This window comes from Arthrobacter koreensis, assembly GCF_035792275.1.
In the GTDB taxonomy this organism is placed as follows: domain Bacteria; phylum Actinomycetota; class Actinomycetes; order Actinomycetales; family Micrococcaceae; genus Arthrobacter_B; species Arthrobacter_B koreensis_A.
Map to the genome: position 1 here is coordinate 113,249 of NZ_JAMWKK010000003.1, position 55,712 is coordinate 168,960.

Sequence of the window (55,712 nt, forward strand, 5' to 3'; positions counted from 1 at the left end):
TGGCGCCCTGTTCCTTGGCGTACCGGACAGCCATCAGCGTGTCCATGGTCTCTCCCGACTGGGAGATGGCAACGATCAAGGTGTTCGCATCAACGATCGGGTCACGGTAGCGGAACTCGTGGCTGAGCTCGACCTCCACCGGAATTCGGCACCAGTGCTCGATGGCGTACTTGGCCACCTGGCCGGCGTAGGCGGAAGTGCCGCACGCCAGGACCATGATCTTGTTGATCGACTTCAGTTCCTCCGGGCTGACCCGCAGTTCGTCCAGGGTCAGCCGGCCGTCTGCGTCGGAACGGCCCAGCAGGGTATCGGCGACAGCCTGGGGCTGGTCATTGATTTCCTTCTCCATGAAGGAGTCATAGCCGCCCTTTTCGGCCGCAGCGGCGTCCCAGTTCACGTCGAATTCTGTCCCCTTGGCGGGCGCACCGTAGAAGTCCGTGATCTCGACGCTGTCCGGTGTGATGGTGACGATCTGGTCCTGGCCCAGTTCAACGGCACGGCGGGTGAAATCGATGAAGCCGGAAACGTCAGAGCCCAGGAAGTTCTCGCCGTCGCCGAGGCCGACGACGAGAGGGGAGTTCCGGCGTGCGGCCACTACGGTATCCGGGGAGTCTGCGTGGACGGCGAGGAGGGTAAACGCTCCTTCAAGGCGCTGGCAGGCGAGCTGCATGCTCAGGGCGAGGTCTCCGCCGCCGTTGCCGGCGTAGATGCTGCCCAGCAGTGCGGCGGCCACTTCAGTGTCTGTTTCGGAGCGGAATACGGCTCCGGCCGCCAGGAGCTCTTCCTTGAGCTCGGCAAAGTTCTCAATGATGCCGTTATGGATCAGCGCCAGCCGGTCGTTGTCCGCCAGGTGCGGGTGTGCGTTGCCGTCGGTGGGCCCGCCGTGCGTAGCCCAGCGGGTGTGGCCAATACCGGTTGTTGCCTCGGGCAGCGGTGCGGAATCCAGCTCAGCTACCAGATTGGCCAGCTTGCCGGATTTCTTTCGGGAGTCGACTCCCAGAGGGGTGAGCACAGCGACTCCCGCAGAGTCATAGCCTCGGTATTCAAGGCGCTTGAGACCCTCCATGACAACGTCCAGGGCGCTGTGCCCCACTGCTGCGGCAGCGCCCGGGCGGCCGGTATAACCTACGATTCCACACATGCATCTAAGAGTACCGGCAGCAGGCGCTGAGGTTGTAAACACTCCCCCGGGGCGCCCCGGTGTCCAAGTCCTTCTCCGTTTGGATTGACCGCCGGGGCAGTGCACAATTCCTAGAGTGACCGAACCAACTCCGAAGCCGGCGCCCGGCAACGGCCAAGAGACTAACTTCACTCCGTTCGTTGAGCTGGACCGGCAAACCTGGTCACGCCTGTCCCACGAAATTGAGTCTCCCCTGAACCAGGAAGACATCACCCGCCTTCGGGGACTGGGCGACCAGTTGAACCTGGACGAGGTACGCGAGGTCTACCTTCCGCTCTCCCGGCTGCTGAACCTTTACGTGGCCGCCGCGGGTAGGCTGCACAGTGCCACTACGACCTTCCTGGGGGAACAGACGACGCGCACGCCGTTCGTGATCGGCGTCGCCGGCTCCGTCGCCGTCGGGAAATCCACCACAGCCCGTGTGCTGAGGGAGATGCTCAGGCGCTGGCCGGATACCCCGAATGTAGAACTGATAACCACTGACGGGTTCCTCTATCCGAACGCCGAGCTGAAGCGCCGGGGCCTGATGGAACGCAAGGGTTTTCCGGAAAGCTACGATCGCCGCCGGCTGCTGCGTTTCGTCAGCGCGGTCAAGTCCGGCGCCGAGGAAGTCAGGGCACCTCGGTACTCGCACCTGACGTACGACATCGTTCCCGACTCTGAAATTGTGGTTCGCCGTCCCGATGTCCTCATCGTCGAGGGCCTGAACGTGCTGGCACCCGCGCGCACGCGCCCGGACGGTCGGTCAGGACTGGCGCTGAGCGATTTCTTCGACTTTTCGATCTATGTTGACGCGCGCACCTCCTACATCGAGGAGTGGTACGTCCAGCGGTTCCAGTCACTTCGGAGCGGGGCTTTTGCGAATCCTGCGTCCTACTTCCACCGCTATGCTGCCCTGACGGACCATGAGGCCCGCCAGACTGCGCTGGACATCTGGAAGCGGATCAACGAACCCAACCTGGTGACCAACGTCCTGCCCACCCGCGGCCGCGCCCAGCTGGTCCTCACCAAGGACGCTGATCACTCGGTGCGGCGCATGCTGCTCCGCAAAACCTAAAAAGCGGGGAAAGGCACTGACGGCGCCCTGAAGGCGGCTACTCTGGCCACATGCTAAAGGGATTCAAAGACTTCATTATGAAGGGCAACGTCCTGGACCTTGCCGTAGCCGTCATCATCGGAGCTGCGTTTACGACCGTCGTTAACGCGCTGGTCGAATCGGTGCTTATGCCGTTCATCTCGGCACTCGTGGGCTCCCCCAATTTCGACAGTTTCGCCGTGGTGACCCTGAACGGAAACCAGATCCAGTTCGGCGTGCTGCTCACGGCAATCGTGAACTTCCTGCTCGTGGCAGCGGCCGTGTACTTCGTGATAGTCCTGCCGATGAACAGGATGATTGAACGGCGCAACCGCAGGCTCGGAATCACTCCGGAACAGTCCGCCGACCCGCAGGTCGCCCTGCTCACCGAGATCCGGGATGTCCTTGCAGCCCAGTCTTCCGGCGGGCCGAAACACTAGCCCGGCCCGCCCGGGCCCGTCCTAGACGCCCGCGCCCTCGGAAGCTTTCAGCGACAGGTTCGCCTCAACTACGGCAGCCAGCCTGGCCGCGACGTTCTGTGCCGTTTCCATGTCCGCGGCTTCGACCATCACGCGTACCAGCGGTTCGGTACCCGACGGGCGCAGCAGGACGCGGCCGGTCTCACCGAGCTTCTCCTGTGCGTCAATAACCGCCTGCCGCACAGCTTCGTTCGTGGCTGCTGCCGTCTTATCCACGTTCTTCACGTTGATGAGTACCTGGGGAAGCTTGTCCATGATGCTGGCCAGCTGCTTGAGGCTGCGCCCTGTCTTAGCTACCTGTGCGGCAAGCTGGAGTCCTGTCAGGACGCCGTCACCGGTGGTTGCGTACCTGGAGAAAATGACGTGGCCTGACTGCTCGCCGCCCAGGCTGTAACCGCCCTCGCGCATGGCTTCGAGTACGTACCTGTCACCGACTCCGGTCTCGCGGACGCTGATACCGGCGTCTCGCAGAGCCAGCTTGAGGCCAAGGTTGCTCATGACTGTGGCTACGAGGGCGTCGTCTTTGAGTTCACCCGACGCTTTCATGGCTACGGCCATGATGGCCATGATCTGGTCACCGTCCACGATGCTGCCTTCAGCATCCACGGCGAGGCAGCGGTCGGCGTCGCCGTCGTGCGCAATGCCGAGGTCCGCCCCGTGCTCCAGGACCGCCGCCTGGAGGGGTCCGAGGTGCGTGGAGCCGTAGCCGTCGTTAATGTTGATGCCGTCCGGGTCCGCACCGATGACGATGACTTCAGCACCGGCGTCGGCGAATACCTGGGGCGAGCAGCCGCTGGCGGCACCGTGCGCGCAGTCCAGCACGACTTTGAGTCCTTCGAGCCGGTTAGGCAGCGTCTGCAGCAGGTGAACCACGTAACGGTCTTCTGCGTCGGCGAAGCGTTTGATGCGGCCTACGGCGGCGCCCGTGGGGCGGTGGCTGGGCGCCTGCATCTCGGCTTCTATGGCGTCTTCCAAGGCGTCATCCAGCTTCTGGCCGCCGCGCGCCAGGAACTTGATTCCGTTATCCGGTGCCGCGTTATGGGAAGCAGAGATCATGACGCCGAAGTCCGCTTCGAGATCCGCGACCAGGAATGCTGCCGCGGGAGTCGGCAGGATGCCGGCATCAAAGACATCGACACCTGAGCTGGCCAGGCCTGCCTCGACAGCCGCGGAGATGAAGTCACCGCTGATCCGCGGGTCGCGGGCCACGACTGCTACCGGCCGTTTCCCCTCAGGTACCTGCTGGTGTCCAAGCACCACGGCTGCAGCCTGCGCCAGCTCAAGGGCGACCTCGGCGGTAATAAGTCCGTTGGCCAGGCCCCGAACCCCGTCGGTACCAAACAGTCGTGTCATAGAAAATGTCCTTAAAGCATGCGGCCGCCAGGGAAAACCGGGTGCGTGGGGAAGTACCCGGGCGGGGGTAAGGCGCAACCCCCGCGCCTATTCTGCCACCTCAGTATCACCTGCGGCGAAACACCCGCTGCTGCTCACGGGCAAATCCGGTGGATTAGCGGGTGGTTCAGGCGCAGGGACCCCACGCTGGCTAGGGGGTTCTGCCGCTTGATGTCCGATTCCGCACAACCACCCGTCTGGTGTCCGCCCTGGCCTGCCGCCGCTGTGTTGAAGCAACCCGGTTGACGAACACAGAAAGCCCCCGGCAACTGCCGGGGGCTTTCTGCATAAACCCTCACGTCCAGCAAACGCTGAATCAGCGCTTGTGGAACCAAACACCCACTGAGCTGAATCAGCGCTTGTGGAGCCAAGCGCCAAAAGGCGCCGAGGGCCCCAATCGGCTGACGCGCCAGCGGCAGCCGATTGGGTAGGCGCGTTTTAGCGCTTGGAGTACTGAGGTGCCTTGCGGGCCTTCTTGAGACCAGCCTTCTTGCGCTCGATGACGCGGGCGTCACGAGTCAGGAAGCCTGCCTTCTTCAGGGCCGGGCGGTTGTTCTCGCGGTCGATCTCGTTCAGCGAGCGGGCAACGCCGAGACGCAGTGCGCCGGCCTGGCCGGAAGCGCCGCCGCCGTGAATACGGGCGATGACGTCGTATGCGCCGTCGAGGTCGAGGAGCTTGAACGGCTCGTTGACTTCCTGCTGGTGCAGCTTGTTGGGGAAGTAGTCAGCCAGTTCGCGGCCGTTAACGATCCACTTGCCGGTGCCGGGGACAACGCGCACGCGGGCGATTGCTTCCTTGCGGCGGCCAACTGCGGAACCTGCAACGGTCAGGGCCGGGCGTTCCTTGACGGCCGATTCGGCAGCGTCAGGGGTTTCCGAGGTGTAGCTGGTGAGCTCCTCGGTGTTTTCATTCAGCTCTTCAGTGTTCTGAGCCACGATTCTCCTTGAATTAATTTCTTAGTTGGCGGGCCAGAACTACTGGGCGACCTGGGTGATTTCGAAGGTCTTGGGCTGCTGGGCGGCGTGCGGGTGCTCGGCACCTGCGTATACCTTCAGCTTGCCCATCTGCTGTGCAGCGAGGGAGTTCTTGGGCAGCATGCCGCGGATGGCCTTCTCAACTGCGCGCACCGGGTTCTTCTCCAGCAGTTCGGCATAGTTGACGGAGGACAGACCGCCCGGGAAACCGGAGTGGCGGTAGGCACGCTTCTGTTCGAGCTTGGCGCCGGTGAGGGCAACCTTCTCAGCGTTGATGATGATGACGAAATCGCCCATGTCCATGTGGGGAGCAAAGGTCGGCTTGTGCTTTCCGCGCAGCAGTGTTGCGGTCTGGCTGGCAAGACGGCCTAGGACAACGTCGGTGGCGTCAATGACGTGCCACTGGCGGTTGATGTCGCCGGGCTTCGGGGTGTACGTACGCACGGTTTTTGCCTTCGTTTCTTCTTCTTAGGTGGCGCGCCGCGTATGGATGCCATACGCAGTGCAGCTTCTCTATGCGTTACCGGATGGTCAGGTGAGGACTGAATTAACCAGTGGTCCTGAGATCTCGGCTATCTCCCCGGGGCCAGGTGGCTCTGCAACTGAGCCGCTCCCGTGGGCATAGGCCTATCGAGGTAGGACACGCACAACGACTATAAACAATAGCCTGCTTGCCGGGTCAGGTCAAAGTCCCGGCAGGCATGCGATCGCCTGGGACCATTCTATTCCCTGAGGGCCCGCGTTGTTTCCGCCCGGGCACTGAGCTCCGCAGCCCCGGGATACTTCACTTCTTCCAGAACCAGGGGGTGGGGCGGAGCCAGTTTTGAGTTGGAGTCCCTAATCCGCGCGAACATCCGCTCGGCCAGCCAGCCGGGACGCCTCTCCCCCGCTCCGACAAGCAGTGCGCCTCCGATGAGGGACCGCACCATGTTGTGGCAGAACGCGTCCGCCTTCAGGCTTGCCTGGAGGATGCCGTCCGGCCGGCGGACAAACACGAACTCCTGCAGTTCACGGATGGTGGTAGCCCCCTCGCGGGGTTTGCAGAAGGATAGGAAGTCCTGGATTCCAAGCACACCGGCAGCTGCCTGGTTCATCGCATTCTCGTCCAACCGCGTCTTGTGCCACAGGGTGATATTGCGCAGCAGCGGATCCCAGTCCTCCTGGCAGTCTGCTATGCGGTAGCTGTAGCGGCGCCACAGTGCCGAGAAGCGGGCGTCGAAGCCGGTCGGGGCAATGGAGGCCCGGTGGACTTCAACGGCGCCTGCCATAGCTTCCACCGCACGCCGGGAAAGTCCGGCTTCCTTCAGCGGTACGGTCAGCTCACGGTTCAGGACTCCGCGCAGGCGCCGCTTGAACGCTTCTGCGGGCTCAAGGTCCGTGCTGCGGGCCAGCGCCGCCCATTCCGCCCCGGTGGCATCAAAGTGGACCACCTGGCCGCGGGCGTGGACACCGGCGTCGGTCCGTCCGGCAACCGTTACTCTTATGGGCCGGCGGAAGAGGACAGCCAGGGCGGCCTCGAGGGTCCCCTGCACGGTAACGAGACCCGGCTGGACAGCCCACCCCGCAAACGGAGCACCGTCGTAGGAAAGGTCCAGCCGAATACGAAAAGGCCCGCCGTCCGGGTTAGGGACAGCGGGCCTCTCGATCGTCATACCCCAATATTAAGGGCATGGCGTGGAAATCAGAGAATTACTTCTTCTCTTCGGTTTCCTCAGCAGCTTCGTCAGCGGAGTCTGCAGACTCTGCGGAATCAGCGGACTCAGCGGACTCTGCGGAGTCGGCAGACTCAGCGGAATCAGCGGACTCGCCGGAGTCAGCCGAATCGGCGGACTCAGCAACCGGAGCCGGAGCAGCGGCTGCAGCGGCGGTGGAAGCCTCTGCAACGACGGACTGCTTGGCGGAAAGCGGTTCCAGCACCAGTTCGATGACAGCCATGGGAGCGTTGTCGCCCTTGCGGTTGCCGATCTTGGTGATGCGGGTGTAACCGCCGTCGCGCTGTGCAACGGCCGGTGCGATCTCGGTGAAGAGCTCGTGAACGAGGCCCTTGTCAGAGATCAGGGCCAGGACGCGGCGGCGGGAAGACAGGTCTCCACGCTTTGCGAAGGTGATCAGGCGCTCGGCGTACGGGCGCAGGCGCTTGGCCTTGGTCACCGTGGTGGTGATCTGCTTGTGCTCGAACAGCTGGGCTGCCAGGTTCGCCAGCATCAGGCGCTGGTGAGCCGGGCTGCCTCCGAGGCGCTTACCCTTGGTGGGTGTAGGCATTACATTTTCTCCTCAAACGGTGCTGTGCAGTGCTCCTAGGCACTGACGGCAAGATTTTGCGTGTTTAGAGCTCGTCGTCCGAGAACTCGGACTCGTCCTCTTCGATGGCTGCGGCGCGGGCGGCCAGATCAAACCCGGGAGGGGAATCCTTCAGGGACAGACCCAGTTCAACCAGCTTCGCCTTCACCTCGTCGATGGACTTCGCACCGAAGTTGCGAATGTCCATCAGGTCAGCCTCGGAGCGGGCTACGAGTTCACCCACGGTGTGGATGCCTTCGCGCTTGAGGCAGTTGTAGGAGCGCACGGTCAGCTCAAGGTCCTCGATCGGCAGGGCCATGTCGGCTGCCAGGGCGGCATCCGTGGGGCTCGGACCGATTTCGATGCCTTCAGCTGCGGTGTTCAGTTCGCGGGCCAGGCCGAAAAGCTCAACCAGGGTGGTGCCTGCAGAAGCGACAGCGTCGCGCGGTGCAATGGCATCCTTGGTCTCGACGTCGACGATCAGGCGGTCGAAGTCAGTGCGCTGCTCGACACGGGTGGCTTCCACGCGGAAGGTCACCTTCAGGACCGGCGAGTAGATGGAGTCAACCGGAATACGGCCGATCTCCTGGTCGCCGGACTTGTTCTGGCTTGCGGAAACGTAACCACGTCCACGCTCGATGGTCAGTTCGAGTTCGAACTTGCCCTTCGAGTTCAGGGTGGCGATGTGCAGATCCGGGTTGTGGAACTCGACGCCGGCCGGCGGAGCAATGTCCGCGGCAGTGACGACGCCGGGGCCCTGCTTGCGCAGGTAGGCCACGACGGGCTCGTCGTGCTCGGAGGACACCGAGAGGTTCTTGACGTTCAGGATGATCTCAGTGACATCCTCCTTAACGCCCGGAACGGTGGTGAACTCGTGCAGAACTCCGTCGATCCGGATGCTGGTTACGGCAGCACCGGGGATGGAGGAAAGGAGCGTACGGCGAAGCGAGTTGCCAAGCGTGTAGCCGAAACCGGGCTCCAGCGGCTCGATGATGAACCGTGAGCGGTTGTCGGCTACTACTTCTTCAGTGAGGGTGGGGCGCTGTGCAATGAGCACTTGCATTTCCTTTCAGCGAGCGTCCGCTATATGACGCAACACAAATGGTGGAAACGACGACGGCGGGGACACCCCGCGCGCGTCTTGGACGGCTAGCAGCCTCGCACCCGGGCCTGCGCCGCGTCGGGCCCTTTGACAGGGACAGACGCGGCACAGGCACCGGCAACGAATGCGAATTAGACGCGGCGGCGCTTCGGGGGACGGCAGCCGTTGTGTGCGCTCGGGGTGACATCCTGGATGGTGCCAACTTCCAGGCCGGTGGCCTGCAGCGAACGGATCGCGGTCTCGCGCCCGGATCCCGGACCCTTCACGAAGACGTCGACCTTGCGGACGCCGTGCTCCTGTGCACGCTTGGCAGCGGCTTCAGCAGCCATCTGCGCAGCGAACGGGGTGGACTTACGGGAGCCCTTGAAGCCAACCTCACCGGCGGAAGCCCATGAGATGACAGCACCGGTCGGGTCCGTGATGGACACGATGGTGTTGTTGAAAGTGCTCTTGATATGCGCCTGGCCCAGCGCGATATTCTTCTTATCCTTGCGACGCGGCTTGCGTACCGCTCCACGAGTCTTGGGGGGCATTACTTCTCCTACAAAGAGTTTGGTTTAGGTGACCTGGCTGTGCAGGTCATGGCCTGGACCGCGTTATTTAGCGGCCGGCCTTCTTCTTACCGGCAACGGTGCGCTTCGGGCCCTTGCGGGTACGAGCGTTGGTCTTGGTGCGCTGGCCGTGGACAGGCATGCCGCGGCGGTGGCGGATGCCCTGGTAGCTGCCAATCTCGACCTTGCGGCGGATGTCGGCTGCCACCTCGCGGCGGAGGTCACCCTCAACCTTGAAGTTGCCCTCGATGTAGTCACGCAGCTGAACGAGTTCAGCATCGGTGAGGTCCTTGACGCGAGTGTCCGGGCTGATGCCGGTCTCTGCCAGGGTCTGCTCTGCACGGGTCTTGCCCACGCCGTAGATGTAGGTAAGCGCAATGACAACCCGCTTTTCGCGGGGAATGTCTACGCCGGCGAGACGTGCCATATTGGCGGTTCTCCTTTGGTGTTACCGGAGGTCTGAAGCAGTACGTCCCTGTTTCCAGGTCCCCGGCCTCCGTACCGGGGGTATGCGTCACGCGTATCAGACGCTGTACTGCCATATTCAATTACTACGCGTGGGCTTAGCGCGTTCCGGCCTGGGCCGGAACAGTAACCGCTTCTTAGCCCTGGCGCTGCTTGTGGCGCGGGTTCTCGCAGATCACCATGACTCGGCCGTTACGGCGAATCACCTTGCACTTATCGCAGATCTGCTTGACGCTCGGCTGGACCTTCATGGTTTTCCTTTGCGTGGTTGCAGGGTTGAGCTCCAGTCCTCTCCCGGGGGAACGAACCGGAGCCTTGGTTGTTACTTGTAGCGGTAGACGATACGGCCCCGGGTGAGGTCGTACGGGCTAAGTTCCACCACAACGCGGTCTCCGGGGAGGATGCGAATGTAGTGTTGACGCATCTTTCCCGAGATGTGTGCGAGCACAATGTGGCCATTGGCCAGCTCAACGCGGAACATCGCATTGGGCAGGGCTTCGTTGACCGAGCCCTCAATCTCTATGACGCCGTCTTTCTTGGCCATATCCTCCGCTAACGTCTGTGCCGCCCTTAATTGCCGGGGCAGCGGTTTTTGGTGTTTGATGGTCTCACCCGCGTGCCGTCCCAGCTGGCCGGAGCCGGTTGGAAAAGGGCACGAATGTAGAGACAACCAACAGATAACTCTACGCCACAACCCCGGATAAGTTAAATCCCGCTGCCCGTCCGGGCCTTCGGCTGCCGCGTTAGGCCAGCCTGGACCACTCTGCCAGCTCCCCCGGCCGGTCGGTGATGATCCCGTCCACTCCCGCCGCGGCCGCCGCTTCCCACTGATCCGGTTCGTTTAGCGTCCACACACAGACTTTCACGCCCTCGTCCTGCAGCAGCGAAACCAGCTGCGGGGAGGAACGCAGGATCCCGCCGTGGGGATTGCAGTAGCCGGCGGCGGTTTCCGTGAGAAAGCGCAGGAACTGTCGTTCCTCTCCCGCGACCGGCTGCATCGTGATCAGCAGCCCCCGCTCAATATCAGGTGCGGCAGCGTGCAGGCTCCGCACAGTGCGCGGCGAGAAACCCTGCAGTACGCAGCGTTCGGCCAGGCCGGCCTCGCGCAGGGGCGCTGCTGCCGCGGCGATCTGGTCCGGGTTCCACTCCCCCTTGAATTCGAGCAGCCAGCCCAGGTTCGGATGCCCGGCAGCGAAGTCCACCAGGTCTGCCAGGACCGGCACGCGCTCTCCTGCGTAGTCCTGAGAGAACCAGGATCCGGCGTCTGCGCTCTGCAGCTCGGACGCGGTGAGGTCCGCTACGCGGCCGTCCCGTCCGGCAGTCCGGTTCAGGGTGTCGTCGTGGATCAGGACTACGGCCCCGTCAGCGCTGAGCTGCAGGTCGGTCTCGATCATTGCTGCCCCGGCCGCCGCAGCGGAGGCGAAGGCGGCCAGGGTGTTTTCAGGTGCGTATGCGGAATTGCCCCGGTGGGCGACGGTCAGCAGGTTCACAGGTACGGCTCGACGTTCTGTTCGAAGGACTTGGCGATGGCGTCAGACGCAGCGGCGAATGCGTCCGCCGCCGGAGTGTCCTGAAGCATGATCTTCTCCAGCGCCGTGGTCAAGTGCTGGTCGCCCGAGGGAACAAAGGACCGTGCCCAGTCCTGCACCCGGGTGGTGGCCAGCTGGTCGACGGCGGTGCGGAACTGGGGGGCCTTGGCATAGACCGCCTGCATCTCGGCTCCGTCCGCAGCGGAGGTCCGGACGGGCATGTACCCGGTGTTCGCGGAGAAGTACGCTGTCTGCTCGGGTTCGCCGATGAACTGCAGGAACATCGCCGCGGCCAGCTGTTCCTCGGGTGACTTCTCAGCCGCAATGGCGATTCCGGTGCCGCCGGTGGGGCATGCGGGTCCGGCGGGTCCTTCGGGCAGGAATCCGGTGCCGACGTCGAATTTCGCGGCTTCCATAATGCCGCTGAGCGAACCGGTGGAGGCAATGGTGCAGGCGCTCACGCCGGCAGTAAAGTCAGCGACGTAGTCGGCGGCGGAAACGGCCACCGTCTTCTGCTGGTGGATCATCCCGCGCAGGAACTCCCCTGCTTCGACAGTCTTGGGATCATCCAGGGTGAGCGTCCATTCCCGGGAGTACTGCCCGCCCAGCCCCCACATGATGTTGCAGAACCACCAGGCCGACCAGGAGGTGTCCGATCCCAGGGCCATGGGCGCCGCTCCGCCGTTCGCTGCTGCCAGTGCCGGAGCCCAGGAGTTGTACTCCTCCCAGGTCTTCGGGGCCCGGTCGGGCAGGCCGGCAGCCTTGAACAGGTCCCGGTTGTAGTAGAACAGCGGGGTGGAGCGGGCGTAGGGGAAGGCCCAGTGGTTTCCGTTGAACTCGTAGTCGTTGTACAGGCCTGCGTTGTAGTCGGCGGTTTCAATGCCCAGGTGCGCCGCGACGTCGTCGACCGGGAGGATCTGGCCGTTGATCATGTAGCGGAACCACCACACGTCACTGGCCCCCACGAGGTCCGGAACGTTATTGGTGCCGGCCGAGGCCTGGAAGCGCTGAGCAACCTCGTCGTAGTTGGCGCCTGCGGTCACCAGTTCAACGTCGATGCCGGTCTTGGCCGTGAACCGGCGGATGAGTTCTTCCTCGATCGGTTTGGAAGCACCGGGGTGGTTGGACCACCAGGTGATTTTCTTGGCGGGCGTGACGGAAGCCCAGTCGGTTCCGGCAGTTTCGACCGCTCCCCCGGTTCCGGCAGTCGAGGGGCCGCCGCAGGCGGCAAGGGCGGCGGATCCGCCGAGGATTCCGGCGAGGGCCAGGATGTTCCTGCGGGTGAGACCGGCGGGAGCTGAGGCGGCAACGGCAGGGGCAAGACGCTTGTTCATGGTTTCCTTCGGTTTTTCGATACGGGATGCGTTGGATGAAAGGCGGGCGTGGTGGTGTGGCCGGCTTAGCCGGTGACCGCGCCGGCGGTGAGACCGGAGACGATCCGGCGCTGGAGCACAAAGAACAGGGCGAGGACAGGGACGGTGACCAGTACCGTGCCGGCCATCAGCACGCCCCAGTTGGTGACGCCGTCGTTGTTCTGCAGCAGCGTGAGCCCCACGGGCAGCGTCATCATCTCGGCGCGGTCCACCACCAGCAGGGGCCAGAGGTACTCGTTCCATTCGTTGACCACGGAGACCAGGGCTACGGCGGCGATGGTTGGTGCGGACATGGGCACCACAAACTGGAACAGCCTGCGCAGGTGGCCGGCGCCGTCGAGCACCGCTGCTTCCATGACCGACGGCGGCAGGGAGAGGAAGTGCTGGCGGAACAGGAACGTTCCAAAAGCACTGGCCAGCCCCGGGAGGATGATGCCCTGGTAGGTATTCAGCCAGCCCAGTTCTGCCACGAGCGTGTAGTTCGGGATGATCACGATCTGCTGCGGGATGAGCAGGGCGAAAATCACGACGGCGAAGAACACCTTCTTGAACGGCACGTCCACGAAGACCAGCGCGTAGGCCGTGGTCAGCCCCAGGAGGATCTTCAGGCCCGCACCGATCACTGTCACGAGGAGCGAATTCGCGAAGAACGCGCCGAACGGAACACGTTCGGCGGCCGCGGCGTAGTTGGAAAAGTCCCAGCCGGCAGGCAGCCACTGGATCGGAACCGTGTAGATCTCGTCCGGTTCCTTGAAGCTGGCCAGCATCATCCAGATCAGCGGGAGGACCATGACGGCGACGGCTGCCGCCATGGCTGCGTAGCCTGCGAAGGCAGGACGTCTCCGGGTCCCGGGCCCTGCGGACTGGGATCCGGACACAGCAGGGCGCAGTACGGTACTCACGAGTAGTGCACCTTCCGTTCAACGAATTTCAGCTGCAGGAGCGTGACGGCGAGGAGCACCAGGAACAGGATGGTCGCGATCGCCGAGGAGTAACCCGCGGTTCCGGCCACGAAGCCCTGCTGGTAGATCTGGTACATCATGGTGGTCGTGCCTTCCAGCGGCCCGCCCTTGGTCATGGCCTGGATGATGTCGAACGACTGCAACGAGCTGAGCAGCGTCGTCACCGAGAGGAAGAACGTTGTCGGCCCAAGCAGCGGGAGGGTAATCCCCGCCAGGGTCCTGAGCCGTCCCGCCCCGTCCAGGGACGCGGCTTCCAGCAGGTCCCTGGGAATTGCCTGCAGGCCCGCCAGATAGATGAGGGCGACGTAACCCGCGTTTTTCCAGAGGTAGACGATGATGACCATGGCCAGCGCGTAGCCCGGATCGTTGTACCAGTCCGGTGAGGGCAGGCCAACGGCCTGCAGCAGCGCGGACGTCACTCCGAAGTTCGGATCGAAGACGAAAAGCCACAGCAGCCCGACGGCGACGCCGGAAAGCACGTACGGCGCGACGACGATGGTGCGGGCCGCTCCCCTGAGCTTCAGCCTGCTGTTCAGGAGAAGGGCGAGGGCGAGTCCGATGACCATACCGCCGCCCACTGTGGCCAGCGTGAAGACCACGGTGACGGCGACGACCTGCGGGGTGCCCGGCGCCGTCAGCCAGTCGGTGTAGTTCCGCAAACCAACCGGGCGGGCGATAGCAGAACCGATATTCCACTGGAGTGTTGAGTAGTAGAACGACTGAAGCAGTGGTTTGTAGGTGAAGACGAGCAGCAGGGCGATGTTGGGGCCTGCCAGGAGTGCGAAGAGCAGCCAGTTTGAGGATTTGCGCCGGCGGCGGGAAACCGGCGGCCGGGACTGGCTCCGGCGCGGGAGCGGACCATCCGGACCGGTTCCCGGGACGGGCGGCACGGCATGCCCGGGCGGGGACAAAGTGGAAGATGACATGTTCGGGTGCGAACCTTCGTCGAGAGCGAATTGACGCCTTCAGCCTAGGTTTTGCGGCAGGGGCAAACGGGCCTGCTCCGGTCGTTTGGGGAAGACTTCAGCACCCGTTGGATGTCCTTTCAGGCCGCGTTCAGCAGCCGTTCACTTTGTGACACGGAACGGACGGCCTTCCGCGGAGCTGCCCTGCTCCGCTTCCGAAGCCGGGTTTGCTAGGGTCGGGGCCATGGATTCCCCGCGCACAGCAGTAATTCGGCCGGTCCGCAGGAATGTGCTCTCCGGAGTGCTGGTGGGGATCGGCATCGCAGCCTTCGTCGACGAGGTGGTCTTTCACCAGCTGCTCCAGTGGCATCACTTCTACGACAAGTCGACTGCTTCGGCCGGCCTGTTCTCCGACGGCCTGTTCCATGCCTTCGGCTGGTTCGCCGTAGTGGCGGGGCTGTTTCTGTTCGCAGACCTCCGCCGCCACCGCCTCCTTATGCCCCTTCGGTGGGCCGGCGCGCTCCTGGTAGGTGCGGGTGGTTTCCAGCTTTACGACGGCACCATCCAGCACAAGCTGCTGACGCTGCACCAGATCCGGTACAACGTTGAACTGCCCTACGACATCGCCTGGAACACCGTGGCAGTGCTGATGATCGGTGTTGGTGTCTTCCTGCTGGTGCGCACGCGGTCCGCGGAACCGGCGGGCCACGGGCACTAATGCACCATTCCACCGGCACCTATCCGGCAGAGGTCCTGTTCCTTGTCCCTGCCTGTGCCGCCGCAGTGGCCTACGTTGCCGGCGCCCGTTCGGGCCGGGCAGCCCCGTGGCCCGTGCACCGGAGCGTCCTCTTCGTCCTGGGCCTCGCCCTCGTCCTGCTGACGGTTCTTGGCCCCCTCCCGGTGCTGGCCCATGCGGACTTTACCTGGCTGGCGCTCTCCCATGTGTCTGCAGGCATGCTGGCACCGCTGTTGCTGGTTCTCTCCCGCCCGGTCACTCTTGGGCTCCGGGTGATGGACAGGATGCCGGCCAGGCGCACGGTCCGGATTCTGCGCAGCCGCCCTGCCCGGTTCCTCGCACACCCGGTAACCGCCGCCGTCCTGAACGTCGGCGGAATGTTCCTGATGTTCAGGACCCCGCTGTTCGGGGCCATGGCCACCCTGGCTCCGGTGCACTGGCTGGTGACGTTTCATCTGGTAGCCGCCGGCTACCTGTGGACGGCTGCCCTGGTTGGACGGGACCCCAATCCGCACCGTGCGGGCCTGCGTGTGCGGGCCGGCGTACTGATCCTCACTGCGGCTGCGCATAACGTCCTGGCGAAGTCGCTGTATGCTGATCCGCCGGCCGGGATCCCGGCTGCCGCCGCCGAGTCCGGAGCCATGGCCATGTACTACGCCGGCGGAGCCGTGGAAGTCGCGGTCATGATCATTCTCTGCCTGCAGTGGTACCGGCGTTCGGCGCCTGCCGGTACCACTTCGGCGCAGGCGGAACCCTCCGGGAATACGGAAAAAGCCCGTTCCGCGGGTACGCAGAACGGGCCTTTAACCAGGCAAGCCGGTGAAGAAACCGGCGGAAACGGGATCAGGGAACAGGCACCGGCGTGACGCCCAGCGGCGCGAGCCGCGAGGCACCGCCGTCGGGAGCCGTGAGCACCCAGATCCCCTTCTCGTGGATGGCCACTGTGTGTTCCCACTGGCAGGAGCGGGCGCCGTCCGTGGTTACCACGGTCCAGTCGTCCTCCAGGGTGACAGTCTCAATACCGCCGCGCACGAGCATTGGCTCGATGGCAAGGCACATCCCGGGCTTCAGCTTCGGACCGCGGTGGCTGGTCCGGTAGTTAAGCACGTCCGGGGCCTGGTGCATTTCGGAACCGATGCCGTGGCCCACGTAGTCCTCGAGGATGCCAAGGGGCTTCCCCGGGACGGAACTGACGTAGTCATCGATCGCTGCTCCAATGTCACCAACGAACCTGCCCTTGGCAGCAGCAGCAATACCGTGCCACATGGCGTTCTCGGTGACATCGGAGAGCCGCTGGTCTTCGGGGTCAGCCGTGCCGACAATGACGGTACGGGCCGAGTCTGAATGCCAGCCGTCCACCACGGCACCGCCGTCGATCGAGATGATGTCCCCGTCTGCCAGCACGCGGCTACCCGGGATGCCGTGAACAACTTCCTCGTTGACCGAGGTGCAGATCGTGGCCGGGAAATCGTAATACCCCAGGAAGTTCGACGTCGCGCCCGCCTCGGCAAGCACTCCGGCGAAGACCTTGTCGATCTCGGCCGTGGTGATGCCGGGGCGGGCGGCTGCGACCGCCGCATCCAGTGCCTTGATCAGCACCAGGCCTGCCTCGCGCATGGTGCGCATTTGCGCATTGGTTTTGTACTGGATCCGCGGCTGGGCCAACGTCTCGCCTTCTGTCTGTTCTAGCTGGTCTGCTTAAGTGCCTGCATGACGCGCTCGGTGACCTCGTCGATGTCGCCAAGACCGTCGACGCGGGCAACGATTCCGCGCTTCTCATAGCTGTCAACGACGTCGGCGGTCTGCTGCTTGTACAGCTCGAGGCGGTGGCGGATGACTTCTTCGTTGTCATCTGCGCGGCCTTCGATTTCCGCGCGGCGGAGCAGGCGCTGGACCAGCTCTTCGTCGTCGGCGGTCAGCAGGAGCACCGCGTCGAGGCTTTCGCCGCGTGATGCGAGAATGTCGTCGAGTTCCTCGACCTGCGCGGTGGTGCGCGGGTAGCCGTCAAGGAGGAAGCCGTCCTGGACGTCTTCTTCCTGCAGGCGGGAACGCACCATGTTGTTGGTGACTTCGTCCGGAACGAAGTTGCCGGCGTCGATGTACTTCTTGGCTTCGATGCCAAGCGGGGTCAGGTTCTTCACGTTGGAGCGGAAGATGTCCCCGGTAGAGATCGCGCTGACACCAAGGCGTTCCGAAATACGGGAAGCTTGTGTTCCCTTGCCGGCACCGGGAGGCCCAATAATGAGCAGACGTGTCATCGCAATAACCCTTCGTAGTGACGCTGCTGGAGCTGCGCGTCAATTTGTTTGACCGTCTCGAGTCCCACACCAACCATGATGAGGATCGAGGTTCCGCCGAACGGGAAGTTCTGGTTTGCCCCGACCAGCACCAGGGCAATCAGCGGAATAAGGGCGACAATGCCCAAATACATGGCGCCGGGCAGGGTAATGCGGGAGAGCACGTACTGCAGGTATTCGGCGGTGGGGCGGCCGGCACGGATGCCGGGAATGAAGCCGCCGTACTTCTTCATGTTTTCCGAGACTTCTTCGGGGTTGAACGTGATCGACACGTAGAAGTACGTGAAGAACACGATCATCAGGAAGTACACGGCCATGTACAGCGGGTGGTCCCCTGAAGTCAGGTAGTTGTTGATCCAGACAACCCATTCCGGCGGAGCCGAACCGTCAGAGGGGGTGTTGAACTGGGCCAGCAGGGACGGCAGGTAGAGCATGGAGGACGCGAAGATCACGGGGATCACGCCGGCCATGTTGACCTTGATGGGGATGTAGGTGTTCGTCCCGCCGACCGTGCGCCGGCCAACCATGCGCTTGGCGTACTGGACCGGAACACGCCGCTGGGACTGTTCCACGAAGATCACGAGCGCGACGGTGACAATGCCGATGGCAATCACGCCGAGGAAGATGGTCCAGCCCTGAGCGGTCAGGATGGCTCCCAGGGCGCTGGGGAAGCTGGCCACAATTGAGGTGAAGATGAGGAGGGACATGCCGTTGCCGACGCCCTTCTCCGTCACCAGTTCACCCATCCACATGATCAGGCCGGTACCGGCCGTCAGGGTGATGATCAGCAGCAGGATGGTGATGATGTTGTCGTCCGGGATGATCGGCACTGCGCACTGGTTGTTGAACAGCGCACCGGACCGGGCCAGCGAGACCACGGTGGTTGCGTTCAGCAGGCCCAGGGCGATCGTCAGGTAGCGGGTGTACTGCGTAAGCGTGGACTGGCCCTGCTGCCCTTCCTCGTAGAGAGCCTGGAAGTGCGGGATGACCACGCGCAGCAGCTGCACGATGATGCTGGCGGTGATGTACGGCATGATGCCGAGGGCGAAGACTGAGACCTGCAGCAGGGCGCCGCCGCTGAAGAGGTTTACGAACTCGTAGAGACCACCCGAGGTGGCGCCAAGAGCCAAGCACTGCTGCACATTGCCGTAGTCAACACCCGGGGCCGGGATAAAAGCACCCATGCGGAAGATAGTGATGATTCCCAGCGTAAACAACAGCTTGCGTCGCAGGTCTGGCGTCCGGAAAGCCCGGCCAATAGCGCTAAGCAAGCGTCCTCCTGAAGAAAGTGTGGAAATGAGTCCCGGCGGGACTTGAACAAAACCTGAGTCTATCCGCTCAGGGCCGCTGTTGCGTTATTGAACATAACAGCGGCGGGAGCGTTAAAGGCACCAAGCCCCCGGCCGGCCGATTAAAGGCCTTCCGGGAGCTTAGTGTCATGCTGGCGCAGCGCACAACCGGCTGCCGGCACCCGGGAAACCCGGGGCCGGCAGCTTGGCTGTGCGCGGAAGAACACGGTGCTTAGAGCGCCGTGGTCGATCCGCCTGCTGCAGCGATCTTTTCAGCGGCGCTTGCAGAGAATGCATCCGCCTTGACATCAACCTTGACGGTGATGTCGCCGGTGCCCAGCACCTTGACGGGCTGGTTCTTGCGCACGGCACCCTTGGCAACGAGGGCCTCAACGGTGACCTCGCCTCCTTCGGGGAACAGTTCGGAGATCTTGTCCAGGTTTACAACCTGGAACTCGACCTTGAACGGGTTCTTGAAGCCGCGCAGCTTCGGCAGGCGCATGTGCAGCGGCAGCTGCCCGCCTGCGAAACCGGCCTTGACCTGGTAGCGGGCGGCAGTACCCTTGGTACCGCGGCCAGCGGTCTTACCCTTGGAGCCTTCACCGCGGCCAACACGGGTCTTAGCCGTCTTGGCACCCGGGGCAGGACGCAGGTGGTGGACCTTCAGAGCCTTGTTATCTTCGGCCATGTTACTTCGCCTCCTCAACCTTCACGAGGTGCGGAACCGTGTTGATCATGCCAACGGTCACGGCATCAGCACTGCGGACGACGGTGTCGCCGATGTGCTTCAGGCCGAGTGAACGCAGCGTGTCGCGCTGATTCTGCTTACCACCGATGGTGGACTTAATCTGGGTGATTTCCAGCTGTGCCGAGCTGACGGCAACGCGCTTCGGAGTAGTCATCATGCACCAGCCTTCTGCATGTTGCGGATCATCGCTGCGGGAGCAACTTCGTCCAGCGGCAGGCCACGGCGGGCAGCCACAGCCTGGGGCTCTTCGAGGCGCTTCAGCGCGTCAACCGTGGCGTGCACGATGTTGATCGCGTTGGAGGAACCCAGCGACTTGGAAAGCACGTCGTGGATGCCGGCGCACTCGAGGATGGCTCGGACCGGACCGCCGGCGATAACACCGGTACCCGGGGAAGCCGGACGGAGCAGGACGACGCCTGCGGCTGCTTCGCCCTGCACCAGGTGCGGGACGGTGCCGGCAATGCGGGGAACGCGGAAGAAGGACTTCTTCGCTTCCTCGACTGCCTTGGCGATAGCCGAGGGAACTTCCTTTGCCTTGCCGTAGCCAACGCCGACCATGCCGTTGCCGTCACCGACAACAACCAGGGCGGTGAAGCTGAAGCGACGACCACCCTTGACCACCTTGGCGACGCGGTTGATGGTCACGACGCGTTCAATGAACTTGTCCTTGTCATCATTGCGTCCGCCGTCGCGTCCGCCGCGTCCGCCGCGGTCACGGCCTCCACGGTCAGAGCGCTGCTCGCCCCGGCGGCCGCCGCGGCGGTCGTCGTTGCCTGCGGCAGCGGTTTCCTTGGTCTCAGTTGCCTCAGCAGATGTAGCTTCAGTCACCTGATTTTCCTTTTCCTTGTTTGCCTCGGTCACAGTGCCAGCCCACCTTCGCGTGCGCCGTCTGCGACAGCCGCGATGCGGCCGTGGTAGCGGTTTCCGCCGCGGTCAAACACCACGGCTTCGACGCCTGCAGCCTTGGCACGTTCGGCAACGAGCTCGCCGACGCGCTTCGACTTGGCAGTCTTGTCGCCCTCCATGGAACGCAGGTCTGCTTCCATGGTGGACGCGGATGCAACGGTTACGCCGCGGCTGTCATCGACAACCTGGACGAATACGTGGCGGGCAGAGCGGTTGACGACCAGGCGCGGACGGGCCGCGGTGCCGGCAATGCGCTTGCGGATCCGCAGCTGGCGGCGGCTCCGGGAAGCGGACTTGCTCTTGGAATTGCGCTTCTTATTGATGCTGATGGCCATGATTACTTACCAGCCTTTCCGACCTTGCGGCGGACAATCTCGCCGGCGTAACGAATGCCCTTGCCCTTGTAGGGGTCAGGCTTGCGCAGCTTGCGGATGTTGGCGGAAACCTCGCCGACCTGCTGCTTGTCAATGCCGGAAACGGTGAGCTTCGTGGGGCCCGTAACGGTGAGCGTGATGCCCTCCGGAGCCTTCACGGAAACCGGGTGGCTGTAGCCCAGGGCGAACTCGAGGTCCGAGCCCTTGGCCTGCACGCGGTAACCGGTGCCAACGATTTCCAGGTCCTTCTTGTAGCCTTCGGTCACACCGGTGATCATGTTGGAGATCAGGGTGCGGGTCAGGCCGTGGAGGGAACGGGATTCGCGCTCGTCATTGGGGCGGGCGACGGTGATGGTGTTCTCGTCCATGGAAACCGAGATCGGGCTGGGCACAACGTGGCTCAGCTCGCCCTTGGAACCCTTGACCGTGACGGTGTTGCCATCAATGGCAATCTCGACACCGGCGGGGACAGAGATGGGCAGACGTCCAATACGTGACATTATTCTTTCCCTTCCCTGCTACCAGACGTAGGCGAGGACTTCCCCACCCACACCCTTCTTGGCGGCCTGGCGGTCGGTCAGCAGACCTGACGACGTCGACAGGATGGCGATACCCAGCCCACCCAGAACACGCGGCAGGTTGGTGGACTTTGCGTATACACGCAGGCCCGGCTTGGAGATGCGGCGTACGCCGGCGATCGAACGCTCGCGGTTCGGACCGAACTTGAGGTCCAGGGTCAGCGTCTTGCCAACCTGTGCCTCTTCTTCCTTCCAGCCCGAGATGTAGCCTTCGGCCTTCAGGATGTCGGCAACGCGTGCCTTCAGCTTGCTGTACGGCATGGACACGGAATCGTGGTATGCCGAGTTTGCGTTGCGCAGACGCGTAAGCATGTCTGCGACAGGATCTGTCATTGTCATGTGGGCTCTAGCCCTCCCTCGTAACGGTTTCTGCTGCTCGGCGCGAAGCGTGCCCCGCGTTGTGCAACAGACCTTTTACGTAGTAATTAATCTTCGGATTTGAACGGGAAGCCGAGCGCCTTCAGCAGCGCGCGTCCCTCGTCATCGGTCTTTGCGGTGGTAACCACGGTGATGTCCATGCCGCGTACGCGGTCGATCTTGTCCTGATCGATTTCGTGGAACATCGACTGCTCGGTCAGACCGAACGTGTAGTTGCCGTTGCCGTCGAACTGCTTGCCGCTCAGGCCGCGGAAGTCGCGGATACGCGGGAGCGCCAGGGTGACCAGGCGGTCCACGAATTCCCACATGCGGTCGCCGCGCAGCGTAGCGTGCGCACCGATCGGCATGCCTTCGCGCAGCTTGAACTGTGCGATCGACTTGCGTGCCTTGGTGATCTGCGGCTTCTGGCCGGTGATGGCCGTCAGGTCGCGAACAGCACCGTCGATGAGCTTGGAGTCCTTGGCGGCATCTCCAACACCCATGTTCACAACGACCTTGACGAGGCGCGGAACCTGGTTGACGTTTGCGTAGTTGAATTCGTCCTGCAGAGTCTGCTTGATTTCCGCTGCGTAGCGGGTCTTCAGACGGGGAACGATCTTGGTGACAGTCTCAGTCATTAGAGGTCCTTCCCAGAGCCCTTGGCGACGCGGATGCGCACGGTGCGGGTCCGGCCGTCTTTTTCGACGATTTCGGTGCGGTAGCCAACACGGGTGGGCTTCTTCGTCTCGGGATCCACGACGGCCACGTTGGAAACGTGGATCGGGGCCTCAACAACCTCGATGCCGCCGGTCTTGGAACCACGGGAGGACTGGCCAACCTTGGTGTGCTTGGTTACGCGGTTGATGCCCTCAACGAGCACGCGGTTGGTCTCCGGGAAAACCTTCAGAACCTTGCCCTGCTTGCCGCGGTCTCCGCCGCGCTCAGCCTTGGCACCGGTGATGACCTGAACCAGGTCACCCTTCTTGATCTTTGCCATGATCTACAGCACCTCCGGAGCCAGCGAAATGATCTTCATGAACTTCTTGTCGCGAAGTTCGCGGCCGACCGGGCCGAAGATACGGGTACCGCGGGGGTCGCCGTCATTCTTCAAGATCACTGCAGCGTTCTCATCGAACTTGATGTAGGAACCGTCCTGGCGGCGGCGTTCCTTCTTGGTACGGACGATGACGGCCTTGACCACATCGCCCTTCTTGACGTTGCCGCCGGGAATTGCATCCTTGACGGTGGCAACAATGGTGTCGCCAATGCCTGCGTAGCGACGGCCGGATCCACCGAGAACGCGGATGGTCAAGATTTCCTTGGCACCCGTGTTGTCGGCGACCTTCAGTCGCGACTCCTGCTGAATCACTTATTACTCCTGTCGTCGCGCTGGTTCTCAGTTTTCCTGAGCCTTGCGGAACGGATATGGGTGGACCCCGTAATACTGGTACTCAGCACCGACCCCTACGGGCCGCTCTGCAGCGCAAGCCGCAGCACCATGCTGAACAAGATTATCGGGCTTTTGTCTTATTCGGCGGTGAGGAAGGTCGTCCGAAAGAGGACATGCTTCCGCACCACACAGACAAGATTTCAAGTTTACCGCGAAAGGGCCCCGGAAACGAAATCCAGTGATTCCGCCGCCGGGGCCCTGACGCTGTGGACGGCGCCTGTGTGCCGAAGGAGCTGCTTTGCAGCCTCTCCCCCGGCACACGCTCCGGCCTTTTATGTGCTTTGCAGCTGTTGCCTTACGGCGTTTGGCTACTTGGCCTTTTCGATGATCTCGACCAGGCGCCACCGCTTGGTAGCGGACAGCGGCCGGGTCTCGGCGATCAGCACCAGGTCACCGATGCCGGCAGAGTTCTGCTCGTCATGGGCCTTGCGCTTCTCGGTGCGGCGAAGAACCTTGCCGTACAGTGCGTGCTTCACGCGGTCTTCGACCTCGACGACGATGGTCTTGTCCATCTTGTCGGAGACCACGTAGCCGCGAGCGGTCTTCCGGTACCCGCGGGCATCGGCTCCGTTTGCGTCAGTTGTCACTGCTGCCTCATTCTTGTTTTCGCTCATTTGGCATCATCCTCGGCAACCGCAGCTTCGGACTCCGCAGCCTTCTTCTTGGACTTCTTCTTCTCGGGAGCTGCTTCCTCGACGGGAGCAACTGCCTCGGGACGAATTCCCAGTTCACGCTCACGGAGCACCGTGTAGATGCGGGCGATGTCGCGCTTTACGGCACGGAGCCGTCCGTTGTTCTCCAGCTGCCCGGTGGCGGACTGGAAGCGGAGGTTGAACAGCTCCTCCTTAGCCTTACGCAGTTCTTCAACGAGACGCTCGTTGTCGAACCCGTCCAGCTGATCAGTTGCAAGTTCCTTTGAACCGATAGCCATTGCTATTCACCACCCTCGCGACGCACAATGCGTGCCTTCAACGGCAGCTTATGGATCGCCAGGCGCAGTGCCTCGCGAGCTACCTCTTCGGAAACACCGGAGAGTTCGAACAGAACCCGCCCCGGCTTGACGTTTGCAACCCACCACTCCGGCGAACCCTTACCGGAACCCATGCGGGTTTCGGCCGGCTTCTTCGTCAGCGGACGGTCCGGGTAGATGTTGATCCAGACCTTGCCGCCGCGCTTGATGTGGCGCGTCATGGCAATACGTGCAGCTTCAATCTGGCGGTTGGTTACGTATGCAGGCGTGAGAGCCTGGATACCCCATTCACCGAAGCTGACAGCGGTGCCACCGGTTGCAGCGCCGGAACGACCCGGGTGGTGCTGCTTGCGGTACTTGACTCGACGTGGGATAAGCATTTAAGCCTGTCCTCCTTCTGCTGCGGGGGCAGCTGCCTCAGCGGCCGGAGCCTCTGCAGCAGGCGCGGCGGCCTTGTCGCCGCGGTCGTTACGACGACGACGGTCCCCACGGTCGGCCGGGCCGCGGCCCGGACGGTCGTTGGAACGTCCGCGGGACGGTGCAGCAGCCTGCTGTGCAGCCAGTTCCTTGGAAGTGACGTCGCCCTTGTAGATCCAAACCTTCACGCCGATGCGGCCGAAGGTGGTCTTGGCTTCGAAGAAGCCGTAGTCGATGTTCGCGCGCAGGGTGTGCAGGGGCACACGGCCTTCGCGGTAGAACTCCGAACGGCTCATTTCAGCGCCGCCCAGGCGGCCGGAGCACTGGATACGAATACCCTTTGCGCCTGCACGCTGTGCGGACTGGATTGCCTTCTTCATCGCACGGCGGAAAGCCACGCGGGAAGAGAGCTGCTCTGCAACACCCTGGGCAACCAGCTGTGCTTCCATCTCGGGGTTCTTGACCTCGAGGATGTTCAGCTGGACCTGCTTGCCGGTGAGCTTTTCGAGCTCGCCGCGGATGCGGTCTGCTTCGGCGCCGCGGCGGCCGATCACGATGCCCGGACGTGCGGTGTGGATATCCACACGGACACGGTCGCGGGTGCGCTCGATCTCAACCTTGGCGATGCCGGCGCGGTCCATGCCGGTGGACATCAGCTGACGGATCTTGATGTCCTCGCGGACGAAGTCCTTGTAACGCTGGCCCGGCTTGTTGCTGTCAGCAAACCAGTGCGAAACGTGGTCAGTGGTGATGCCGAGTCGGAACCCGTGCGGGTTTACCTTCTGTCCCACTTAACGGTCCTCCTCGTTCTCGGGGGTTGCGACAACCACGGTGACGTGGCTGGTCCGCTTGTTGATGCGGTAGGCGCGGCCCTGGGCACGCGGCTGGAACCGCTTCATGGTGGGTCCTTCGTCAACGAATGCTTCGCTGATGTAGAGGTCACCTTCGTCGAAGGCCACGCCGTCACGGTCCGCGAGGACACGTGCGTTGGCCATTGCCGACTGAACTACCTTGAATACCGGCTCCGAAGCTGCCTGGGGGGCAAACTTCAGAATTGCCAATGCCTCATTCGCTTGCTTGCCACGAACAAGGTTGACGACGCGCCGGGCCTTCATAGGCGTTACGCGGATATGACGCGCAATTGCCTTGGCTTCCATTGCTTTCCTTCTCTCGTCTTCTGCCGAAAGAGCAGCGCCTAGCGGCGCTTGCCCTTGCGGTCGTCCTTCACATGGCCGCGGAATGTACGCGTCAGAGCGAATTCGCCGAGCTTGTGCCCGACCATCGACTCGGTGACAAACACCGGAATGTGCTTGCGTCCGTCGTGCACGGCGATCGTGTGCCCGAGCATGTCGGGGATGATCATCGAGCGGCGGGACCACGTCTTGATGACGTTCTTGGTGCCCTTCTCGTTTTCGGCCTGCACCTTAAGGAAGAGGTGCTGGTCGACGAAGGGGCCTTTCTTCAGGCTGCGTGGCATGTTTCCAGGCTCCTATCGCTTGTTCTTGCCGGAACGACGGCGACGCACAATAAGCTTGTCGCTCTCTTTGTTGGGGCGGCGGGTACGGCCCTCGGGCTTACCGTTCGGGTTGACCGGGTGGCGTCCACCACTGGTCTTGCCTTCGCCACCACCATGCGGGTGGTCAACCGGGTTCATGGCGACACCGCGGACGGTCGGGCGAACGCCCTTCCAGCGCATGCGGCCGGCCTTGCCCCAGTTGATGTTGGACTGCTCGGCGTTGCCGACCTCGCCAATAGTGGCGCGGCAGCGGACGTCGACGTTGCGGATTTCGCCGGAAGGCAGACGCAGCTGGGCGAAGCGGCCTTCCTTTGCAACCAGCTGAACCGATGCACCGGCGGAGCGGGCCATCTTGGCACCGCCGCCCGGACGCAGTTCAACGGCGTGGATAACGGTACCCACGGGGATGTTGCGCAGCGGCAGGTTGTTGCCGGGCTTGATGTCAGCCCCGGCGCCGGCCTCTACGAAGTCGCCCTGCTTGAGCTTGTTCGGCGCAATGATGTAACGCTTGGTGCCATCAACGTAGTGCAGCAGCGCAATGCGGGCGGTGCGGTTCGGATCGTATTCGATCTCGGCAACGCGAGCGTTGACGCCGTCCTTGTCGTGCCGGCGGAAGTCGATCAGGCGGTACTGGCGCTTGTGTCCGCCACCCTTGTGCCTGGTCGTGATCTTGCCGGTGTTGTTACGGCCGCCCTTTTTGGGCAGCGGACGTACCAGCGACTTTTCCGGCGTCGACCGCGTGATTTCGGTGAAGTCGGCTACGCTCGAGCCGCGGCGGCCCGGGGTAGTCGGCTTGTATTTACGGATTCCCATTATTTATTCCTCGTTAAAGTGGTCTCCGCCCTAGCTGAGCGGACCGCCGAAGATGTCGATTGTGCCTTCCTTCAGGGTGACAATCGCACGCTTGGTGCTCTTGCGCTGTCCCCATCCGAATTTGGTGCGCTTGCGCTTACCGGCACGGTTGATGGTGTTGATCGAGTCGACCTTGACGGAGAAAATCTTCTCCACGGCCAGCTTGATCTCGGTCTTGTTCGAGCGGGGGTCGACCAGGAAGGTGTACTTACCTTCGTCGATCAGGCCGTAGCTCTTTTCCGAGACGACGGGTGCAAGCACCACGTCGCGAGGGTCCTTTGCGGTGGTCGCGCTCACTTGGCGTCCTCCTTGACAGTGTTCTTGCCGACGAACTCGTCGTAGGCGGCCTGGGTGAAGACCACGTCGTCAGCAACGAGCACGTCGTAGGTGTTCAGCTGATCTACGTAGATCACGTGAACATCGCTGAGGTTGCGCACGGACAGTGCAGCAACATCGTTGGCGCGCTCGATAACAACGAGCATGTTCTTGCGGTCGGTAAGTGAACGCAGCGCTTCGCGTGCAGCCTTGGTGGACGGCGTTTCGCCGGCAACCAGGGTTTCCAGCACGTGGATGCGGCCGTTGCGTGCCCGGTCAGAGAGTGCTCCGCGCAGTGCGGCGGCAATCATCTTCTTGGGGGTGCGCTGGCTGTAGTCGCGGGGCGTCGGTCCGTGGACAACGCCGCCACCGGTCATGTGAGGAGCACGGATTGAACCCTGACGGGCGCGGCCGGTGCCCTTCTGCTTGAACGGCTTGCGGCCTGCACCGGAAACTTCGGCGCGGGTCTTGGTCTTGTGCGTACCCTGGCGGGCAGCAGCAAGCTGGGCCACAACTACCTGGTGCAGCAGCGGAACGTTCGTCTGAACGTCGAAGATTGCTGCGGGGAATTCAACAGTTGCTTTGTTAGCCATGAGACTAAGCTCCCTTCACGGCGGTGCGTACGAGGACGACCTGGCCGCGGGCGCCGGGGACGGCACCCTTGATCAGCAGCAGCGACTTCTCGGTATCCACGGCGTGGACGGTGAGGTTCATCGTGGTGTGGCGGACGGCGCCCATGCGGCCGGCCATCCGGAGACCCTTGAAGACGCGGCCGGGGGTGGATGCGCCACCGATGGAGCCGGGCTTGCGGTGGTTCTTGTGGGCACCGTGGGAAGCACCGACGCCGTGGAAGCCGTGACGCTTCATGACACCGGCGAAGCCCTTGCCCTTGGAGGTACCGACGACGTCGACCTTCTGGCCGGCTTCGAACATCTCAACGGAGAGTTCCTGGCCGAGCTCGTAGGTGTCAGCGTCAGCGGTGCGCAGCTCAACAACGTGGCGGCGCGGCGTAACGCCGGCCTTCTCGAAGTGGCCGGCCAGCGGCTTGGTGACCTTGCGGGGATCGATCTGGCCGTAGCCGATCTGAACGGCCGTGTAGCCGTCCTTCTCCGCATTGCGCAGCTGGGTGATGACGTTGGAATCAGCCTGGACCACGGTGACGGGGATGAGCTTGTTGTTCTCGTCCCAGACCTGGGTCATGCCCAGCTTGGTGCCCAGGAGGCCCTTAACCTGGCGGGTAAGTGAAGAAGACATAAGTATCTGCTCCCCCCTACAGCTTGATTTCGATGTTCACGTCTGCAGGCAGGTCAAGACGCATCAGCGAGTCAACGGCCTTAGGCGTGGGGTCAATGATGTCGATCAGACGCTTGTGCGTGCGCATTTCAAAGTGCTCGCGGCTGTCCTTGTACTTGTGCGGCGAACGGATAACGCAGTACACGTTCTTTTCCGTGGGCAGCGGCACGGGGCCTACTACCGTTGCGCCTGCACGCGTGACCGTCTCAACGATCTTCCGTGCTGATACGTCGATGACCTCGTGGTCATACGACTTCAGCCGGATGCGGATTTTTTGTCCCGCCATGGCGTCGTGCCTCTTTCTTCGAGTATTGCTCTCTGTACAGTTTTTGCCCCTGGCGGCCATGTCGGCCCCGGCGCTCCTCCAACAAGCTGAATCCGGAAGCTCCGGGTTCCTCAACCTGCCGAGGCTCCGACCCCCGCGCTCGGGCGTGTCGCAGATTCGAAACTGGCAACACCCGTTCAAGAATGGGGGCGGGTTATATATGGGCTTTTCCCCTGAAGGATCCGCCCCTGCGCCAGGCATTATCCTGACCGGGACGCAATCTCATCACGCACACAGTGCCGTTTTAGCGGCCTGCTCAGCGCGTGCGGGCACAAAAGCGCTTGAACAACTTCTCTAGTCTGCCAGATTGTCCTCCGGAACGCGAATCAGCGTCCAGCAGGTGCCTCTGGCTTCTAGCATATGGATTCACCGTGGACCCGAATTGCCCGATCCATGGCGCGTCATTTTCTCCAAGTCTAGCCCAGGGCACTTGCGTGCTGAAATCCGGGCCAGGGTGCTGCCATCTTCCCCGCTCCCCCGGGGCGGCGGGGCTAGGGCTCGTTCCGGTTGGCCCGGCGGATGCGCCTGGCGCGGTCAATCTCGTGCGAGAAGTGCCGGCGGCCCCAGGCCAGCCCGCCGACGACGGCAGCGGCAACGACCAAGAAGATCAGGAGTTCCATCCCCCGAGCCTATCGGAGCGGGACGGGCACTGTCAGGTCCCGTCGGAACAGAAAACTGCCGCGCCCCGGTGCCGTGCGTTCTGCCTCCCGGCACGTTGAAGCATGGGCTTCAGCTCTCCTCTGCGGCGTCTTCTGCAGGCTGTTCAGGTACCGTCCGCACCCGGGACAGGCGCCACACTGCCAGGGCGATCAATCCGGCCGCCAGCAGGGCCAGCAGCAGGAAGGTGTATCCGCGCAGGTACCAGAGGACGGCGAGCGCAACGCCTGCTGCTCCCCACACGGTGAACAGCCGCCTGCTTGCCAGCAGGCCGAAAGCAAGCAGTCCGGCATGGGCTACCAGTGCCCATAGCTGCTCCCCTGTCCCCCCGGAGACAACCGTGCCCAGTCCGCTCGCAGAAAGGATCACGGCCGAGGCAGCCAGCAGGAGCGTTCCCCGGTCCTGCCGGTGCCGCAGGTATTCCCACGCGGCGAGACCGGCCAGCACCACTGACCAGTACTGGACCGACCAGAAGAGGTCTGCGCCTCCGGCCGCGAACCAGAGAATCCGTTCAAGGGCCAGGGCTGCGGGCAGGCACGCCGCCTCGGCGGCGGTCTCGCGAAGGGACCGGGGAACTTCCCTGACCGCCAGGCCCAGGGCAGCCATCAGGGTGAGCGCCCCGGCAACAGCCGAACCGCTGTACTCCGCCATCGCCGGCACCGAACCGATGAGGAGGATGAAGGAGGATGCTGCTCCCATGATGCGGAGCCTCAGCCCGGAGGCATTCTGGCCAAGGGACGTGAACAGCCGCGTCGCCTGCACCACCAGGGCCGTGGCCCAGACCGCCCACAGCAGCCCATAGCCCGGAGGGAACGGCCGGCTCAGGAACTCCTGCTCGAACCCGGCAGCAGCAAGCAGTGCCGCAGCCAGCAGCAGCGGGGGCGTGCCGGCAGCCAGCCAGGGATTGCGCCGGGTGTGGGATACCGCCAGGCAGACCGCGCCAAGCAGGCCAGGTGCCAGGGCCGCAAGGATCAGGTCCACGTCCGCTGCAGCAGCGGGCAGCACAGCGAGGGAATACACCACTGAGGCAGCGAGGAGCGCGGACCCCGGCGAGCCCGCGCTGCCCAGCCGGGTATACCCTGCCAGTGCCGCCGCGGCCAGCACGGCAAGGACCAGGCCCGCGGCTGCGGCCGGCATCATCGGTTCCGGCAAGACTCCACCGGGCGCGAACTTCACGGTGCTGGAGAGGACCAGCGGCAGCGCACCGGCGGCGTACAGCCCCGCATACAGGGCGGCGAACTGCCGGCCACGGCCAAGCCCTGCCGCGCTGACCGCCAGGAGGAGAACAAGCAGCAGGGCCGTAACGTCGCGGTGGACACCGCCGGCAGCCAGCGCAGCGTACGCGGCAGGGGCTGCCGCCAGGATTGCCAGGGTGGTCCAGAGCGCTGCGGGTGCCCAGGCGGATTCAGGACGCGGCTGGAGAAGTGTACGCAGGATCTGCGCTGCCGCCACGGCCCCGCCTCCGGCAGCAACAAGTCCGTGAACGTCGGCTCCGGCGTCCCGCGCCGCCAGGACCGCCAGTACCCCAAACAGCAGCTGTGCCGCCAGAAGGTACTGCCCGCGGTGCGCAATCCGATGCCTGGCAAGGAACATAGCGCAGGCCAGGGCAGCCAGGACCAGGAGCTCGTATCCCCGCAGGCCCAGCAGTCCCGCACCGGTTAAGGCAGCGCCGCCGAACCCGGCCGCTGTCAGGGCCTCCCAGCGGCCCGGGCCGAGCAGCAGCGAGGAAACCAGGTTGGCACCAAGTCCCGCCCACAGAAGGACAAGCGCCCAGGCAGCGTACGGTCCGTCGATCAGCCTGACGGCGGGCACGGCAAGCGCTGCCGCAGCTGCCGTGCCAAGAATCAAGCCGGCGGCGGAAGGAAGGGGGGTTCCCCGGCTGCTCCTGCGGGCCGCATCCAGCTGGCTGACCATAAATGCCGCTGCGGCGCTGAGTACCATTGCCAGCTGGGCGGCCGCATCGATGAGGTTGCCGAACGGCAGTACCGCAGCGGGAACCAGGACAAGGGCTGCCAGCCCGCCCCACCGGAGGGGTTCGGCTGCACCCAGGACGCCCACCCGGCGGTGGAGGACCGTGCGCAGCACCTGGCCCGCAGCCAGTCCGATGCCCAGGGCGGCGTAGAACGCGCTGAGGAAGTTCCCCGCCGCGTCGGCTGCCAGGAGGGCCGCCAGCACTGTGCCCGCAGTCTGCGCGCTTGCAAGGTAAATGCCGCGGTGCCCAACCGAACGGTCCCGGACCAGAACCAGGCAGTAGGCAAGGGCCGCGGCGAAGACCAGCTCGTAACCCCGAACGCCGAGGACCCCGGCTCCGAGCAGCAGCGCGGCCACGAGTCCGGCAGGAGCGAGGAAAGCGAGACGGCCGTGCCGGTTCAGGACAGCAGTCAGCAGGTTAGCGGTGAGAGCCACCCACAGCACCGTGAGGGTCAGCACTGTCTCCGCTGACTGCGCCTCCACGGCACGTACACCCGCGGCCAGCAGCAGGACCAGTGCTGAAGCAGCAGCAGCGCCGGGGAAGCCTCCAGCCGTATGTGGACGCAGGGCTGCGGCAAGCTGGGCCAGCACTGCACTTCCAGCCGCGATCAGCAGCAGGACGCTGCCCGTCTCCGCGCCGGCGTCAGTGGAACGCACCAGGAAATAGGCCGGAGGCATAGCCGCCAGTACCAGCAGTGTCCCCCAGCAGAGAACGTGGACAGGGCCAAACACGGCCAGCCACCGGCCCAGAAGGATCCGCGCTGCGTGCTGCGCTGCAAGGACCGCAGCGGCCACGACGAACACGCCGTCTGTTCCCAGTCCGAGGTCCCAGGCGAGCAATCCTGCCAGGACCGTCAGCAGGACCTGTCCGGCAGCAAAGTGGTAGCCGCGCAGTGCGGGCACCACCGGCCGCAGTGCCTGAAGCACGCAGTAGGCCAGCGCGGCGGCAGTGAGCAGCTCATATCCGCGTACTCCGAGCAGCCCGGAGCCCAGGAGTGCGGCGGCGAAGAAACCCGACGGCGCGTAGGCAGCTCCCAGCGCCCGGTTGGAACGCAGGGACAGCAGCGAATAGGCGGCATTGAGCAGGACGACAATCCACAGCGCACCCAGCGCGGGTGCAGTGGATGGGGAATCTTCCAAACGCAGCGCCGCGGCGCAAACGAGTGCCGCGGCTGCAGACACAGCGGGCACCGTTCGCGGGAAGATTTCCGTCCGGCCGGCGGCTGCCGCCAGCACGGACCAGAGCTGGCTGGCCGCCGCTGCCAGGAAAGCCGCTGCCGTGGTCCAGGTCCCGGCGGTATCGGGCATCTGGTCCCGGGCCGCCAGGAAGACTGCCAGCGGAAGCACGACGGCGGCAGCAGCGCGGGCAGCCAGGACAAAGCCTGCGCGCCGCAGCCCCTGCGAGCGCGCCGCACGCAGAACGAAGTACCCGGTGATCAGGACCAGGTTCAGCAGCACCGGCCACCGGTCGGCGGCTGGTGTGAGCAGGCACGCCGACGCGGGGATGAGAACGCCTGCAGGAGCGGCGAACTCCGCCCGGCCGGAAAGGCGCCAGGCAGCCGCGCACAATGCCAGCAGGACTGCTGCCGCCGTCGCTGCAAAGAGGAACGGATTCCCTTCCCCTTCCTGTGCGTACACGGCATATGACACAGCTGCAGCCAAGCCGGCCAGGAATTGCAGCGACAGCACACTCAGGACGTCAGCAAGGTAGATCCGTGCAGAGCGCCGTCCCGGGCTGTTCGGTGCTCCGCCGGCATCCGGGCGGCGGTCCCTGTCGAGTCCGGGAAGACCGGCCCGGGCTGCAGTCCGCAGATAGCGGCCCGGAGCAGCGAAGAGCCCTGCCTCCTGCGCGCCAAGCAGAACAACCGCAGCCAGCAGCGTGGCCTGCCAGCTGTCCGTCAGGCGGTAGGTGAGCAAAGCCAGGCCCGTTGTAGCAGCAGCCCTCAGGCCATAGCTGTGCAGCAGCACCTGGTTCCCCGGCCCCTGCCAGAGCAGCACGCCGTAGTAGGCAGCGAAGGCGAGGAACAGGACGGCCAGCGGTCCCGATCCCAGATCCGGAGCCGTAAGGATGGCAGCTGCCGCGGCGGCCGGCACCAGGAACCGGTGTGCCGCAACAAAGGCGTCGAGGTAGATGTTCCCCAGCCAGGCCGGTCTCCTAACGGCTGCAAGGCTGAGGAGCGTGGCCAGCAGGACCGTGCAGATGAAATACCAGACGATGCCTGCGCGCAGAGAAGCACCCGATGCGAGGGCAGTGGAGAGCAGGAAAGTCAGTGCCAGATAGGACACCACCCGGCTCTCCAGCCGCGCGGCCGCGAAGGCGAAGGCAGCGGTTCCTGCCACCGAGGTGATCAGCCAGGCAAGGTCCGGATCCGGAAGAATCAGGTTGTAGAACGCGAGTCCCACCACGGGAACCAGGGCCAGGCCGGTGCCGGTGAACGCGACTGCGGCCGGACGGAGACTCTTCCGGCGGGCGTGGATCACCAGACCGGATGCGTAGAACAGGGCAGCGAGCGCAGCTACCCCTGCGAACCGCGCCTGCTCCGGGATGGAGATTCCGATGAAGAGCGCCGCCGCGGCTACCAGGAGCAGGCTCCCGGAGTACAGCGTGATGTTGATGTTTCGCAGGTCCCTGCGGCGTTTCTGCTCGGCCAGCTCAGCCGCTGTCCGCGGCGTCGGCGGCAGCGGCGGCACGAAACCGCGGGGCGCGGTGGATACAGGTTCGGTCAGTATGGGGTTGCCGGGCCGCGGCGTGCCCGGACCTGCGGGGGTGCGGGGCGGCAGGCCGGAAGGCTGCAGCGCATGTGCCTGCTGGGTTTGGGGCTGCGCGGCGTGTTGCTGCGCGGTTTGGGGCTGCGGCCGCGGGAGCTGGACCGGGGGGACCGGCCCTTGGCGCCCGGCCTGCGTCACCGGAGGCAGCTGCAGCGGGGGGAACTGCGCTGACCGGCTGGGCGGCAGGTACGGCTGCGACGGCGGTGCCAGGTACGGCTGCGGCTGCGACGGCGGTGCCAGGTACGGCTGCGGCTGCGACGGCGGCGCCAGGTACGGCTGCGGTCGCACCGCTGGACGCTGGGCCGTCTGCTGCGGAGCCGACTGCGCGCTCCCGCCAGCCTGGGGCTGGGCGGAAGCCGGAGCAGCGAGCCCGGCTTCCCGCAGGCCGGCCTCATAACCCTCCTGGAAGATCTGGGCAGGATGCGGCAGCGCTCGCCCGTAACCGTAGGCGTTGCCCGGCTCCCCGCTGGCCCCGGACCGGCTGAGGGACGTCAGCCGCCCCACCCCGAATCCCGCCGCTGCTACGACGAGAAAAAGAATGATCTCCCCCATGACCTGCTGCTTTCCCCCTGGACATCAAGACCCGCCTATCCTAGGCGGCCCGCGCCGTTCGTGCCCGGAGGCATGCCCTGCTGTGGAAAACCCGGGCCCTTCAGGCCAATGGCGGCTCCTCGGGCCCGGTGCGTCCGTGGCCTGTTCCGGCCCCACAGGGCAACTGGTAACGTCGGGCCCGGGGTGGCCGCCAGAGAAGGACAGCCGGCGGAAGGGCTTTACTGCCATGTATCTTTCGGTCCTGGGAACGCAGCAGCGCATCTGCGGTGAAGCACAGGTGCCCAACTCCAAATACCACGCCCACCGTGCCCTGATCCTTGCCTCGCTGGCGTCCGGGACCAGCCGGATCACCGGCCTGACCGATGCCCGGCACGTCCATTACACGGTTGCCATGCTTCGCCAGCTTGGTACCCGCATCGACGTCGACGGCGGCACCTATGTGGTGCACGGCGGCCCGTACCGCCCGGCCCGGAACGAAGTCTCCGCAGGCAGTTCCGGAACCACCCTGTACTTCATGGTCGGACTGGCAGCGCTGGGTTCCAGGGACGTCACGGTGACGGGCCAGAAGTACTTCCAGCGCCGGCCCATCGGCCCCCTGCTCGCGGCCCTGACGCAAATGGGGCTCGACGTCGACTCCCCCACCGGCTGCCCGCCCATCCGGGTGCGGGCCCGCCGCCCCTCCGGCGGTGAGGTCCATATTGCCGGGACCCTGTCCCAGTGGATCTCAGGCCTCCTGCTGCTTGCTCCGTTCGCGGAACGGCCAACCACTGTGGTGGTGGACGGATCCCTGAATGAACGCACCTACCTGGAGCTGACGGTCCAGATGATGCGTACCTTTGGCCTGCAGGTAGACGTCCGGGATGACTGGCACCGCTTCGAGATACCGGCCGGCCAGCAGGCCGTGCCCGCCAACCTGCGGATGCCGGAGGACATCGGTTCGGCGGCCTTTGGCCTGGCGGCGGCTGCCCTGCATCCATCTGACCTTGTGCTGCGCGGCCTCCGTTCCGTTACCGCCCGCGGCGCAGACCATCCCGAGGCGGACTTCCTGGACATCGCCGCTGCCATGGGACTGCCCATGGAGTACGACGCCGCCCTGGACGGGGTTCGCATCCGGCACGACGGGCTGAGGCTTCAGCCGGCGGACATCGACTGCCGCTCGGTGCCGGACATGCTGCCCGTCCTTTCCGCGATGGCTGCCTGCGCCGACGGGGAGAGCGTCTTCCGCAACGTCGCCCACGTCAGGCTCAAGGAGTCGGACAGGGTGGCAGCCATGGCGCAGCTGAACTCAATGGGCGCCGCCGTGAGGACGGCCGGCAGCGACCTGGTGGTGCGCGGCACCGATGCCCTCACGGCCGCTGACTTGTCCTCCTTCAACGACCACCGGGTGCTGATGTCCCTGGCCGTTGCCGCCTCGGGCGCAGTGGGCCGCAGCACGCTCAGCTACCCCAATGCGTACCGGATTTCCTATCCGGAGTTCCTCAACGCCATGAATTCCTTTGGCCTGCCGATGCAGGTGGAACAGGGCCCGGTCCCCCGGCGCAGTTCGGCCGGGAGATCCCGATCCTCCACTGCGCAGAATTCCGCCGTGTCACCCGAGGCCGCCTCACTTGTACCGGCCGCGGACTGGGTGCGCCGCTGGGCCCGCGAACGTCCGGGACACACAGCGGTGGCGGACGGACGCCCGCAGGTCTCAGGTCATCTGACCTGGGCCCAGCTCGACGCCGGAGCGGACAAAGCTGCCGCGCTGCTGCTGGAGCTGGGGGTGGCCCCCGGCGACCGGGTGGCGTTCCAGCTGCCCAACTGGACCGATTTTGTTCTCCTGTGCACTGCTGTGCTGCGTATCGGTGCCGTCGCTGCCCCGATCATGCCCATCTTCCGGGAGCGGGAAGTCGCCTTCGCGCTGCACCGCTCCCGTGCCGCCGTCGTCGTTGTTCCCGAAACGTTCCGGGGCCGGCACTACGCGCAGGAGCTGGAGGGGATCCTTTCTTCCGGCACGGGAACGGACCCGGGCTATGAGCTCGCGGTCCGCCATGTCCTGGTTATCGGCGGCGCCGCCCCCGCCATGCCGGGCCGGCACGGCACCACCTGGCACGGCTGGGAACAGGAACTGGCGGAAATCCACGTTGACCGGGACCGGATCGATGCTGCTGCGCCCGCAGCCGACGCCGCAGCCCAGCTGCTGTTCACCTCCGGCACCACGGGTGAGCCGAAGGCAGTGGTGCACCGGCACTCGACGCTCTCCCGGGCTGCGGCTATGCAGGCACGGCATCTGGGACTGCATTCCGGGGATGCAGTGTTCATCCCCTCCCCGCTGGCCCATCAGACCGGTTTCCTCTACGGCATGTGGCTCTCTTTTGTCCTGGGGGTTCCGCAGATCCTGCAGCCGGTCTGGGACCCGGCCCGTGCCCTGAACCTGATGCAGGGCTGGAAGGGAAGTTTCGTGCAGGCGGCCACACCGTTCCTGGCGGACCTGGTGAAGGCCGTGGAAGCCGGAGCTGAAGCCCCGGCAAGCCTGAGGATCTTCGTCAATACCGGTGCCGGTGTTCCCCGGCATTTGGCGGAGCGGGCCACCCGCGTCCTGGGAGCGTGGGTCTGCGGAGCCTTTGGCACCACGGAGACGTGCCTGGGTGCGGTGTCCTCCCCCGGCGGCGACCCTGCGCTGGTGTGGGGCACGGACGGGCAGCTGCTCCCCGGCGTGCAGGCCCGGATCGTCAGCGATGACGGCCAGCTGCTCCCGGCGGGGGCAGAAGGCAACTTCGAACTGCTCAGCCCCACGATGTTCGAAGGCTACCTGGACCGCCCGGACCTGACCAAGGAAGCCTTCACGGAAGACGGCTGGTACCGTACCGGGGACCTTGCCACCCTCGACGACGCAGGGTACCTGCGGATCACCGGCAGGGTGCGGGACGTCATCAACCGCGGCGGTGAGAAGATTCCGGTCGCCGAGATCGAACAGCTTTTGTACCGGCATCCCATGATTGACGACGTCGCCCTGGCCGCCATGCCCGATCCCCGCCTGGGCGAGCGGGCCTGTGCGTTTGTGGTTCCGGTTCCAGGTGCGAGCCCCACACTGGCTGAACTCACCCGGTATCTGGACAGCTGCCAGGTCTCCAAGCACTATTGGCCGGAGCGGCTGGAGCTGCTCGAAGACATCCCCCGGAATCCGGTGGGCAAAGTCCAGAAATTCGTACTGCGGGACAGGGCACGGCAACTGGCCGGGGGCGTCCCGGCCGGTACAGACAGGAGCCAGGCGTGATGACCACAGAGGTGACCGCTGACGGACGCGGAAGCTCGATCCCCGACACTGAGTACCAGGCGCTGCTCACCCGGGTAACCGACTGGGTGGAAGGACCCGGTGAGGACTGGGCCGAGGAAATTGAGGCCACTGGAACAGTCTCCGACGAGCTGTGGAAACAGCTCCGCACCGAAGGTTTCCTTTCCCTGGCCGCGCCGCGCACCCTGGGCGGTGCCGGGTTGAGTTTCCTGCAGTGGATGGGCCTCATGGAAGTCTTCTCCCGTTCCCATGCCTCGGTGCGGATGATCGTCCACGTACTGAACGGGACGTGGCGGGCAATGAACCCCTTTGCTGATCAAGCGCAGCGGCAGAAATTCATTCTCCCCGCTGTCGCCGGGGAGTCAGTCGTTGCCTTCACCCTCACTGAACCAGCCAACGGCAGCGGCGTGGACATCACGTCCTCGGTACGGCGCGACGGCGACACGTACTACCTCACCGGTTCCAAGCACCTGATTACCTTCGGAGTCCGCTGCGACTACTGGCTGCTCTTCGCCCGGCTGGAAGGAACCACCGGACGGGACGGCACCGTGGCCCTGCTGGTTGACCGCAATACCCCGGGCGCCGAGGTGGAGGACACGTCCAGGACCATGGGGGTGCGCGGTACCGACCACGCGTCACTGACGTTCACCAATGCGCCGGTTCCGGTGGCCAACCGGCTCGGCGCCGAAGGTGAAGGCCTGGCTGTGGCCCTGGGCGGCTTCCTCACCCCCAGCCGCATTTCCGTGGCCATGAGCTGCGTTGGCCTGGCCCAGCGCGCCCAGCAGCTGGCTGTTGCCTACGCCGGACAGCGGACGACCTTCGGCAAGCCGCTCGCTTCCCGGCAGGCCATTGCGTTCAGCCTGGCTGAAAACGCCGCAGATATCGCCGCAGCCAAAGCCCTCACCCTTACCGCCGCGGCCGCCTGGCAGAACGCCGGCCCCGAGGCCCCTGCCCTCTCCTCCATGGCCAAGCTGACGGCAGTGGACATGCTTGGCCGGGTGACGGACAAGGCCCTGCAGGTCCACGGCGGCATTGGGTACTGGCAGTCGCAGCCGATTGAGCGCGTGTACCGCGATGCCCGGGCCCAGAGGTTCGAAGAGGGCACCAATGAGATCCAGAAATCCGTCATCGCCAAGGCGATCCTCGGCGGAGCGCTGGGCTAGGGACGGCCGCGTGCCCACGGATCCGCGGCTGGGAGTCCGAAGCTATCCGCATGCCTTCGCCCCGGGCCGGATTGGCTCCATGACCCTGCCGCACCGCATCATCATGGGCAGCATGCACCTGAATTTCGAGTCCAACGCGGATGCGCTGGCCGCGTTCTACGCCGAGCGGGCAGCCGGCGGTGCGGCGCTGATCGTGACCGGAGGTGCTGCGGTCAGCCGGGAAGGGTCCGGAGGCAGGACCTATCTGGTGTGCGGGGAACCTGCCTTCACCGCCGCCGCGCGGGCCGCGCTGGCGGCAGTGCACGACGCCGGGGGGCGGCTTGCGCTCCAGCTCTTCCATGCCGGCCGTTATGCCTTTACCGACACCTACGGGCTGCCGCCGCTTGCCCCGTCCGCGGTGTGGTCCGGCTACTCCCGCGTGCTGCCCCTGGCCATGGACGAGGCGCAGATCCAGCGGACGCTCGGGGACTTCGGTGCCGCTGCCCGGCAGGCACGGGACCTGGGGTTCGACGCATTGGAAATCATGGGGTCCGAAGGCTACCTCATCAACCAGTTCGCCTCCCCGGCAACCAATCTCCGCAACGATGCCTGGGGCGGAGACCCGGCACGCCGGCAGTCCTTTCCGCTGGCTGTCCTGGCTGCTGTCCAGGACGCGGCCGGTGCCGATTTCCCCGTTATCTTCCGGATGTCCGGTGCGGACCTCGTCGATGGCTCCGGTCCGCCGGAGGAATACAGGGCACTGGCCGGCGTGCTGGCTGAGGCGGGGGCCCACGCCCTGAACATCGGAATCGGCTGGCATGAGTCCAGGCTGCCTACCGTCCAGTCACTCGTGCCGCACGGCAGCTGGCTGCCCGTCGCCGCACGGATCCGCGCAAGCCTGCGCAGCCATGGGAGCCTCATACCCGTGATCGGTTCGAACCGCATCAACTCCGTGGCACAGGCCAACGACGCGCTGGCCGCCGAAAGCGTGGACTTCGTGTCGATGGCACGCCCGTTCCTGGCGGATCCGCGGATCCTGGCAAAGACCGAAGCGGGGCGCGCCGATCTGGTCAACACCTGCATTGCCTGCAACGAAGCCTGCATCGACCGGTCGCTGGGCACGGCTTCCGTGTCCTGCCTGGTCAATCCCAGGGCGGGACGGGAACTTGAGTTTCCGGCGGCCGCCTTCCCTGTCCCAGGCCCGGCAGTGGCCGTTGTGGGGGCAGGCCCGGCAGGTCTGCAGGCTGCAGCGACACTCGCCGCAACAGGTGCAGTGGTCCACCTCTTCGAGGCCGAAGGAGAGATTGGCGGGCAGTTCCGCCTCGCCCGGAATGTACCCGGGAAAGCCGATTTCGCGCACACCATCCGTTATTTCGCCGGCGAACTCCCCCGGCTCGGGGTAAGGATGCACCTCGGCGTCACTGCCGGTGCAGCAGAGCTCCGGGGCTATAGCCACGTTGTGGACGCAACCGGAGTGCGGCCCCGGGACGTGAAGCTTCCAGGCTCCGGAGTTCCGGTCCTGGACTACCGCCAGGCCTTTGCGGACCCGGGTGCGCTCCCCGGCCGCATCGCCGTCGTCGGCGGCGGAGGCATCGCCGTGGACCTCGCGCACCTGCTGCTGCAGGCTGGCTCCAAACGTCCGGAACCTGAATCAGGACCACGGGCCGCAGCGCGCTTCATGCGCGAGCACCTCAGCCCGGACCCGCAGCTGCGGGGCACTCGGCAGATCACGCTGCTGCGCCGAGGTTCCCGCATCGGTGAAGGGATCGGACCGACCACACGCTGGGCGGCGCTGCAGGCCCTGCGCAATGCAGGCGTAGTGCTGCGAACCGGCATCAGCTACCGGGAACTGGTACCGGGCGGCCTACTGATCGAAGATCCGGAAGGGGCTTCGGAACTCATTGCGGCAGACGCCGTCGTCATCGCCGCCGGCCAGGTGGAGAACACCGCCCTGCAGCGCGGGCTCGCTGCGGCAGGCATCCCCCACACTCCCATCGGCGGGGCTGCCTCGGCTGCCGGCCTTAATGCCGTCCGTGCCTTCGCCCAGGGGCTTGAAACCGGAGCGGCCGTGGCGGCACGCCTGGCAGCGCAGGCCCCGGGCATGCAAAAGGGCCCCGCTGCCGTAGCAGCGGGGCCCTTCAATGCTGAACCGTATGGTCCGGCGTCAGAACATCAAATTACTTGATGATCTTGGTGACGCGGCCGGATCCAACGGTGCGGCCGCCTTCGCGGATAGCGAAGCCGAGGCCCTCTTCCATTGCGATCGGCTGGATCAGTTCAACGGTCATTTCGGTGTTGTCACCGGGCATAACCATTTCCGTACCCTCGGGCAGGGTGATAACACCCGTGACGTCGGTGGTGCGGAAGTAGAACTGCGGGCGGTAGTTCGAGTAGAACGGGTTGTGGCGGCCGCCTTCATCCTTGGACAGGATGTAGACGTTGGCCTCGAAGTCGGTGTGCGGGGTGATGGAACCCGGCTTGACGACAACCTGGCCGCGCTCTACGTCTTCGCGCTTGATGCCGCGGAGCAGCAGGCCACAGTTCTCGCCGGCCCATGCTTCGTCGAGCTGCTTGTGGAACATCTCGATACCGGTAACCGTGGTCTTCTGGATCGGGCGGATGCCAACGATCTCGACCTCGGAGTTGATAGCGAGGGTACCGCGCTCGGCGCGGCCCGTAACAACGGTGCCACGGCCGGTGATGGTGAAGACGTCCTCGATCGGCATCAGGAACGGCTTGTCCTTGTCGCGAACGGGGTCCGGAACGTTGTTGTCAACGGCTTCCATGAGTTCTTCGACGGACGCAACCCACTTGGGGTCGCCTTCCAGTGCCTTCAGGCCGGAAACGCGAACGACGGGAGCGTTGTCGCCGTCGAACTCCTGGGAGCTCAGCAGTTCGCGAACTTCCATTTCCACGAGGTCGAGGAGTTCCTCGTCCTCAACCATGTCGGACTTGTTCAGCGCGACCAGCAGGTAGGGAACACCAACCTGGCGGGCAAGCAGAACGTGCTCGCGGGTCTGAGCCATCGGGCCGTCAGTGGCGGCAACCACGAGGATTGCACCGTCCATCTGAGCAGCGCCGGTGATCATGTTCTTGATGTAGTCAGCGTGGCCCGGGGCGTCAACGTGTGCGTAGTGACGCTTCTCGGTCTGGTACTCAATGTGCGAGATGTTGATGGTGATACCGCGCTGGCGCTCTTCCGGCGCGGAGTCAATAGCAGCGAAGTCGCGCTGCTCGTTCAGGTCAGGGTACTTGTCAGCAAGCACCTTCGAAATGGCAGCGGTCAACGTGGTCTTTCCATGGTCAACGTGACCAATGGTGCCGATGTTGACGTGCGGCTTAGTCCGCTCGAACTTTGCCTTCGCCACGGGTTCCTCCTAGAAAGGTTAGAAGACTCAATCACCAGCCGCGCTTCTCGCAACTGATCCGATACAAGTCTACTTGGGGCTGTTTATTTGATGAAATTGCCTTGTGCCGCGGTTCCCGCAGGTCCCGCTCAGTCTGGCCGTGCGGCCCGTCCGTCCGGGTTCCCCCTGGGACGGGCCGCACACGGCCGGCGTTCCGGATTTCCCCGGAACGCCGGCGGGGTCTTACTCGCCGCGCGTCTTCTGGATGATCTCGTCGGCTACTGCCTTCGGGACCTCTGCGTAGCTGTTGAACTGCATCGAGTAAACGGCGCGGCCCTGGGTCTTGGACCGCAGGTCGCCGATGTACCCGAACATGCCGGACAGCGGAACGAGGGCGCGAACGACCTTCACGCCGCTGGCGTCTTCCATCGACTGCATCTGCCCGCGGCGCGAGTTGATGTCACCGATGACTTCACCCATGTATTCCTCAGGGGTGCGGACTTCGACATCCATGACCGGTTCGAGCAGAACCGGGCTGGCCATCCGTGCAGCTTCCTTGAAAGCCTGGCGGCCGGCGATCTTGAACGCCATTTCCGAGGAGTCGACGTCGTGGTAAGCGCCGTCGAGCAGCGTGGCCTTGATGCCGACTACCGGGTAGCCGGCAAGAATGCCGTCGTTGAGTGCACTCTGGATGCCCTGGTCAACGCTGGGGATGTACTCGCGCGGAACACGGCCACCGGTGACCTTGTTGTCGAACTCGTACAGAGCGCCTTCCGAGGTGTCCAGCGGCTCGATCGCGATCTGGACCTTTGCGAACTGGCCCGAACCACCGGTCTGCTTCTTGTGCGTGTAGTCGTACTTCTCGACTGCGCGGCGGATGGTTTCGCGGTAAGCAACCTGGGGCTTGCCCACGTTGGCTTCGACCTTGAATTCGCGGCGCATGCGGTCCACCAGGATGTCCAGGTGGAGCTCGCCCATGCCGGCGATGATGGTCTGGCCGGTGTCTTCGTCGAGGGAGACCTGGAAGGTCGGGTCCTCTTCGGAGAGCTTCTGGATAGCCGTGGAGAGCTTCTCCTGGTCACCCTTGGTCTTCGGTTCGATTGCCACGGAGATGACGGGCTCCGGGAAGCTCATCGATTCCAGCACGATCGGGTTCTGGATGTCGCACAGGGTATCGCCCGTGGTCGTATCCTTCAGGCCGATGGCAGCGTAGATGTGACCCGTGGTGATCTCTTCGACCGGGTTTTCCTTGTTGGCGTGCATCTGGAAGAGCTTTCCGATGCGCTCCTTCTTCTGCTTGGTCGAGTTCATGACCTGAGCACCGGAAGCAGCCTTGCCGGAGTAAACGCGGATGTAGGTCAGACGGCCGAAGAACGGGTGCGTCACAACCTTGAAGGCCAGGGCCGAGAACGGTGCGTCTGCGTCTGCAGCGCGCTCCAGCTCAACCTCTTCGTCGCGGATGTCGTGGCCCTTGATGTTCGGAACATCGAGCGGGCTCGGCAGGTAGGCAACGACGGCGTCGAGCATCGGCTGAACGCCGCGGTTCTTGAACGCGGAGCCGCACAGCACCGGGTAGACCTCGGAGTTGACGGTCATCTTGCGGATGCCGGCCTTCAGTTCCTCAAGGGTGAGTTCTTCACCTTCGAGGTACTTCTCCATGAGCTCTTCGCTGGCTTCGGCAACGGTTTCCACGAGCTTGGCGCGGTACTCTTCGGCCTTTTCCTGCAGGTCTGCGGGGATCGGCTCAACTTCGTACTTGGCGCCCATGGTCACGTCACCCTTGGCGTCGCCGCGCCAGGTGAGTGCACGCATTTCGAGGAGGTCGACGACGCCCTCGAATTCGCTCTCGGAACCGATCGGCAGCTGGAGAACCAGCGGCTTGGCGCCCAGGCGGTTGATGATGGTGTCGACGGTGAAGTAGAAGTCGGCGCCCAGCTTGTCCATCTTGTTGACGAAGCAGATACGCGGAACGTTGTACTTGTCAGCCTGGCGCCAGACAGTCTCGGACTGCGGCTCCACGCCTTCCTTGCCGTCGAAAACGGCTACGGCGCCGTCAAGCACGCGCAGGGACCGCTCAACCTCGACAGTGAAGTCAACGTGACCCGGCGTGTCGATGATGTTGATCTGGTTGTTGTCCCAGTAGCACGTGGTAGCTGCGGAGGTAATGGTGATACCCCGCTCCTGCTCCTGTGCCATCCAGTCCATGGTCGAAGCGCCGTCGTGCGTTTCGCCAATCTTGTGGTTGACACCGGTGTAGAACAGGATGCGCTCGGTGGTGGTGGTCTTGCCGGCATCAATGTGCGCCATGATGCCGATATTGCGGACCTTGTTGAGGTCGGTAAGCACGTCCAGTGCCACGGTTACTCCCTAGTTTTGGTTCTGGCCCCGCCGGTCATCAATTCGGCCTGCGGCCCTGAGGCCCGCCGAAGCGGGCCGCAGGGCCTGGGCTGAAAAGACGTACGTGGTGCTTATTACCAGCGGTAGTGGGCGAAGGCCTTGTTGGACTCGGCCATCTTGTGGGTGTCTTCGCGACGCTTCACAGCAGCACCAAGACCGTTTGAGGCGTCCAGGATCTCGTTGCGCAGACGCTCGGTCATCGTCTTCTCGCGGCGGGCCTTGGAGTAGCCAACCAGCCAGCGGAGGGCCAGGGCGGTTGCGCGGCCCGGCTTAACCTCAACCGGAACCTGGTAGGTGGCGCCGCCGACGCGGCGGGACTTAACCTCAAGGCTCGGCTTGATGTTGTCCATGGCCTTCTTCAGGGCTGCAACCGGATCCTGGCCGGTCTTCTCCTGAGCACCGGCAAGTGCGCCGTAAACGATGCGCTCTGCGGTGGACTTCTTGCCGTCAATGAGGACCTTGTTGATCAGCTGCGTGACCAGCGGGGAGCCGTAGACGGGATCGACTGCGAGCGGCCGCTTGGGGGCCGGACCCTTGCGGGGCATATTACTTCTTCTCCATCTTCGCGCCGTAGCGGCTGCGAGCCTGCTTGCGGTTCTTGACACCCTGGGTGTCCAGTGCGCCGCGAACGATCTTGTAACGGACACCGGGCAGGTCCTTCACACGGCCACCGCGCACCAGCACGATGGAGTGTTCCTGCAGGTTGTGACCCACACCGGGGATGTAGGCAGTAACTTCCACGCCGCCGTTGAGGCGGACACGGGCTACCTTACGCAGAGCCGAGTTCGGCTTCTTCGGGGTGGTGGTGTAAACACGGGTGCACACACCACGGCGCATCGGGCTGCCCTTAAGGGCGGGAGCCTTGGTCTTGGAGACCTTGGGTGAGCGGCCCTTGCGGACCAGCTGCTGAATCGTAGGCACTTATCAGTTCTCCGTTTTATCTCGAGAAAAATTCTCTGGTTGCGCTTGCTCCGGTCCGCTTCCTGCAGGCCCTGAGCGAGGCTTTTCAAAGTTGTTGCCGCAGTACCCCCGAGACGTTCCGTGATTCCGAAGCGACCGTAGGCGTGCAAAAGTGTGGCATTCGTTGCACAAGAACCCTGCAACCCGGAAACAGGCCCCCACCCGCGCCTCGGAGACGGAATCCGAGAGAACATGCGAGCGGCCTTCATCCACTGCCACACAAACAATTATTGACAGTCTAGCAGACATCCCGGCAGGCTTAAGCCGGGGCTGCGTTCAGCCCGGAATCAGCTCCGGGCTGCCAGCGCCTGGGTGATCTTCCGGGACGCTTCCTGCAGATGCGGCAGCACCTGCGCCGCCGCTTCCTCCAGTGTAGGCCCGTCCAGGCCCAGGGTGGCCTGCATGGAGGTATTCAAGGCGGCGATCACTTCCCCGGCGGGGCTGAAGATGGGCACGGCCACCGAGCGCAGTCCGCGCTCGAGTTCCTGGTCCACCACGGCCCACCCCTGCTCGCGCACCTGCTCAACTTCCCGGCGCAGGGCGGCTTCGTCGGTTATGGTCCGTTCGGTCAGGGGAACGAGTTCGACTTCCGACAGGTAGGCGTCCAGAGCCGCCTCGCCGAGTCCGGCGAGCAGCACCCGTCCCATGGAGGTCGCGTACGCGGGGAACCGGGTTCCAACGGTAATGCCAACCGTCATCAGCCGCCGGGTGTGGATCCGGGCAACGTAGACAATCTCGTTGCCGTCCAGGATCGAGGCCGACGTCGACTCGTGGATTTCGCGCGACAGGTCCTCAAGGAGCGGCTGTGCCAGCTGCGGCAGGGACTGCCCGGCCAGGTAGGAGTAGCCAAGCTGCAGGACCAGTGCGGTCAGCTCGAAGCTCCTGCCGTCGGTCCGTACGTAGCCCAGTTCCACCAGGGTCAGCAGGAACCTGCGGGCCGTGGCCCGGGTGAGGCCCGTCCGGCGGGAGACATCGCTGAGGGTCATCTGCACGTGTTCGGCGTCGAACGCCCGGATCACGGACAGGCCGCGGGCCAGTGACTGGACAAACTGGTCACTCGCCGCGATGGTTTCGCTCATGTCTCCCCCGCTGTTGGTCTTAGTCGGTGCCGGCTGACGGGCCGATCAGCGGCACGTCCACCTTCGCGGCAAGCTCCTCGAAGCTGATCCCGTAGGTCTCGCGAACGTGGACGCCGTCCTCCTTGAGGAGAAAGACCGCCTCATTAGTGTAAACGCGCGTGACGCAGCCAACGCCCGTGAGCGGGTAGGAGCATTCCTTCACCAGCTTGCTCACCCCTTCACGGGTGAACAGGGACATCATCACGTAGACATCCTTGGCACCGGTGGCCAGGTCCATGGCGCCGCCGACGGCGGGAATCGCGTCGGGCGCGCCGGTGTGCCAGTTGGCCAGGTCGCCGGCTGCAGAAACCTGGAAGGCGCCCAGCACGCAGACATCCAGGTGTCCGCCGCGCATGATCGCGAAGGAGTCTGCGTGGTGGAAGTACGACGCGCCGGGCAGTTCAGTGACGGGGATCTTGCCTGCGTTTATCAGGTCGCCGTCAATCTCCTCGCCCTGCGCCTCGGGTCCCATGCCCAGCATGCCGTTTTCAGTATGCAGGGTGACGTGCTGCTCCGGCTTGAGGTAATTCGACACCAGGGTCGGCTGGCCGATTCCCAGGTTGACGAACGAACCGGGCGCAATGTCCCGTGCCACGAGTTCGGCCAGTGAGTTGCGGTCCAGTTTTTCGCTCACGGTAGTGATCTCTGCCTTCTCGCTCATGCTGCTGCCGGTTCCTTCTCGCGGGAGACCTGTACCAGGGTGTTGACGTAGATGCCGGGAGTCACAACCACTTCCGGGTCGATCTGGCCGACGTCGACGATTTCCCGTACCTGGACGATCGCGTTCCTGGCGGCTGCAGCCATGATCGGGCCGAAGTTCCGGGCGGTCTTTCGGTAGACAAGGTTCCCGGCGCGGTCTGCCCGGAGCGCTTTCACCAGGGCGAAGTCCGCGTGCAGCGGAGTTTCGAAGACGTAGCCGCGGCCGTCAATCATCCGGGTTTCCTTGCCTTCGGCCAGCGGGGTTCCGTAGGCGGTGGGGGTGAAGAACCCACCGATCCCGGCACCGGCAGCGCGGATGCGCTCGGCGAGGTTCCCCTGCGGAACCAGTTCAAGTTCGATTTCGCCGGCGCGGAACTTCGCGTCAAAGATCTGCGAATCGGACTGCCGTGGGAAGGAGCAGACGATCTTCTTGACCCGGCCGGCACCAATCAGGGCGGCCAGGCCTTCCTCGCCGTTGCCGGCGTTGTTATTGACGACAGTGAGGTCCTTGGCGCCCTGGCGGAGCAGCGCCTCGATCAGCTCGACCGGCTGCCCGGCCTTGCCGAAGCCGCCGATCATCACGGTGGCCCCGTCATGGATCGGTGCGACGGCTTCGTCGACGTCCTGCAGAATGTTCAGCACGGTTCTCCTCAGGAGCTAGGCTTTGGTGTTTTCGAGTACGACGGCGAGGCCCTGCCCGACGCCGATGCAGATGGCGGCCACGCCCCACCGTTCGCCGGTGGCTTCGAGCCGGCGAGCGAGGGTGCCGAGGATCCGGGTGCCCGAGGCGCCCAGCGGGTGCCCAATGGATACGGCGCCGCCCCAGGCGTTGACGATTGCGGGATCAATATCCCAGGCATCCAGGCAGGCAAGGGACTGCGCAGCGAAGGCTTCGTTGAGTTCCACTGCTCCCACATCGCCCCAGGAAATGCCGGCGCGCTTGAGTGCGGTATTGGCAGCTTCCACCGGCGCGTAGCCGAAGAACTGGGGTTCGTTGGCGGCTGCACCGCGGCCGGCGATGCGGGCCAGCGGTTCAAGGCCCAGCAGGCCGGCGGCAGCTTCACTGCCCAGCCATGCTGCGGAGGCGCCGTCGTTCAGCGGGGAGGCGTTGCCAGCGGTGACGGTTCCGCCGGAAGGGGAATCGGAAGCCGGACGGAAGACCGTCTTCAGCGTGGCGAGTTTCTCCACAGTCGATCCGGCACGGATGCTTTCGTCCCGCTGCAGGTCAACACCGTCGACGGCGACGGTGAGGTTGGCGTACCGTCCCTCATCCCAGGCGCGGGCTGCCTGCTCGTGGGACTTCGCGGCAAATTCGTCCTGGCGTTCACGGCTGATGCCGTGCTTCTCCCGCAGCTGTTCGGTTGCCTCACCAAGGGAGACCGTCCATTCCCGGGGCATGTCCGGGTTCACCAGGCGCCAGCCGAGCGTGGTGGAGGCCAGGGTCTGGTCTCCGGCAGGGAAAGGCTTCTCGTTCTTGGGCAGCACCCAGGGCGCACGGCTCATGGATTCGACGCCGCCGACCAGCATCAGGTCTGCCTCGCCGGTGTTGATCTGCCGGGAGGCGATCATGGCTGCGTCGAGGGAAGAACCACAGAGCCGGTTCACCGTGGTGCCCGGCACGGAGACCGGAAGGGAAGCGAGGAGCGTTGCCATCCGGGCTACGTTGCGGTTTTCCTCGCCGGCACCGTTGGCGTTGCCGAAGATGACTTCGTCGACCCGTGCCGGGTCAAGTCCGGGGGCGCGGGCCACGGAGGCCCGGATCACCTGTGCTGCGAGGTCGTCGGGGCGGACGCCCGCGAGGGCTCCGCCGAAGCGTCCGAACGGGGTCCGGACGGCGTCGTAAATGTAGGCCTGGTTCACCGTGGCTCCTTTGGCTGGTTGCTGCACCCGTGTCCGCAGACAGGCACCGCTAACAGGCGGCACCCTATGTGTTCAATCAGCGAACACGCGTACAAGATGCGAATTTATCCGAGTTTGGCTTTTTGTGCCAGCCCTAGTTTTCGGATGCGTCCAGCTCGGCGAAGACATTCTGGGCAACTTTGAAGGCCGAGTTCGCGGAGGGGACGCTGCAGTAGATCGCGGACTGCAGCAGGATTTCCTTGATTTCATCCCGGGTGAGGCCGTTCCGAAGGGCAGCCCGGACGTGCATGGCCAGTTCTTCCAGGTGCCCATGGGCAATCAGCGCGGTCAGGGTAACCGCGCTGCGCATCTTCCGGTCCAGTCCGGGGCGGGTCCAGATGGTCCCCCAGGCGTAGCGCGTAATCATGTCCTGGAAGTCAGTGGTGAAGCTGTCCTTGGCTGCGTTGGCGCGGTCCACGTGGGCATCGCCCAGGACCTCGCGGCGCACCGCCATTCCCTCGTCGTAGATTTCCTGCTGCGTCTTGGCGCCGGACTGTTCGTTCACTGTGTTGCCTGTTCTCTGGACTTCAGGGGGTAGTGGGGTGCGTTGTTTACTGTGCCGTGCGGAAGAAGCTGCCCAGCAGTTCGGCGGTCACGGCCGGCTGCTCGGCCGGCACCAGGTGGGCGGCATCGGGCACGACGACGGATCGTCCGTCCGGCACGCCGCCGGCAATCAGCTCGGCGAAGGACGCCGGAGTCACGACGTCTTCGGCTCCGGCCACGGCAAGGACCGGGACATGGATCTCTGCCAGCCGGTTTCGGACGTCGAATCCGGCCAGCGCCTGGCAGCAGAAAGCGTAGGAGAACCGGTCGGCATCCTGCAGCGAGTGCAGCAGCGCTGCAGAAGCACCCTTCTCACGTTCGATGAACCCTTCGGCAAACCAGCGCTGGGCCGAGCCGATGAGGACGGCGGGGGTTCCCTGGTTCCGGACAGTCTCCGCCCGTGCTTCCCAGCCTTCGGCATCCCCGATTTTCGCACCGGAACAGAGGATGGCCAGGGAGGTGAACGCCTTGGGGAAGTCCAGCCCGAGCTGCAGCCCCACTGCTCCGCCCAGGGAGACGCCGGCGTAGTGGACCTGCTGCTGGGGGGAAATGTCCCCGGCAGCGGCCGCGCTCTCCAGCAGCCCATGGACGGCGGAGGCCAGGTCCGCAATGGAGAATGCTTCGGTGGCAGCAGGGCTGTTGCCATGGCCCGGCAGGTCCCAGGCGATGACGGTAAAGCCCTCCAGCAGGGCCGCCGTGCTGGCCCACAGCGCGGTGCCGGAAGTGCCCAGGGAGGGACCGGCAATCAGCACGGGTGCCGAAGGGCCGGCGTTGGAGAGCTGGGTTGCCTTAATCTGCGGGACGCTCACGCGTTTTTCCTTCCGGGGTAGGCCGAGATGATTCGTTCGATCAGTTCACCGGACTGGCCGATGTAGTTTGCGGGGTCCAGCAGGCCAGTAATTTCTGCCTCGCTGAGGGCAGGTACTTCTGCACGCAGCAGCGTGGCAAAGTCCTCCCCTGCCAGCGAGCGGGAGACCAGTGCCTGGACCTTCTTCTTGCCCGATCCGGGGCTGCCGTTATCCAGCAGCGGGGCCACGCGCGCCATGACCTTCTCGCTGACCACCAGCGGTCCGGCGAGGGCGAGGTTCCGGGCGACCGCATCGGTATGGATCTGCAGCCCGCTTGCCAGTTCCGCGAGTTTGGCGGCCGCTCCCCCGGCCAGCCGCAGCAGCTGGCGCAGGGCCTGCCACTCGACGTGCCAGGACCCGCCGGGCCGTTCGTCGTCTGCTGCGCCCGCAGCGGCCTGCAGCATGGCCGTGTATCCGGGGGCCGCCAGGGCGGCGCTGCGGATGAGTACGGAGAGAACGGGATTCTGCTTCTGCGGCATGGCGGAGGAACCACCGCGGCCTTCTTCACGGGGTTCGCTGACTTCTCCGATTTCCGGCCGGCTGAGCAGCAGGACGTCGTTGGAGATTTTGCCGGCTGCGGCGAGCAGGTCGGCCAGCGCACTGCCGAGGGCGGTGACCGGCAGCCGGTTCGTCTGCCATGGCGCCACCGGATCGGCCAGCCCGAGCCGGGCCGCAAGGTCCGCGGAGAGTTCCAGGGGCGAGGCGGGGGTACTTTCAGCTGCCGCGGTGAGGGCTGCCATGGTGCCGGAGGCTCCGCCCCACTGCAGCGGAAGGGCAGCTGCAGCAGCTTCGAGGGCTGCCGTTGCCTGCCCAACACCGTGCAGCCACTGGGCTGCTTTGAGCCCGAAGGTTGAAGGCAGGGAATGCTGGGTGAGGGTGCGGGCCACGCTCAGGGTATCCGCATGCTCCCGCGCGAGACCCGCAAGGGCGGCCTGTGCACGGTAGGCATCAGCCAGGATGGTTTCAAGGGCCCGCGCGGACATCAGCATCAGTGCTGAGTCCAGGATGTCCTGGCTGGTGGCGGCCTTGTGGATCGGTCCAACCGCAGACGGTGCCTCTTCGCGGACTTTTCCCCGGAGGTCGGCCAGCAGCGGAATAACTGGATTCCCTCCGCCCTGCGCCCGGGCTGCCAGGTCCGCAATGTCATAGCGGTTCGCCTGGCAGGCCGGGGCAACGGCGTCGGGAATCTCCGGTTTGACCAGGCCCGCGGAAGCGAGCACACGCAGCCACTCGAGTTCGACGTCGAGCATGGCCTGCAGCAGCGCCTCATCAGAGGTCAGCGCAGCCGCGCGGGTGCCGGCCCATGCCGGCGACAGTAGTCCGTAGTCGGCAGTTTCCGCGTAGGCCAAGGGATTACGCTCCCGGGTAGGCCAGGAAGACGGTCTCGTCTTCGCCCTGCAGCTTGATGTCCCAGCGCAGGCCGCCGTCGGCCTCGCGGGTGGCAATCAGGGTGCGGCGGCGCTCTTCCGGCAGCGAGGAAAGCAGCGGATCCTTGCCCAGTGCTTCCTCGTCGTCCGGCAGGTACATCCGGGTGTGGAGCTTGTTCAGCAGGCCGCGGGCGAAGACCACCACGGAGATGAACGGCGCTGAGCCTTCCTCCGTAGGACCGGGGTTGACCGTGGTGAACGTGTAGTTGCCGGTGTTGTCCACGGCAGCGCGGCCCCATCCGGTGAAGGTGTAGCCGTCCCGGACCAGCGAGCCGGTCTTCTGCGGGATGTTGCCCTGTTCATCGGCCTGCCAGATTTCCAGCAGGGCGTCGGGGATGACGTCCCCGGCACCGTCGCGGACGGTGCCCTGGATGCGGATCGCACCCTTGGCGCCGGGGTAGACCAGCTCGTTGCCCTTTTCGAAGGGAAGCGCGTAGCCGTAGAAGGGGCCGACGGTCTGGCCCGGGGTGGCGGTGAGTTTCTGCTCGCTCATTACTCTGCGTCCTCGTCTTCCATCCAGGTGCGGTTGCTGCCGGTGAGCACAATGTCCCAGTTGTAGCCCGTGGACCATTCGTGCTGGGTGAGGTTGTGGTCGTAGGTAGCTACGAGACGGTCACGCGCCTTCTGGTCGGTAATCGACTGGTAGATCGGGTCCAGGGCGAACAGCGGGTCACCGGGGAAGTACATCTGGGTGATCATGCGCTGGGTGAAGTCAGTGCCGAACAGGGAGAAGTGGATGTGCGCCGGACGCCAGGCGTTGAAATGGTTCTTCCAGGGGTAGGGCCCGGGCTTGATGGTGGTGAACCGGTAGTTGCCGTTTTCGTCCGTGATGCAGCGGCCCACGCCGGTGAAGTTCGGGTCGATCGGAGCCGGGTGCTGGTCGCGCTTGTGGATGTAGCGGCCGGCCGAGTTTGCCTGCCAGATTTCAACCAGCTGGTTGCGCACCGGACGGCCGTCGCCGTCGAGAATGCGTCCGGCAACCACGATCCGCTCGCCGAGCGGTTCGCCGTTGTGCTGGATGGTCAGGTCCGATTCCAGGGCATGGACATCCTGGTGGCCGAAGGCCGGGGACCACAGCTCGATGGTCTCCGGGTCCGTGTGGTGCGGATCCTTGGTGGGGTGGCGCAGGATCGAGCTGCGGTACGGGCGGAAGTCCAGCCGCGGCTGGGTCTCTTCTGCTTCGCCGTTCTCCACACCCTTGCGGTACGCACTGTGCAGATCCTGGATTTCGGCAGTGATCTCATCCTGCGAGCTCTGGGCCGAGTCCGGACCCTCCACTGTCTGGCCTTCGGGGAGCAGACCGTTTTCCGTCTCCATGTTTATTCCTTTCGGGAAGGATGCGTTCGCGGCGCTTCCTCGTCGTCGTCCAAGCATCCCAGTGGTGTCAACCACGTTACACGCTTGTTCACTTGGTGTACATGCGTTCACATTACGAACGCGGAGGTGGATGACTAGTGTTCGGGCCATCCGGTGTACGCCTCAGCCAGGTACGCCTGACCGTGGCGGGAAGATACGACGCCGTTCAGCTCACCCAGCGCACGCTTGCGTTCGAAGTCGGTTGCGTCGGGGCGGGTGTGCAGCATCGAGGTCATCCAGTAGGAGAAGTTCTGTGCCCGCCATACCCGCTTCAGCGCCTTCTCGCTGTACCCGTCAAGCAGGTCGGCGGACTTCGTCGCGTAGAAGGAGTCGATTGCCTCGAACAGCACCTTCACGTCTGCCAGGGCAAGGTTCAGGCCCTTGGCTCCGGTCGGCGGGACCGTGTGCCCGGCGTCGCCGGCCAGGAACATGTTTCCGTAGCGCAGCGGTTCGCAGACATAGGAACGGAACTTCAGCACGGTCTTTTCGAAGATGGGGCCGCGCTTGAGCTGGAAGCCGTCCGGGCCGTCGACGCGGCGCTGCAGCTCGTTCCAGATCTGCTCATCGCTCCAGGCATCGGCGTCCTCGTTGGGGTCGGACTGGAAGTACATGCGCTGCACGTTGTCGTTGCGCTGGCTGATCAGGGCGAAGCCGTGCTCAGAGTTGGCGTAGATCAGTTCAGGGGCGCTCGGCGGTGCCTCAGTGAGGATGCCGAACCAGGCAAACGGATACTCGATGAAGTTGTCGGTGCGAAGTTCCTTGGGGATTGAACGCCTGCAGATGCCCTGGGAGCCGTCAGCGCCCACCAGGATGTCGCAGTGGATTTCGAAGTCGTTGCCTTCGGCGTCGGTGAAGCGGATCTTCGGAACCGAGGTGGTCTGGTCGAGGACTTCGGTGTTGCTGACGGCGTAGCGCACGTCGCCGTTGTCCCGTTCGCGGGCGGCGGCGAGGTCAACGAAGACCTCGTTCTGCGGGTAGAGCCAGACGGACTCCCCCACCAGTTCTTCGAAGTCGATCCGGTGGCTTTCCCCGCCGAAGCGCAGGTCGATTCCGTCATGCTTGTAGCCGTCCGTCAGCACGCGGTCGCTGACGCCGCCCTCGGTGAGCATCCGGACGCTGCCGTGCTCCAGGATGCCGGCACGGTGGGTGGTGCGGATCGTTTCGTGATCCCGCTTTTCCACGACAATGCTCTCGATGCCGGACTTTCCCAGCATGTGGGAGAGCATCAATCCAGCGGGACCACCTCCGACAATGCCGACTTTGGTCTTGAGGACGGTGCGGGCTGCAGCCAATGCAGGACTCCTTTTTGGACAGGCGGGAAGAACGGGGCGGAAAGGCCTTCCTCTCAGTGTGAGGACCAGCACATGTCCGGCGCGACCCGGTTCCCATTCAATGAGAACAATCCATCGAGATGCCAGTTACGGCCCGTTTGAGCGCTCAAAAGAGCCGTTTCTGCCATCTCAATGGAAGCGGGGGGCGGGCGGGGACGGGGCTAGGCCGGCGGCGTTCCTGCCGGACCGCTGCGCGGACCGGCTTCGGCGGAGTCCGTTCCGAGGCCGCGGGAGATTCCGCGCGCGGCTGTCATCAGCGCCGGTACGGTGGCGGCGGTATTCTCCCGGCCGCGCGGCACCACTACTCCCAGCGCAGCGACGGCAGAACCCTGCGGACCGAAGACCGGAACGGCAATTCCGGTGGTGCCGGGGTCGACGACGCCGGGCAGGGTGGCGCAGCCTTCCCGCCGGATCTCCGCCCACTGGGTGCGCAGGGTTTTGGCATCGGGAAAGGGTGAAGGGTCGCTGCGGTGCCGGTCCAGGAATGCTTCCTGCACATGCCGGGGCGAATGGGCCATCAGCACCATCCCGGAGGAAGAGATGTGCAGCGGCAGCCGGCCGGCAACCTTGGCGAAGTTGGAGACGGATCCGCGGCTGGACAGCCGCTCGATAAACAGCACCTCGTCCTCCTGCAGGACGGAAAGCTGCGTGTGCTGGCGGATGACTGCCTGAATGTCTTCCATAAACGGCATGGCGACCTGGCGCAGGTCCAGTGCGGCGGAACTTCGGCT

62 protein-coding genes (2 of these 62 running past the window's edge) are annotated in these 55,712 nt (G+C 64.6%); 7 read left to right on the plus strand and 55 right to left on the minus strand.

What is annotated here, in order from left to right; all coding sequences use genetic code 11:
* On the minus strand, positions 1-1,141 hold the 5' portion of the coding sequence (gene glmS, locus NGB94_RS04010) for a glutamine--fructose-6-phosphate transaminase (isomerizing) (RefSeq protein ID WP_325789263.1). The gene continues 737 nt to the left of window position 1, outside the view; the window shows 1,141 of its 1,878 coding nt (coding positions 1-1,141); the start codon lies at positions 1,139-1,141; the stop codon falls past the left edge of the window.
* Positions 1,142-1,256: 115 nt separating this feature from the next.
* Here glmS and coaA point away from each other — a divergent pair, with 115 nt between their 5' ends.
* Together coaA and mscL are read left to right on the plus strand one after the other, a co-directional pair.
* On the plus strand, positions 1,257-2,237 hold the full coding sequence (gene coaA / locus NGB94_RS04015) for a type I pantothenate kinase (protein ID WP_325789264.1): 981 nt from the start codon (positions 1,257-1,259) through the stop codon (positions 2,235-2,237).
* 50 nt (positions 2,238-2,287) lie between these two features.
* Positions 2,288-2,695 (plus strand): large conductance mechanosensitive channel protein MscL, encoded by a 408-nt coding sequence (gene mscL / locus NGB94_RS04020; protein ID WP_325789265.1) that lies wholly within the window; start codon positions 2,288-2,290, stop codon positions 2,693-2,695.
* A 21-nt stretch (positions 2,696-2,716) separates the two neighbouring features.
* Here the strand turns inward: mscL and glmM are convergent, their stop codons facing one another.
* The 14 genes from glmM to NGB94_RS04090 form a co-directional block, all read right to left on the minus strand.
* Positions 2,717-4,087 (minus strand): phosphoglucosamine mutase, encoded by a 1,371-nt coding sequence (glmM, locus tag NGB94_RS04025; RefSeq protein ID WP_325789266.1) that lies wholly within the window; start codon positions 4,085-4,087, stop codon positions 2,717-2,719.
* 477 nt (positions 4,088-4,564) lie between these two features.
* Positions 4,565-5,062: a 30S ribosomal protein S9 gene (rpsI, locus tag NGB94_RS04030; RefSeq protein ID WP_091602713.1), complete on the minus strand. Its 498-nt coding sequence runs from the start codon at positions 5,060-5,062 to the stop codon at positions 4,565-4,567.
* Positions 5,063-5,101: 39 nt separating this feature from the next.
* Positions 5,102-5,545 carry a 50S ribosomal protein L13 gene (gene rplM / locus NGB94_RS04035; protein WP_325789267.1) on the minus strand — a complete coding sequence of 148 codons (444 nt, stop codon included), beginning with the start codon at positions 5,543-5,545 and terminating at the stop codon, positions 5,102-5,104.
* A gap of 278 nt (positions 5,546-5,823) precedes the next feature.
* Positions 5,824-6,753, minus strand: coding sequence for a tRNA pseudouridine synthase A (locus tag NGB94_RS04040; protein ID WP_325789268.1), 930 nt, complete (start codon positions 6,751-6,753; stop codon positions 5,824-5,826).
* A gap of 37 nt (positions 6,754-6,790) precedes the next feature.
* On the minus strand, positions 6,791-7,363 hold the full coding sequence (rplQ, locus tag NGB94_RS04045; protein WP_325789269.1) for a 50S ribosomal protein L17: 573 nt from the start codon (positions 7,361-7,363) through the stop codon (positions 6,791-6,793).
* 64 nt (positions 7,364-7,427) lie between these two features.
* Positions 7,428-8,438, minus strand: a complete 1,011-nt coding sequence (locus NGB94_RS04050; RefSeq protein ID WP_055239375.1) for a DNA-directed RNA polymerase subunit alpha — start codon at positions 8,436-8,438, stop codon at positions 7,428-7,430.
* Positions 8,439-8,614: 176 nt separating this feature from the next.
* Positions 8,615-9,016 (minus strand): 30S ribosomal protein S11, encoded by a 402-nt coding sequence (gene rpsK / locus NGB94_RS04055; RefSeq protein WP_055239374.1) that lies wholly within the window; start codon positions 9,014-9,016, stop codon positions 8,615-8,617.
* Positions 9,017-9,083: 67 nt separating this feature from the next.
* Positions 9,084-9,461, minus strand: coding sequence for a 30S ribosomal protein S13 (rpsM, locus tag NGB94_RS04060; protein WP_055239373.1), 378 nt, complete (start codon positions 9,459-9,461; stop codon positions 9,084-9,086).
* A 175-nt stretch (positions 9,462-9,636) separates the two neighbouring features.
* Positions 9,637-9,750: a 50S ribosomal protein L36 gene (rpmJ, locus tag NGB94_RS04065; RefSeq protein WP_012397712.1), complete on the minus strand. Its 114-nt coding sequence runs from the start codon at positions 9,748-9,750 to the stop codon at positions 9,637-9,639.
* A gap of 71 nt (positions 9,751-9,821) precedes the next feature.
* On the minus strand, positions 9,822-10,043 hold the full coding sequence (gene infA, locus NGB94_RS04070) for a translation initiation factor IF-1 (protein ID WP_055239372.1): 222 nt from the start codon (positions 10,041-10,043) through the stop codon (positions 9,822-9,824).
* Positions 10,044-10,242: 199 nt separating this feature from the next.
* The gene (locus tag NGB94_RS04075; RefSeq protein WP_325789270.1) at positions 10,243-10,989 is read right to left on the minus strand and encodes a glycerophosphodiester phosphodiesterase; all 747 of its coding nucleotides are present in this window, start codon (positions 10,987-10,989) and stop codon (positions 10,243-10,245) included.
* On the minus strand, positions 10,986-12,362 hold the full coding sequence (locus tag NGB94_RS04080; protein WP_325789271.1) for an ABC transporter substrate-binding protein: 1,377 nt from the start codon (positions 12,360-12,362) through the stop codon (positions 10,986-10,988). The genes NGB94_RS04075 and NGB94_RS04080 overlap by 4 nt, the downstream gene beginning before the upstream one ends.
* Positions 12,363-12,427: 65 nt before the next feature.
* On the minus strand, positions 12,428-13,213 hold the full coding sequence (locus NGB94_RS04085) for a carbohydrate ABC transporter permease (RefSeq protein ID WP_325789457.1): 786 nt from the start codon (positions 13,211-13,213) through the stop codon (positions 12,428-12,430).
* 86 nt (positions 13,214-13,299) lie between these two features.
* Positions 13,300-14,289 (minus strand): sugar ABC transporter permease, encoded by a 990-nt coding sequence (locus tag NGB94_RS04090; RefSeq protein WP_325789272.1) that lies wholly within the window; start codon positions 14,287-14,289, stop codon positions 13,300-13,302.
* A gap of 223 nt (positions 14,290-14,512) precedes the next feature.
* On the opposite strand from NGB94_RS04090, the gene NGB94_RS04095 reads away from it, so the two are divergent.
* Together NGB94_RS04095 and NGB94_RS04100 are read left to right on the plus strand one after the other, a co-directional pair.
* Positions 14,513-14,986: a DUF2243 domain-containing protein gene (locus NGB94_RS04095; protein ID WP_325789273.1), complete on the plus strand. Its 474-nt coding sequence runs from the start codon at positions 14,513-14,515 to the stop codon at positions 14,984-14,986.
* Positions 14,986-15,870 carry a cytochrome c oxidase assembly protein gene (locus tag NGB94_RS04100; RefSeq protein ID WP_325789274.1) on the plus strand — a complete coding sequence of 295 codons (885 nt, stop codon included), beginning with the start codon at positions 14,986-14,988 and terminating at the stop codon, positions 15,868-15,870. Before NGB94_RS04095 ends, NGB94_RS04100 begins: the two co-directional genes overlap by 1 nt.
* Here the strand turns inward: NGB94_RS04100 and map are convergent.
* The 25 genes from map to NGB94_RS04225 all read right to left on the minus strand — a co-directional run bounded on the left by map (position 15,848) and on the right by NGB94_RS04225 (position 34,640).
* Positions 15,848-16,669, minus strand: coding sequence for a type I methionyl aminopeptidase (map, locus tag NGB94_RS04105; protein WP_325789275.1), 822 nt, complete (start codon positions 16,667-16,669; stop codon positions 15,848-15,850). The two genes, NGB94_RS04100 and map, sit on opposite strands and share 23 nt — an antisense overlap.
* Positions 16,670-16,689: 20 nt before the next feature.
* A complete protein-coding gene (locus tag NGB94_RS04110) occupies positions 16,690-17,262 on the minus strand; it encodes an adenylate kinase (RefSeq protein WP_325789276.1) in 573 nt (190 codons plus the stop codon).
* Positions 17,259-18,572 carry a preprotein translocase subunit SecY gene (secY, locus tag NGB94_RS04115; RefSeq protein ID WP_325789277.1) on the minus strand — a complete coding sequence of 438 codons (1,314 nt, stop codon included), beginning with the start codon at positions 18,570-18,572 and terminating at the stop codon, positions 17,259-17,261. Before secY ends, NGB94_RS04110 begins: the two co-directional genes overlap by 4 nt.
* Positions 18,573-18,822: 250 nt before the next feature.
* Positions 18,823-19,278 carry a 50S ribosomal protein L15 gene (gene rplO / locus NGB94_RS04120; RefSeq protein WP_055239363.1) on the minus strand — a complete coding sequence of 152 codons (456 nt, stop codon included), beginning with the start codon at positions 19,276-19,278 and terminating at the stop codon, positions 18,823-18,825.
* A gap of 1 nt (position 19,279) precedes the next feature.
* Complete coding sequence (gene rpmD / locus NGB94_RS04125) at positions 19,280-19,492, minus strand: 50S ribosomal protein L30 (RefSeq protein ID WP_152227310.1); 213 nt, start codon at positions 19,490-19,492, stop codon at positions 19,280-19,282.
* Positions 19,492-20,166 carry a 30S ribosomal protein S5 gene (rpsE, locus tag NGB94_RS04130; protein ID WP_176697540.1) on the minus strand — a complete coding sequence of 225 codons (675 nt, stop codon included), beginning with the start codon at positions 20,164-20,166 and terminating at the stop codon, positions 19,492-19,494. The genes rpmD and rpsE overlap by 1 nt, the downstream gene beginning before the upstream one ends.
* Positions 20,167-20,195: 29 nt before the next feature.
* Positions 20,196-20,579: a 50S ribosomal protein L18 gene (rplR, locus tag NGB94_RS04135; protein ID WP_091602676.1), complete on the minus strand. Its 384-nt coding sequence runs from the start codon at positions 20,577-20,579 to the stop codon at positions 20,196-20,198.
* A 2-nt stretch (positions 20,580-20,581) separates the two neighbouring features.
* A complete protein-coding gene (gene rplF / locus NGB94_RS04140; protein ID WP_194782757.1) occupies positions 20,582-21,118 on the minus strand; it encodes a 50S ribosomal protein L6 in 537 nt (178 codons plus the stop codon).
* 18 nt (positions 21,119-21,136) lie between these two features.
* Complete coding sequence (gene rpsH, locus NGB94_RS04145) at positions 21,137-21,535, minus strand: 30S ribosomal protein S8 (RefSeq protein ID WP_091602669.1); 399 nt, start codon at positions 21,533-21,535, stop codon at positions 21,137-21,139.
* A gap of 86 nt (positions 21,536-21,621) precedes the next feature.
* Positions 21,622-22,191: a 50S ribosomal protein L5 gene (gene rplE, locus NGB94_RS04150; protein ID WP_055239358.1), complete on the minus strand. Its 570-nt coding sequence runs from the start codon at positions 22,189-22,191 to the stop codon at positions 21,622-21,624.
* Entirely contained in the window at positions 22,191-22,550 is a 360-nt protein-coding gene (rplX, locus tag NGB94_RS04155) for a 50S ribosomal protein L24 (RefSeq protein WP_055239357.1), read from the minus strand. The genes rplE and rplX overlap by 1 nt, the downstream gene beginning before the upstream one ends.
* Before the next feature lie 3 nt (positions 22,551-22,553).
* Entirely contained in the window at positions 22,554-22,922 is a 369-nt protein-coding gene (gene rplN / locus NGB94_RS04160) for a 50S ribosomal protein L14 (protein ID WP_055239356.1), read from the minus strand.
* A gap of 389 nt (positions 22,923-23,311) precedes the next feature.
* The gene (rpsQ, locus tag NGB94_RS04165; protein ID WP_325789278.1) at positions 23,312-23,617 is read right to left on the minus strand and encodes a 30S ribosomal protein S17; all 306 of its coding nucleotides are present in this window, start codon (positions 23,615-23,617) and stop codon (positions 23,312-23,314) included.
* The gene (rpmC, locus tag NGB94_RS04170) at positions 23,614-23,934 is read right to left on the minus strand and encodes a 50S ribosomal protein L29 (RefSeq protein WP_055239354.1); all 321 of its coding nucleotides are present in this window, start codon (positions 23,932-23,934) and stop codon (positions 23,614-23,616) included. The genes rpsQ and rpmC overlap by 4 nt, the downstream gene beginning before the upstream one ends.
* Positions 23,935-23,936: 2 nt before the next feature.
* Positions 23,937-24,353 carry a 50S ribosomal protein L16 gene (rplP, locus tag NGB94_RS04175; RefSeq protein WP_055239353.1) on the minus strand — a complete coding sequence of 139 codons (417 nt, stop codon included), beginning with the start codon at positions 24,351-24,353 and terminating at the stop codon, positions 23,937-23,939.
* Positions 24,354-25,181: a 30S ribosomal protein S3 gene (gene rpsC / locus NGB94_RS04180; protein ID WP_055239352.1), complete on the minus strand. Its 828-nt coding sequence runs from the start codon at positions 25,179-25,181 to the stop codon at positions 24,354-24,356. It abuts the gene before it with no gap.
* Complete coding sequence (gene rplV / locus NGB94_RS04185; RefSeq protein WP_055239351.1) at positions 25,182-25,547, minus strand: 50S ribosomal protein L22; 366 nt, start codon at positions 25,545-25,547, stop codon at positions 25,182-25,184. It abuts the gene before it with no gap.
* A gap of 38 nt (positions 25,548-25,585) precedes the next feature.
* On the minus strand, positions 25,586-25,867 hold the full coding sequence (rpsS, locus tag NGB94_RS04190; protein WP_055239350.1) for a 30S ribosomal protein S19: 282 nt from the start codon (positions 25,865-25,867) through the stop codon (positions 25,586-25,588).
* A gap of 12 nt (positions 25,868-25,879) precedes the next feature.
* Complete coding sequence (gene rplB / locus NGB94_RS04195) at positions 25,880-26,719, minus strand: 50S ribosomal protein L2 (protein ID WP_055239349.1); 840 nt, start codon at positions 26,717-26,719, stop codon at positions 25,880-25,882.
* Between the two features lie 30 nt (positions 26,720-26,749).
* Positions 26,750-27,055 (minus strand): 50S ribosomal protein L23, encoded by a 306-nt coding sequence (gene rplW / locus NGB94_RS04200; protein ID WP_055239348.1) that lies wholly within the window; start codon positions 27,053-27,055, stop codon positions 26,750-26,752.
* Positions 27,052-27,666 carry a 50S ribosomal protein L4 gene (gene rplD, locus NGB94_RS04205; RefSeq protein WP_325789279.1) on the minus strand — a complete coding sequence of 205 codons (615 nt, stop codon included), beginning with the start codon at positions 27,664-27,666 and terminating at the stop codon, positions 27,052-27,054. The genes rplW and rplD overlap by 4 nt, the downstream gene beginning before the upstream one ends.
* A 4-nt stretch (positions 27,667-27,670) precedes the next feature.
* A complete protein-coding gene (gene rplC / locus NGB94_RS04210; protein WP_055239346.1) occupies positions 27,671-28,327 on the minus strand; it encodes a 50S ribosomal protein L3 in 657 nt (218 codons plus the stop codon).
* A 16-nt stretch (positions 28,328-28,343) separates the two neighbouring features.
* Positions 28,344-28,652: a 30S ribosomal protein S10 gene (gene rpsJ, locus NGB94_RS04215; RefSeq protein ID WP_003803825.1), complete on the minus strand. Its 309-nt coding sequence runs from the start codon at positions 28,650-28,652 to the stop codon at positions 28,344-28,346.
* Positions 28,653-29,182: 530 nt separating this feature from the next.
* On the minus strand, positions 29,183-29,311 hold the full coding sequence (locus NGB94_RS04220; RefSeq protein ID WP_325789280.1) for a hypothetical protein: 129 nt from the start codon (positions 29,309-29,311) through the stop codon (positions 29,183-29,185).
* A gap of 109 nt (positions 29,312-29,420) precedes the next feature.
* Entirely contained in the window at positions 29,421-34,640 is a 5,220-nt protein-coding gene (locus tag NGB94_RS04225; RefSeq protein ID WP_325789281.1) for a hypothetical protein, read from the minus strand.
* 226 nt (positions 34,641-34,866) lie between these two features.
* Between NGB94_RS04225 and aroA the strand changes: the two genes are divergently transcribed.
* From aroA to NGB94_RS04240, 3 genes are read left to right on the plus strand one after another with little or no spacing between them, the layout of a single operon-like run.
* On the plus strand, positions 34,867-37,896 hold the full coding sequence (gene aroA, locus NGB94_RS04230; protein ID WP_325789283.1) for a 3-phosphoshikimate 1-carboxyvinyltransferase: 3,030 nt from the start codon (positions 34,867-34,869) through the stop codon (positions 37,894-37,896).
* On the plus strand, positions 37,896-39,077 hold the full coding sequence (locus NGB94_RS04235; RefSeq protein WP_325789460.1) for an acyl-CoA dehydrogenase family protein: 1,182 nt from the start codon (positions 37,896-37,898) through the stop codon (positions 39,075-39,077). Before aroA ends, NGB94_RS04235 begins: the two co-directional genes overlap by 1 nt.
* A gap of 10 nt (positions 39,078-39,087) precedes the next feature.
* Complete coding sequence (locus tag NGB94_RS04240; protein WP_325789284.1) at positions 39,088-41,241, plus strand: FAD-dependent oxidoreductase; 2,154 nt, start codon at positions 39,088-39,090, stop codon at positions 41,239-41,241.
* Here the strand turns inward: NGB94_RS04240 and tuf are convergent.
* From tuf to NGB94_RS04315, 15 genes are all read right to left on the minus strand, one after another.
* Entirely contained in the window at positions 41,234-42,424 is a 1,191-nt protein-coding gene (tuf, locus tag NGB94_RS04245) for an elongation factor Tu (protein WP_055239344.1), read from the minus strand. The genes NGB94_RS04240 and tuf overlap by 8 nt on opposite strands.
* A gap of 222 nt (positions 42,425-42,646) precedes the next feature.
* Positions 42,647-44,761 carry an elongation factor G gene (fusA, locus tag NGB94_RS04250; protein ID WP_325789286.1) on the minus strand — a complete coding sequence of 705 codons (2,115 nt, stop codon included), beginning with the start codon at positions 44,759-44,761 and terminating at the stop codon, positions 42,647-42,649.
* Positions 44,762-44,874: 113 nt separating this feature from the next.
* Positions 44,875-45,345 (minus strand): 30S ribosomal protein S7, encoded by a 471-nt coding sequence (rpsG, locus tag NGB94_RS04255; protein WP_091602646.1) that lies wholly within the window; start codon positions 45,343-45,345, stop codon positions 44,875-44,877.
* Between the two features lies 1 nt (position 45,346).
* The gene (rpsL, locus tag NGB94_RS04260; RefSeq protein ID WP_055239341.1) at positions 45,347-45,721 is read right to left on the minus strand and encodes a 30S ribosomal protein S12; all 375 of its coding nucleotides are present in this window, start codon (positions 45,719-45,721) and stop codon (positions 45,347-45,349) included.
* Between the two features lie 326 nt (positions 45,722-46,047).
* A complete protein-coding gene (locus NGB94_RS04265) occupies positions 46,048-46,839 on the minus strand; it encodes an IclR family transcriptional regulator domain-containing protein (RefSeq protein ID WP_325789288.1) in 792 nt (263 codons plus the stop codon).
* Positions 46,840-46,858: 19 nt separating this feature from the next.
* Entirely contained in the window at positions 46,859-47,539 is a 681-nt protein-coding gene (locus NGB94_RS04270; protein ID WP_325789289.1) for a 3-oxoacid CoA-transferase subunit B, read from the minus strand.
* Entirely contained in the window at positions 47,536-48,219 is a 684-nt protein-coding gene (locus NGB94_RS04275; protein ID WP_325789290.1) for a 3-oxoacid CoA-transferase subunit A, read from the minus strand. Before NGB94_RS04275 ends, NGB94_RS04270 begins: the two co-directional genes overlap by 4 nt.
* A 15-nt stretch (positions 48,220-48,234) precedes the next feature.
* Complete coding sequence (locus tag NGB94_RS04280; protein WP_325789291.1) at positions 48,235-49,437, minus strand: thiolase family protein; 1,203 nt, start codon at positions 49,435-49,437, stop codon at positions 48,235-48,237.
* 133 nt (positions 49,438-49,570) lie between these two features.
* Complete coding sequence (pcaC, locus tag NGB94_RS04285) at positions 49,571-49,981, minus strand: 4-carboxymuconolactone decarboxylase (protein WP_325789292.1); 411 nt, start codon at positions 49,979-49,981, stop codon at positions 49,571-49,573.
* Positions 49,982-50,027: 46 nt separating this feature from the next.
* The gene (locus NGB94_RS04290) at positions 50,028-50,828 is read right to left on the minus strand and encodes an alpha/beta fold hydrolase (RefSeq protein ID WP_325789294.1); all 801 of its coding nucleotides are present in this window, start codon (positions 50,826-50,828) and stop codon (positions 50,028-50,030) included.
* Positions 50,825-52,216 (minus strand): lyase family protein, encoded by a 1,392-nt coding sequence (locus NGB94_RS04295; RefSeq protein WP_325789296.1) that lies wholly within the window; start codon positions 52,214-52,216, stop codon positions 50,825-50,827. Before NGB94_RS04295 ends, NGB94_RS04290 begins: the two co-directional genes overlap by 4 nt.
* A 4-nt stretch (positions 52,217-52,220) precedes the next feature.
* Positions 52,221-52,787 (minus strand): protocatechuate 3,4-dioxygenase subunit alpha, encoded by a 567-nt coding sequence (pcaG, locus tag NGB94_RS04300; RefSeq protein WP_325789298.1) that lies wholly within the window; start codon positions 52,785-52,787, stop codon positions 52,221-52,223.
* Complete coding sequence (gene pcaH, locus NGB94_RS04305) at positions 52,787-53,611, minus strand: protocatechuate 3,4-dioxygenase subunit beta (protein WP_325789300.1); 825 nt, start codon at positions 53,609-53,611, stop codon at positions 52,787-52,789. Before pcaH ends, pcaG begins: the two co-directional genes overlap by 1 nt.
* A 134-nt stretch (positions 53,612-53,745) precedes the next feature.
* Positions 53,746-54,942 (minus strand): 4-hydroxybenzoate 3-monooxygenase, encoded by a 1,197-nt coding sequence (locus NGB94_RS04310; RefSeq protein WP_325789301.1) that lies wholly within the window; start codon positions 54,940-54,942, stop codon positions 53,746-53,748.
* Between the two features lie 200 nt (positions 54,943-55,142).
* Positions 55,143-55,712: the 3' portion of an IclR family transcriptional regulator gene (locus NGB94_RS04315; RefSeq protein ID WP_325789303.1), read on the minus strand. 225 nt of this gene lie beyond the right edge of the window; only the last 570 of its 795 coding nucleotides appear in the window; its start codon lies off the right edge, out of view; it ends in the stop codon at positions 55,143-55,145.

Excerpts from the sequence above, each read along its gene's own strand:
- mscL (WP_325789265.1), top strand. The coding sequence starts at position 2,288 with ATGCTAAAGGGATTCAAAGACTTCATTATGAAGGGCAACGTCCTGGAC.
- glmM (WP_325789266.1), bottom strand. The coding sequence starts at position 4,087 with ATGACACGACTGTTTGGTACCGACGGGGTTCGGGGCCTGGCCAACGGA.
- NGB94_RS04040 (WP_325789268.1), bottom strand. The coding sequence starts at position 6,753 with ATGACGATCGAGAGGCCCGCTGTCCCTAACCCGGACGGCGGGCCTTTT.
- rplQ (WP_325789269.1), bottom strand. The coding sequence starts at position 7,363 with ATGCCTACACCCACCAAGGGTAAGCGCCTCGGAGGCAGCCCGGCTCAC.
- rpsK (WP_055239374.1), bottom strand. The coding sequence starts at position 9,016 with ATGCCCCCCAAGACTCGTGGAGCGGTACGCAAGCCGCGTCGCAAGGAT.
- rpsM (WP_055239373.1), bottom strand. The coding sequence starts at position 9,461 with ATGGCACGTCTCGCCGGCGTAGACATTCCCCGCGAAAAGCGGGTTGTC.
- rpmJ (WP_012397712.1), bottom strand. The coding sequence starts at position 9,750 with ATGAAGGTCCAGCCGAGCGTCAAGCAGATCTGCGATAAGTGCAAGGTG.
- infA (WP_055239372.1), bottom strand. The coding sequence starts at position 10,043 with ATGGCCAAGAAAGACGGCGTCATAGAGATTGAGGGCTCGGTCAACGAA.
- NGB94_RS04080 (WP_325789271.1), bottom strand. The coding sequence starts at position 12,362 with ATGAACAAGCGTCTTGCCCCTGCCGTTGCCGCCTCAGCTCCCGCCGGT.
- NGB94_RS04085 (WP_325789457.1), bottom strand. The coding sequence starts at position 13,213 with ATGGCGGCAGCCGTCGCCGTCATGGTCCTCCCGCTGATCTGGATGATG.
- NGB94_RS04090 (WP_325789272.1), bottom strand. The coding sequence starts at position 14,289 with ATGTCATCTTCCACTTTGTCCCCGCCCGGGCATGCCGTGCCGCCCGTC.
- NGB94_RS04095 (WP_325789273.1), top strand. The coding sequence starts at position 14,513 with ATGGATTCCCCGCGCACAGCAGTAATTCGGCCGGTCCGCAGGAATGTG.
- NGB94_RS04100 (WP_325789274.1), top strand. The coding sequence starts at position 14,986 with ATGCACCATTCCACCGGCACCTATCCGGCAGAGGTCCTGTTCCTTGTC.
- NGB94_RS04110 (WP_325789276.1), bottom strand. The coding sequence starts at position 17,262 with ATGACACGTCTGCTCATTATTGGGCCTCCCGGTGCCGGCAAGGGAACA.
- rplO (WP_055239363.1), bottom strand. The coding sequence starts at position 19,278 with ATGGCCGAAGATAACAAGGCTCTGAAGGTCCACCACCTGCGTCCTGCC.
- rpmD (WP_152227310.1), bottom strand. The coding sequence starts at position 19,492 with ATGACTACTCCGAAGCGCGTTGCCGTCAGCTCGGCACAGCTGGAAATC.
- rplR (WP_091602676.1), bottom strand. The coding sequence starts at position 20,579 with ATGGCCATCAGCATCAATAAGAAGCGCAATTCCAAGAGCAAGTCCGCT.
- rplF (WP_194782757.1), bottom strand. The coding sequence starts at position 21,118 with ATGTCACGTATTGGACGTCTGCCCATCTCTGTCCCCGCCGGTGTCGAG.
- rpsH (WP_091602669.1), bottom strand. The coding sequence starts at position 21,535 with ATGACAATGACAGATCCTGTCGCAGACATGCTTACGCGTCTGCGCAAC.
- rplE (WP_055239358.1), bottom strand. The coding sequence starts at position 22,191 with ATGACTGAGACTGTCACCAAGATCGTTCCCCGTCTGAAGACCCGCTAC.
- rplX (WP_055239357.1), bottom strand. The coding sequence starts at position 22,550 with ATGGCAAAGATCAAGAAGGGTGACCTGGTTCAGGTCATCACCGGTGCC.
- rpsQ (WP_325789278.1), bottom strand. The coding sequence starts at position 23,617 with ATGAGCGAAAACAAGAATGAGGCAGCAGTGACAACTGACGCAAACGGA.
- rpmC (WP_055239354.1), bottom strand. The coding sequence starts at position 23,934 with ATGGCTATCGGTTCAAAGGAACTTGCAACTGATCAGCTGGACGGGTTC.
- rplP (WP_055239353.1), bottom strand. The coding sequence starts at position 24,353 with ATGCTTATCCCACGTCGAGTCAAGTACCGCAAGCAGCACCACCCGGGT.
- rplV (WP_055239351.1), bottom strand. The coding sequence starts at position 25,547 with ATGGAAGCCAAGGCAATTGCGCGTCATATCCGCGTAACGCCTATGAAG.
- rpsS (WP_055239350.1), bottom strand. The coding sequence starts at position 25,867 with ATGCCACGCAGCCTGAAGAAAGGCCCCTTCGTCGACCAGCACCTCTTC.
- rplB (WP_055239349.1), bottom strand. The coding sequence starts at position 26,719 with ATGGGAATCCGTAAATACAAGCCGACTACCCCGGGCCGCCGCGGCTCG.
- rplD (WP_325789279.1), bottom strand. The coding sequence starts at position 27,666 with ATGGCTAACAAAGCAACTGTTGAATTCCCCGCAGCAATCTTCGACGTT.
- rplC (WP_055239346.1), bottom strand. The coding sequence starts at position 28,327 with ATGTCTTCTTCACTTACCCGCCAGGTTAAGGGCCTCCTGGGCACCAAG.
- rpsJ (WP_003803825.1), bottom strand. The coding sequence starts at position 28,652 with ATGGCGGGACAAAAAATCCGCATCCGGCTGAAGTCGTATGACCACGAG.
- NGB94_RS04220 (WP_325789280.1), bottom strand. The coding sequence starts at position 29,311 with ATGGAACTCCTGATCTTCTTGGTCGTTGCCGCTGCCGTCGTCGGCGGG.
- NGB94_RS04225 (WP_325789281.1), bottom strand. The coding sequence starts at position 34,640 with ATGGGGGAGATCATTCTTTTTCTCGTCGTAGCAGCGGCGGGATTCGGG.
- aroA (WP_325789283.1), top strand. The coding sequence starts at position 34,867 with ATGTATCTTTCGGTCCTGGGAACGCAGCAGCGCATCTGCGGTGAAGCA.
- NGB94_RS04235 (WP_325789460.1), top strand. The coding sequence starts at position 37,896 with ATGACCACAGAGGTGACCGCTGACGGACGCGGAAGCTCGATCCCCGAC.
- rpsG (WP_091602646.1), bottom strand. The coding sequence starts at position 45,345 with ATGCCCCGCAAGGGTCCGGCCCCCAAGCGGCCGCTCGCAGTCGATCCC.
- NGB94_RS04265 (WP_325789288.1), bottom strand. The coding sequence starts at position 46,839 with ATGAGCGAAACCATCGCGGCGAGTGACCAGTTTGTCCAGTCACTGGCC.
- NGB94_RS04270 (WP_325789289.1), bottom strand. The coding sequence starts at position 47,539 with ATGAGCGAGAAGGCAGAGATCACTACCGTGAGCGAAAAACTGGACCGC.
- pcaG (WP_325789298.1), bottom strand. The coding sequence starts at position 52,787 with ATGAGCGAGCAGAAACTCACCGCCACCCCGGGCCAGACCGTCGGCCCC.
- pcaH (WP_325789300.1), bottom strand. The coding sequence starts at position 53,611 with ATGGAGACGGAAAACGGTCTGCTCCCCGAAGGCCAGACAGTGGAGGGT.